This is a genomic window from Streptomyces sp. NPDC001532, assembly GCF_040298625.1.
Taxonomy (GTDB): Bacteria; Actinomycetota; Actinomycetes; order Streptomycetales; family Streptomycetaceae; genus Streptomyces.
Map to the genome: position 1 here is coordinate 1 of NZ_JBEPAL010000016.1, position 56817 is coordinate 56817.

Genomic DNA, 56817 nt, shown 5'->3' on the forward strand with positions numbered 1-56817 from the left:
TATCAACATATCTGGCGTTGACTTTTGGCACGCTGTTGAGTTCTCAAGGAACGGACGCTTCCTTTGTACTCACCCTCTCGGGCTTTCCTCCGGGCTTTTCCCTTCGGTCTTGCGTTTCCGACTCTATCAGATCTTTCCGATCCGATTTCCTCGGTGCTTTCCAGGTTCTCGCTTCGGCGTTTCCGCTTCCGCGTTTCCCTTTCCGGCGGTTCCGACTCTATCAGATCCTTTCGGGCCTGACTCCCAGTCAGCGGGTGTTGTCTTCGCGGCTGTTGGGCCGTTCCGACGAGTGAGACTTTAGCGGATTCCCGGCTCCCGAGCTAATCGGGGGCCGCGTCCTTTCGAACGTGGATTCCTCATTTCGCGAATACGCACGCCAATGACACGACAGCAGATCGACTGCTCGTCGAGAGTGGTTTGGTACTTGCGGAATGGCTGTCCGGGGACCGACCGGAGTCGACGCTCACGTCGGACAACCCGGAGAACACTACGGACAGGGGTGGGGTGTGTCAACTTCGGTCCTGGGAGCACCCCCGCGGCGTATCGTGGAGGCCATGACTACGCGTACGTGCACCCAGCTGTGGTGGGCCGCCTGACGGCGGCCGTGCTCACGTATGCACTCAACGGCCGCCGCTTCGGCGGCCGTAGTCGTATCTCCCTCCGGGAGGGGCGGTCGTCGGTGGAGGCGGCGGTCCCGACCAGGAGGTAGAGGGATGAAGCGGGTCTTCAGCGGGGTCAAGCCGACGGGGCATCTGACGCTGGGGAACTACCTGGGGGCCATGCGGCGGTGGGCCGCGGTGGACCAGCACCGGGCGGACGCGCTGTTCTGCGTCGTGGATCTGCACGCGCTGACCGTGGAGCACGATCCGGCGCGGGTGATGCGGCTCAGTCGGCAGGCGGCCACGCTGCTGCTGGCCTCGGGACTGGATTCTGAGCGGTGCACGGTCTTCGTGCAGAGCCATGTCGACGAGCATGCGCGGCTGTCGTATCTGCTGGAGTGCGTGGCGACCGACGGCGAGATGCGGCGGATGATCCAGTACAAGGAGAAGGCCGCTCGGGAGCGGGTCCGGGGCGGGAGTGTGCGGCTGTCGCTGCTCACCTATCCGGTGCTGATGGCGGCGGACATCCTGGCGTACGGGACCGATGAGGTGCCGGTCGGGGACGACCAGACGCAGCACGTCGAGCTGGCCCGGGATCTGGCGGTGCGGTTCAACCAGCGGTACGGGCACACCTTCGTGGTGCCGCGGGCCACGTCGCCGGAGGTGGCGGCGCGGGTCATGAACCTCCAGGAGCCGACGTCGAAGATGGGCAAGAGCGACGACGTGGGGCCGGGGATCGTCTATCTGCTGGACGAGCCGGACACGGTGCGGCGGAAGGTCATGCGGGCCGTCACCGACAGCGGGCAGGAGGTCGTGTACGACCGGGAGCAGCGGCCGGGAGTGGCGAATCTGCTGGAGATCCTCGCCGCGTGTACGGGTGGGAACCCGGAGGCGCTGAGCGGTGTATATGAGTCGTACGGCGCCTTGAAGAAGGACACCGCCGAGGCCGCGGTCGAGGCTCTGAGGCCCGTACAGGAGAGGCACAAGGAGCTGTGTGCGGATCCCGGCTATGTGGAGGGGGTGCTGCGGGATGGTGCGGAACGGGCTCGGGCGATGGCCCGGCCGACCGTGGATGCCGCTTATCGCGCGATCGGACTGCTGCCGGCGGCCGCTGATACGGAGACGGGAGCGGGGGCGGGAGCGGCGCTGAACGCGGCGCGGTAGGCGCGTGGGCTGGTGGCGAGGCGCGAGGCGAAGTGCTGGCGCATCGTGACCTCGCTGCCGAAGCCGGCGCGGCGGGCGACCTCGGGCATGGGGAGGTCGGTGCGTTCGAGGAGTTTCTGCGCGGCGGCCAGGCGCTGGTCGAGGAGCCAGCGCAGCGGGGTCGTGCCGGTCTCCGCGGTGAAGTGGCGGGCGAAGGTGCGCGCGGACATGCCGGCGTGGGCGGCCAGGTCGGCGACCGTGAGCGGTTCGTGGAGGTGGCGCAGGGCGTGCTCGCGGACGGCGGCGAGGGTGTCGGCGTCGCGGTCCGCTCGGGGGGTGGGGTGCTCGATGAACTGTGCCTGGGTGCCGGTGCGGAAGGGGGCCGTGACCATGGAGCGGGCGATGGTGGCGGCGGCTTCGGCGCCATGGGTGCGGCGGACGAGGTGGAGGCAGAGGTCGATGCCGGCGGCTGTGCCGGCGGCGGTCCAGAGGTTGTCGTCCTCGATGAACAGGGCGTCGGGGACGACGGAGACAGTGGGGTGTCGGCTGCGGAAGAGGTCGACGAGGTTCCAGTGGGTGATGGCGCGGCGGCCGTCGAGGAGGCGGGCCTGGGCGAGGGTGAAGGCGCCGCCGCATAGGGCGGCGATGGTGGTGCCGCGGGCGTGGGCGCGGCGCAGGGCGTCGAGGACGGGGGCGGGTGCGGGGGTGAGGTGGTCGTCGAGGCCCGGGATCAGGATGAGGTCGGCGCGGCTGAGCCAGGCGAGGGTGCGGTCGGGGGTGAGGGCGAGTCCGCCGCGCATGGGGATGGGGGTGGTGTCGGTGGCGACGCGGCGGAGGTCGAAGGCGGGGGCGCCGCGGTCCGTGCGGTCGGTGCCCCAGACCTCCGTGATGACGGAGACGTCGAAGGCGCGGATGCCGGGGAAGGCGACGAGGGCCACGCGGTGCATGGCCGGCAGTAAACCATCGATCGATGACTTCCGTACCTCTGGGGCGGCCGGTCGTGGGGCGGGATGCTCGAAGGCATGGAGATCGCGAAGAACGCAGCGCTGGTGGTCGTCGATGTGCAGAAGGGCTTCGAGGAGTCCGGGTTCTGGGGGCCGCGGAACAATCCGGGAGCCGACGAGAACATCGCCTCGCTCATCGACACCTGGCAGCGGACGGATCGGCCGGTCGTCTTCGTGCGGCATGACTCGGTGAAGCCCGGGTCGCCGTTGCGGACGGGATACGCGGGCAACGACTTCAAGGAGTACGTGGAGGAGCGGCGTGGGAAGGGGGCCGGAGGTGAGCTGCTGGTCACGAAGACCGTGAACTCGGCCTTCCTCGGGACGCCGGATCTGGACGCCTGGCTGAAGACGGCGGGGATCCCGCAGGTCGTGGTGGTCGGGATCCAGACCAACATGTGTGTGGAGACGACCGCGCGGATGGGCGGGAACCTGGGGTACGACGTGGTGGTGGCGTACGACGCGACGTACACCTTCGACCTGGCCGGGCCGTTCGGCTGGTGGCGGAGTGCGGACGAGGTGGGGCAGGCGTCGGCGGTGTCGCTGCACGGGGGCGGGTTCGCGCGGGTGGTGCACACCAAGGAGGTCGTGGACGCGGCGAGGTGACCGCCCCCGGCGGCCGGCGGGTCAGCTGTTGCCGGAGGCCAGTTCGCGGCTGCGGTCGCGGGCGGCTTCGAGGGCGGCGATGAGGGCGGCTCGGACGCCGTGGTTCTCCAGCTCGCGGATGGCGTTGATGGTGGTGCCCGCAGGAGAGGTGACGTTCTCGCGGAGCTTGACCGGGTGCTCGCCGCTGTCGCGGAGCATGGTCGCGGCGCCGATCGCGGACTGGACGATCAGGTCGTGGGCCTTGTCGCGGGGCAGGCCGAGGAGGATGCCGGCGTCGGTCATGGCCTCGACCAGGTAGAAGAAGTAGGCCGGGCCGGAGCCGGAGAGGGCGGTGCAGGCGTCCTGCTGGGACTCGGGGACCCGGAGCGTCTTGCCGACGGCGCCGAAGATCTCCTCGGTGTGGGCGAGGTGGTCGGCGGTGGCGTGGCTGCCGGCGGAGATGACGGACATGGCCTCGTCGACGAGGGCGGGGGTGTTCGTCATGACACGGACGACCGGGGTGCCGGCGGCGAGGCGCTCCTCGAAGAAGGAGGTGGGGATGCCCGCGGCGCCGCTGATGACCAGGCGGTCGGCGGGGACGTGCGGGGCGAGTTCGTCGAGGAGGGTGCCCATGTCCTGCGGTTTGACCGTGAGGATCAGGGTGTCGGCGGTCTTGGCCGCTTCCGGGTTGGTGACCGGGGTGACTCCGTAGCGGGCGCGGAGTTCTTCGGCTCGTTCCGGGCGGCGGGCGGTGACCAGGAGGTCGGCCGGGGTCCAGCCGCCGCGGATCATTCCGCTGAGCAGGGCTTCGCCGATCTTGCCGGTGCCGAGGACTGCGACTTTCTGGGTCATGACTGCGGTGCCCTCCGGGGTGTGCGTCGTCCGGGCTCATCCTCGCACCCGGGGTGTGGGAAGGCGGCGCGTGTCCGGTGGGCGGACGGTGGTGGAGGGCCGGGGTGGTCAGGTCGTACGGCGTCGGAGGGTCGCGGCGCCGAGGGTGAGGACGAGGAGGGCGCAGCCGGCGACGACCAGTGCGTCGCGGACGAAGGCGGCGGTCATGTCGGTGTGCTTGAGGACCTCGTTCATGCCGTCGACGGCGTACGACATGGGCAGGACGTCGGAGATGGCTTCCAGGATCGGGTGCATGTCGTCCCTCGGGGTGAAGAGGCCGCAGAGCAGGAGCTGGGGGAAGATCACCGCCGGCATGAACTGGACGGCCTGGAACTCGGAGGCGGCGAAGGCCGAGACGAAGAGGCCGAGGGCGGTGCCGAGCAGCGCGTCGAGGAGGGCGACGAGCAGGAGCAACCAGGGCGAGCCGGTGACGTCGAGGCCGAGGGCCCACAGGGCCAGGGCGGTGGCGAGGGCCGACTGGATGATCGCGAGGGTGCCGAAGGCGAGGGCGTAGCCGGCGATGAGGTCGCCTTTGCCGAGGGGCATGGCGAGGAGGCGTTCGAGGGTGCCCGAGGTGCGTTCGCGCAGGGTGGCGATCGAGGTCACCAGGAACATCGTGATCAGCGGGAAGATCCCGAGCAGTGAGGCGCCGATGTTGTCGAAGGTGCGAGGGCTGCCGTCGAAGACGTAGCGCAGCAGGAGCAGCATCAGGCATGGGATGAGGATCATCATCGCGATCGTGCGCGGGTCGTGGGTGAGTTGGCGCAGGACGCGGGCCGCGGTGGCGGTGGTGCGGGAGGCGTTGAGGGCGCGGGTGGGGGCGGGCCGGAGGGCGGGGGTGGTGGTGCTCATCGGGTGTTCTCCTTCGCGCGGCCGGCCGCGGCGGCCTCGTCGACCAGGTGGAGGAAGGCCGCTTCGACGGTGTCGGCGCCGGTGCGGGTGCGCAGGGCGTCGGGGGTGTCGTCGGCGAGGATCCGGCCGTCGCGCATGAGCAGCAGGCGGTGACAGCGCTCGGCCTCGTCCATGACGTGGGAGGAGATGAGGAGGGTGGCACCGCGGGAGGCGGCGATGTCGTGGAAGAGGTTCCACAGGTCGCGGCGCAGTACGGGGTCGAGGCCGACGGTCGGTTCGTCGAGGACGAGGAGTTCGGGGGTGCCGAGCAGGGCGACGGCGAGGGAGACGCGGCTGCGCTGGCCGCCGGAGAGGTTGCCGGCGAGGGCGTCGGCGTGGCTGGTGAGGTCGACGTCGGCGATGGCCCGGGTGACGTGGTGGTCGCGTTCGGCGGCGGCGGCGCGGCCCGGGGCGAGGACGGCGGCGAAGTAGTCGAGGTTCTGGCGGACGGTGAGGTCGTCGTAGACGGAGGGAGCCTGGGTGACGTAGCCGATGCGGGTGCGCAGGGTGGGGTGGCCGGCGGGGTGCCCGAGGACGTCGAGGGTGCCGGTGACCTTGGCCTGGGTGCCGACGATCGAGCGGATGAGGGTCGACTTGCCGCAGCCGGAGGGGCCGAGGAGGCCGGTGATCTGGCCGCGGGGGACGGTGAAGTCGAGGCCTCGCAGGACGGTGCGGGTGCCGCGGACGACGGTGAGGCCGTCGGCGTGGACGGCGGGTGTGGTGCCTGTGTCGGGGGGTGGTGCGGTGGGGTCGTCGGGCAACCCGGAAGGATTATTCATCACGTGATGAATAATCCTTCGCGGCCATGGGACGCGTCAAGGGAGGGACGGTGGTCGGGTGCGGGCGTGCGGGCCGGGCGAGAGGTGCGGTGGGGGTCAGGGGGTGGTGGGGGTCAGGGGGTGGTGGCGACCAGCAGTTCCACGTCGTAGACCTCTACGACGGTCCCGTCCGGGAAGTGGCGCAGCAGGTGCTCGCGCTCCTCGGCGAGGAAGGCGGCGCTGCGTTCCTCGCCGTGCACCAGCAGGATGGAGTGGCTGCCGAGGTTGGCGAGGTGGGTGTCGACCGGGACGCGGCGGCTCCAGCGGACGACCCGGCGGGCGCAGTCCGGGGAGAGACCGGCGGCGGCCGCATCGACCGCGGCGGTGAAGCCGGGCAGGGCGGTGCTGCGGGGGCCGCGGGTGCCCCAGGCGACGACCACTCCGTCGCCGTAGTGCCCTCGGATGCGTTCGGTCTGTTCGGCGATCCAGGGGATGTCGTGGGCGTCCCGGTTCCACCAGAGGGCGAGCGCGCCGCCCGGCCGCAGCACGCGGAAGGCCTCCGGCAGGGCGCGTGCGGGGTAGGTCCAGTGCCAGGACTGGGCGTAGGTGACGAAGTCCGCGCTGGAGTCGGCGAGCGGGAGACGGTTGCCGTCGCCCCGGACGAGCGGGATGTCCGGGTGGGCGCGGCGGAACTCGGCGGCCATGCCCTCGCCGGGCTCGACGGCGACGACCTCGGCGCCGCGCTCGCGCAGGAGCGCGGTCGCGATGCCGGTACCGGCGCCGATGTCCGCGACGCGGGCGCCGGCGAAGGGGCGGCCGGCGATCTCCTCGGCGGCGTCGAGGAGGGCGGGTGGATAGGAGGGGCGGTTCGCGGCGTACTGGGCCGCGACGGCGTTGAAGGAATGTGCCCGGTCGGTGTGGGACGGCGGAGTCGGCATACCTCCATCGTGGCCACGGGGGTGAGGGGGAGTGAGCGGTTTCCGGGAGAGCCGATGGGGCGGGGCAGGCGCGGGGGGCAGACGCGGGGTCGATCAGACGCGGGGTCGATCAGAGGCGGGGCGAGTCAGACACGGGGCCGGTCAAGCGCGGGGCCGGTCAAGCAGGACCGGTCGGGCGCGGAGCCGATCCAGCACAGGCCGGTCATCAGCGGGTCCGCTCAAGCGCGGCGGTGCTTCTTCGACGGGTTGCCGGTGCGGCGGGCGGAGCGCTTCTGGTACTGGGCGCGGGCGGTCTCGTACTCCTCGCGGTGCAGCTTCTCGCCGGGCGCCTCGGTGAAGGAGCGGAAGAAGTAGGCGAGCAGGGAGCCGACGAAGCCGATGGCCAGCAGACCGCGCAGGGAGGCCTGGCGTTCGGGGTCCGGGCGCTTGCCGAAGCTGTCCCAGGTGTGCCGGAAGGCCATCGCGCTGCACACCGTGAACATCACCGCGACCAGCAGCGACACCAGGTTGCCGGTGTTCGCGATGGCCAGGCCCTCGTAGGCGAAGCGCAGCACCAGGCAGGAGACGACGGCGGCGGCGAGGGAACCGGCGGAGACGGCGGCCCGGCGGAGGGCGTAGCCGCGGTCGTGGTGCAGCCATGTCGTGCCGAAGAAGCGGATCGGTTCGGGGCGCGGGCCCGCGGCGGATTGCGGGTTCGCCTCGGAGCGCGGGTTTGCCCCGGAGGGCGGGTTCGCCTCGGGCGGGGAGCCCGCGGGGAGGGTGGTCGGGGTGCCGGTTTCGTCGCTCACGCGTCGATTATGGCTTCTCCCCGGCCGACGCCCCTGGGCGCGGGCTCCCGGTGTCGTCAGAGGCAGCGCGAGGCGACGTACCCGTCGCTGCCCGTGTTCACGTACGCGTCGGAGACGTACTCGCCGTTGCTGATGTTGTCCCAGATATTGGAGGTGCCATAGGGGCCGGTGATGGTCTCGCCGGGCCGCTGGCAGTAGATCGGGACGCGCGAGCCCTCGGGCAGGACACGGACGATGCTGTAGTTGGTGCCGGGACCGCTGCGGACGTTCAGACGGACGTCCGGGGCGACGGCGTAGTAGCGCAGGGCCATCGTCGTGACGGCTTCCGCCGCCGTCTCGGTCAGGACGCCCTCGGCCCCGTCGACGCCCGCGACGTCCTCTATCTCTCCCACATGCTCCACAGCCATGGAAAACCTCCCCCGTTGACCCATGGCTCAGGACGGCCATGGGGTCGCGTTCATTCCCTGGAATCGCGCTTCGAAACATATGTACGCAACTCGCACACGGAGGCTAGCAAGCCGCCTCTGTCCCGTACGAGTCATCGACTAGGCTCCGTGCGTCGCGCGCGCGGACGAGAGCACGGGGGTGGTCCATGGCGCCACAGCGCAACACCGGAGCGGGCGCGGAAGCGGAACTTCCGGAGTACGCCGGCCACTACCACCTGGAGTCCTGTCTGGGCTCCGGCGGCATGGGCGTCGTACACCTGGCTCGCAGCCCTTCCGGGATGAAGCTCGCGGTGAAGATCGTCCACGCGGAGTTCGCCAAGGACCCCGAGTTCAGAGGGCGGTTCCGGCAGGAGGTGGCGGCGGCGCGGCGGGTCAGCGGTGCCTTCACCGCGCCGGTCGTCGACGCCGACCCGGAGGCCGAACGGCCCTGGATGGCCACCTTGTTCATCCCCGGCCCCACCCTGTCCGAGCAGGTGAAGCGGAACGGGCCGATGCCTGCGGCCCAGTTGCGTCGGCTGATGGCCGGGCTGGCGGAGGCGCTGCGCGACATCCACCGGGTGGGCGTGGTGCACCGGGATCTCAAGCCGAGCAATGTGCTGCTCGCCGAGGACGGGCCGAAGGTCATCGACTTCGGCATCTCCCGGCCCAAGGACAGCGAACTGCGCACGGAGACCGGCAAGTTGATCGGTACGCCGCCGTTCATGGCGCCGGAGCAGTTCCGGCGGCCCCGCGAGGTGGGGTCCGCCGCGGACATCTTCGCCCTGGGGTCGGTCATGGTGCACGCGGCGACGGGACGCGGGCCGTTCGACTCCGACAGTCCCTATGTCGTCGCCTACCAGGTGGTCCATGACGAGCCCGACCTGACCGGCGTACCGGAGCAACTCGCCCCGCTGGTGCGGCGGTGCCTGGCGAAGGAGCCGGAGGAGCGGCCCACGCCGGACGAGTTGATGCGGGAGCTGCGGTCGGTCGCGGCGTCGTACGACACGCAGGCGTTCATACCGGCTCAGCGGGTGGCCGAGGAGACGGCCGGCCGGGGTGCGGAGGGCTCGGCGGCGGAGGGCTCGGCGGCGGACGGCTCGGCGGCGGCTTCGGCCGCGAAGGCCGGGGCGGAGGGGCGTCTCAGGCGCGCGGGCCGTTCGGCGGAAGCGGATGCCGAAGCGGAAACGGGAGCGGAAGCAGAGACCGGAGCGCAAGCCGGAGCCGCAGGGGCTGGGCCTGAGGCCCGGGCCGGGGCCGGGGTGCCGTGTGGGCCGCGGCTCGTCGGGTGGTTCCGGCGGCGGCGGATCGTGCTCGCCGGGCTCGCCGCCGCGCTGCTCGTGGGCGGTGCGCTCGTCTCGGTGCGGCTGGCCGGCGGGCCGGACGGGGCGCCCGAGGACACCACGCCGCGTACGGCGGCAGCGGGGTTCAGCCCGTGGGAGGCGAAGCCCTCGGCGCGGGGCGGCGCCGTGCCCCAGTGCGCGTACGGCGCGGACCAGCTGCTGTGCACCCGGCCCGGGCAGGTCTTCGCCCTCGACCCGGCCGACGGCACGCGCGCGTGGAGCCGCGACGCCGCCACCGGCGCGACCAGCGGGCCGCCCGTCGTCTCCGGCGGCCTGGTGCACCCCGACCTCGACGGCGGCCGACGGCTCACGGCCCTGGACCCCACCTCCGGAGCGGAGGTCTGGCACCGCGATCTGCCCGAGCACTCCGCGACCCGGTACGCCGGCGGCATGCTGCTGCTCACCGCTGCCGACGGAACGGTCACCGGCATCGACAGCGCGACCGGCGCGACCCAGTGGGAGCGGCGGATACCGGGGCACACCACGCCGTACTTCTCGGCGTTCCCCGGGGACCCCCTGGCCTACGCGACCACTCCGTCCGGCGACGGCTCGGGCACCCGCGTCAGCGCGGTGGATCCGGTGAGCGGCGAGGTGCGATGGACGGCACTGCTGGAGGGCGCGCTGGAGCCGGTCGGCACGACGACCGGCACCGGCTCGGGAGCGACGCCGGGAGCGACGCCGGGAGCGACGCCGGGAGCGACGCCGGGAGCGACGCCGGGAGCGACGCCGGGAGCGACGCCGGGAGCGACGCCGGGTGCGAAGACGGGTGCCAAGGCAGCCGGCTCCGGCTTCGCGGCCGTCTGCTTCACCGCCGTCGACGCCGTCTACGGCGACACGGACGCCGTCGTCCGCTACGACCCGGCGTCCCGCGCGGTGGACCGGGTGGCGTTGCCGGTGCCGCGGCAGGACACCCAGGCCACGGTGCACGGGGACGTCGTGTACGTCCTCGGTGCCGGAGGTTCCCTGGAGGCGTTCGGTCTGCCGGGCGGGCAGCGGCTGTGGCAGCTGGAGACATCGGTGAGCCGGGGCTCGGCGCCGGTCGCCGACGGCCGGCAGGTGTACTTCACCGCCGCCGACGGACGGCTGATCGCCGTGGACGCGAAGAGCGGCCGGCTCGTCGGGCAGACGCCCGCCCGGCTGGGCGCCGACTCCGACAAGGTCGCCGGTCATGTGCCCGCGCCGGTGCTGGCGGGGTCGCGGGTGTACGCCGCCGCGCCGGACGGCACGGTGTTCGGCGTGGACGGGCGGAATCCTGGCGGGTGGTGATGCCGACGGGAACCCGGGGCCAGCAGTGAGGCGGTGACCGCCGTCGGAAACGAGAGAGCGGCCGCCCTCCACCGGGAGGACGGCCGCTCTCTCGTGTTCGACGGTCAGCCGAGCTTGCTGACGTCCCGGATCGCGCCCTTGTCCGCGCTGGTCGCCATCGCGGCGTACGCGCGGAGGGCGGCCGAGACCTTGCGGTCGCGGTTCTTCGGGGCGTACGCGCCGTTCAGGGCCTGCTCGCGGCGGGTCAGTTCGGCGTCGTCGACGAGCAGCTCGATCGAGCGGTTGGGGATGTCGATGCGGATGCGGTCGCCGTCCTCGACGAGCGCGATGGTGCCGCCGGACGCCGCCTCCGGGGAGGCGTGGCCGATGGAGAGGCCCGAGGTGCCGCCGGAGAATCGGCCGTCGGTGATCAGCGCGCAGGTCTTGCCGAGGCCGCGGCCCTTGAGGAAGGACGTCGGGTACAGCATCTCCTGCATGCCCGGGCCGCCCTTGGGGCCCTCGTAGCGGATGACGACGACGTCGCCGTGGGTGATCTGCTTGTTGAGAATCTTCTCGACGGCCTCCTCCTGCGACTCGCAGACGACCGCCGGGCCCTCGAAGGTCCAGATCGACTCGTCGACGCCGGCCGTCTTCACGACGCAGCCGTCGACCGCCAGGTTGCCCTTGAGCACCGCCAGGCCGCCGTCGCGCGAGTAGGCGTGCTCGGAGGAGCGGATGCAGCCGTTCTCGGCGTCGGTGTCCAGCGCCTCCCAGCGCTCGGACTGCGAGAAGGCCTCGGCGGAGCGGACACAGCCGGGGGCCGCGTGCCACAGCTCGACGGCCTCGGGGGACGGGGAGCCGCCGCGCACGTCCCAGGTCTTCAGCCAGTCCGACAGGGACGGGCTGTGGACGGCGTGGACGTCCTCGTTGAGCAGGCCAGCGCGGTGCAGTTCGCCGAGGAGGGCGGGGATGCCGCCGGCGCGGTGCACGTCCTCCATGTAGTACGTGCGGTCCTTGGCGACGTTGGGCGCGACCTTCGCCAGGCACGGGACCCGGCGGGAGACGGCGTCGATCTCCGCCAGGCCGAAGGGCACGCCGGCCTCCTGGGCGGCGGCCAGCAGGTGCAGGATCGTGTTGGTGGAGCCGCCCATCGCGATGTCCAGGGCCATCGCGTTCTCGAAGGCCGCGAAGGTGGCGACGTTGCGCGGCAGGACCGAGTCGTCGTCCTGCTCGTAGTAGCGGCGGGTGATGTCCATCACCGTGCGGGCGGCGGTCTCGTAGAGCGCGCGGCGGGCCGTGTGGGTGGCCAGGGTCGAGCCGTTGCCGGGCAGGGAGAGGCCGATGGCCTCGGTGAGGCAGTTCATCGAGTTGGCGGTGAACATGCCGGAACACGAGCCGCAGGTCGGACAGGCGTTCTCCTCGATACGGAGGATGTCCTCGTCCGAGATCTTGTCGTTCACCGCGTCGGAGATGGCGTCGACCAGGTCGAGCGTGCGGACGGTGCCGTCGACCAGGGTGGCGCGGCCGGACTCCATCGGGCCGCCGGAGACGAAGACCGTGGGGATGTTGAGGCGCAGGGCCGCGTTCAGCATGCCCGGGGTGATCTTGTCGCAGTTGGAGATGCAGATCAGGGCGTCGGCGCAGTGGGCCTCGACCATGTACTCCACGCTGTCGGCGATCAGGTCGCGGGAGGGCAGGCTGTAGAGCATGCCGCCGTGGCCCATCGCGATGCCGTCGTCGACGGCGATCGTGTTGAACTCGCGCGGGATGCCGCCCGCCTCCTTGATCGCCTCGCTGACGATCCGGCCGACCGGCTGGAGGTGGGTGTGGCCGGGCACGAACTCCGTGAAGCTGTTGGCGACCGCGATGATGGGCTTCCGGCCGATGTCCGCACCCGGTACACCGGAGGCGCGCATAAGGGCGCGGGCGCCCGCCATGTTGCGGCCGTGGGTGACTGTGCGGGACCTCAGCTCGGGCATCGTCGCTCGCTCCTTCAAAAGCTCTGCCAGAGAGTTCTGACTGTGTCGAGCGTACGCCGGGGCTGTGACAGCGGGGACGTCCTGTCCGAAATGCGGGACGGGCGTCTCAGGTCAGGGGCCGGTGAGGTGGCTCTGGACCACCGGCGCGACCCGCTCGATGATCACTTCCACATCGGTGGACGCCAGCGGCTCCAGCTTGATCACGTACCGCAGCATGGCCACCCCGACCAGCTGCGCGGCCGCCAGCTCGGCGCGCAGCTCGGCGTCGGGCAGGCCCAGGCGGGCCGCGACCCGGCGCAGCAGCTGGTGCGAGACCAGGCGGCGGAAGACGGCGGCGGCGACCTCGTTGTTGACGGCGGAGCGCAGGACGGCCAGCAGCGGCGTCCGGGTCACCGGGTTCTCCCACACGCCGAACAGGAACCGCGCGAAGCGCTCGCCGACCTCGTCGTCCGGGCCCTCGAAGATCACGTCCGGGGCCCTGAGGGCGGGTGCGAAGACGGTCTCCACGGCCGCCTGGAAGACCTGTTCCTTCGTGCCGAAGTAGTGGTGCACCAGCGCCGGGTCCACGTCGGCGGCCTTGGCGATGCCGCGCACCGACGTCTTCTCGTAGCCCCGCTCGGAGAACTCCTCGCGGGCCGCTCCCAGGATGCGGTCCCGCGTGTCGCCCGAGCCCGGCTCGGTACGACGCGGGCGGCCACGGCGGCGGGCGGTCGCGTCGGTCATCGCCGGGGCACCTGCGCGGAGGAGGCCAGATGCAGCCGGGTGAAGGCCAGCGCCTCGGCCAGGTCGGCCTCGCGCTCGGCGCTGGACATCGCGCGGCGGGTGTTGACCTCGATCACCACGTGGCCGTCGAAGCCGGTCAGGGCCAGCCGCTCCAGCAGCTCCGCGCAGGGCTGGGTGCCGCGGCCGGGCACCAGGTGCTCGTCCTTGTTGGAACCGCCGCCGTCGGCGAGGTGGATGTGGCCGAGGCGGTCGCCCATGCGGTCGATCATCTTCAGGGCGTCGGTGCGGGCGGTGGCGGTGTGGCTGAGATCGATCGTGAAGTGGCGGTAGTCGTCGTTGGTGACGTCCCAGTCCGGGGCGTACGCCAGCATCTCGCGGTCGCGGTAGCGCCAGGGGTACATGTTCTCGACGGCGAACCGCACATCCGTCTCGTTCGCCATCCGCCAGATTCCGTCGACGAAGTCCCGGGCGTACTGGCGCTGCCAGCGGAACGGCGGATGGACGACGACCGTGCTCGCGCCGAGTTTCTCCGCCGCCGCGCGGGCACGCTGGAGCTTGACCCAGGGGTCGGTGGACCAGACGCGCTGGGTGATGAGCAGACAGGGGGCGTGGACGGCCAGGATCGGGACCTGGTGATAGTCACTGAGCCGGCGCAGTGCCTCGATGTCCTGGCTGACGGGGTCGTTCCACACCATGACCTCGACGCCGTCGTAACCGAGGCGCGCGGCGATCTCGAAGGCCGTCGCCGTCGACTCCGGATAGACGGAAGCCGTCGACAGGGCGACCTTCGCATCCGGGATGCGCACCACTGGTTCTGCCACGAGGGACAGGGTACGGGGCGCCGCTGAGCACCGGGGGGCGAGCCGCCACGCGCCCCGCACGAAGGCACGCCAATCGGCCACGGCCGCAGGGACCGCATCGCGCGGGGCCGCACACCACGGCGGAGCACCGCGCCGGGACGACACCGCGCCACCGGAACTCCGCACCGCGCGGGGACCGCACTACGCCGATACCGCACCGCGCAGTGGCCGCACTAGGCCGATACCGCACCCGCGCGGGGACCGCACCACGGCGAGACCACACCACGCGGGGACCGCACCACGCGGGCCGCGCTGCGCAGGGGTCCCACCGCGGAGGCCGCACCGCGCGGAGGCCACACCACGGCGGGACCGCACCGCGCGGTGACCGTGCACCACGCGGGGCCGCACCGCACCACGCGGGGCCGCACCGCACCACGCGGGGCCGCACCGCACCACGCAGGGGCCGCACCACGCGGGGGTCGCACCACGGCGAGACCGCACCACGGCGAGACCGCACCGCGCGGTGACCGCACCGCGCCCCCGGAGCTCCGCGCCGCCCGCCGCTCGCCCCCCTCGCCCAGCGCCCTCACCCGCCCCACACCCTCACCCGCCCCACACCCTCACTCCCCCGGCATGTGGTCCAGTCGGCGCAGGATGATTCCCTCGCGCAGTGCCCAGGGGCATATCTCCAGCGTCTCCACGCCGAACAGGTCCATCGCGCCCTCGGCGACCAGCGCGCCGGCGAGGAGTTGTGCCGCGCGGCCCTCGGAGACGCCGGGGAGTTCGGCGCGTTCGTCGGTGGTCATGGCGGCGAGGCGGGGGACCCAGGACTCCAGGGACTGGCGCTTGAGCTCGCGCTGCACGTACAGGCCCTCGGCGGAGCGGGCGGCACCGCCGATGCGGGCGAGCTGCTTGAAGGTCTTGGAGGTGGCGACGACGTGGTCGGGCGCCCCGAAGCGGCTGAACTCCCCGACCGTACGGGCGATCTCCGCGCGGACGTGCCGTCGCAGGGCCCGGACCTCGTCGGAGGAGGGCGGGTCGCCGGGCAGCCAGCCGGAGGTGAGGCGGCCGGCGCCGAGCGGCAGCGAGGCGGCAGCGTCGGGTTCCTCGTCGATGCCGTAGGCGATCTCCAGGGAGCCGCCGCCGATGTCCAGGACCAGCAGTTTCCCGGCGGACCAGCCGAACCAGCGGCGGGCGGCGAGGAAGGTCAGCCGGGCCTCCTCGGCTCCGGTGAGCACCTGGAGCTCGACCCCGGTCTCGTCCCGTACGCGCGCGAGGACGTCGTCGGCGTTGCTGGCCTCGCGGACCGCGGAGGTGGCGAACGGCAGCAGTTCCTCGACGCCCTTGTCCTCGGCGGCCTGGAGCGCGTCGTGCACGACGGCGATCAGTCTGTCGACCCCGTCGGGGCCTATGGCGCCGTCCTCGTCGAGCAGCTGTGCCAGGCGGAGTTCGACCTTGTGCGAGTGAGCGGGCAGCGGGCGCGCGCCAGGGTGGGCATCCACGACCAGCAGATGCACCGTGTTCGAACCCACGTCGAGGACACCGAGTCTCATGTAGGGCACGCTACTGCCAGTGAGACCCCGGGTTGCCTCCGGTGACGGGCCCGTTACCGTCCCGTCCCCGGCGCCGGTCGACTTACCCTGGTCCCGTGCCAAAGACGAAAAAGGCGAAGGACGAAAAGGCGACCAAGAAGGCCGACAAGGCCAAATCGGTCCAGGGTTCTTCGCGGGCGAAAGCACCGAAGGACGTCCCGGCGACGTCGCCGCAGGCCCTGACGGAGGACGAGAAGGGCCTCGATTTCCCGCGTGCGTGGGTGGAGTTCCCGGATCCGGCGGACGACGAGCAGGTCTTCCGGTGTGATCTGACATGGCTGACCTCTCGCTGGAACTGCATCTTCGGAAGCGGCTGCCAGGGCATCCAGGCGGGCCGCGCGGACGACGGCTGCTGCTCGCTGGGCGCGCACTTCTCCGACGAGGACGACGAGAAGCGGGTTGCCGGTCATGTGGCGAGACTCACGCCGGACATCTGGCAGCACCACGACGTCGGCACCGAGACCGGCTGGGTCTCGGAGGACGACGAGGGCTCCCGGCAGACCCGCCCGTACCAGGGCTCGTGCATCTTCCAGAACCGTCCCGGCTTCGCGGGCGGCGCGGGCTGCTCGCTGCACATCCTGGCGCTCAAGGAGGGCCGCGAGCCGCTGGAGACCAAGCCAGACGTCTGCTGGCAGCTGCCGGTCCGCCGTACCTACGAATGGATCGAGCGGCCCGACGACACCCGGGTGCTCCAGGTGTCGATCGGTGAGTACGACCGCCGGGGCTGGGGTCCCGGCGGCCACGACCTGCACTGGTGGTGCACCTCGGCAACCTCGGCGCACGGCGCGGGCGACCCGGTGTACGTCTCCTACCGGCCCGAGCTGACCGAGCTGATGGGCAAGGCGGGCTACGACCGCCTGGTCGAGCTGTGCGAGCAGCGGCTGGCCTCGCAGCTGCCCCTGGTCGCCCCGCACCCCGCGGACCCGGCCCCCGCTCCGGCGCACCCCGCGGACCCGATCGCCTAGCACGCAGACCCGATCGCCCAGCACGCGGACCCGACCTGCTCGCACGCCGGCGCGATCGGCCGGTACGCGCACGCCGGCGCGATCGGCCGGCACGCGCGCGTGCTCGTCCGGGCCCGCCGCTAGGACGTCGACGGGCTCGGATCGCCGCTGTCGGTGCCGCCGCCCGGCGGTGGTGTCGGGTCGCCGGGGTCGGACGGGGTGGGCTCGCTCGGCGTGGGCTCCGGGTCGGGTGACGGAGGCGGGTCGCTAGGCGCGGGTTCGGTGGGCGCGGAGGTCGTCGGCGTCGGTTCGGGTTCGGACGGGAGCGGCTCGGCGGGCGTGCTGGGCGCCGGGTCCGGGCCGGGGTCCGAGGGCGTGGGGGCGGTGCCGTAGCCGGTGATGGAGACGACGGCGCCGGCGGGTGAGACGGCCACCCGCGCGGTCCAGTGCCCGGACGGCTCGCGCAGATGGTCGACGTACACCTTGATCGTCAGTGATTCGCCGGGCCGCAGCGTGCCGGCGGACTGGCTGAGGTAGAGCCAGGCGGCACCGGTGGAGGCGGACCAGCGCACCGGGGCGGAGCCGGAGGCGGTCAGGGTGATCAGGGTGGTGTCGCCGCTGTTGTCGGCGGCCACCTCCAGCTGGCCCGCGCCCTTGCGGCCGGCGCCGGTGACGCTGATGACCTCCACGGACACGTCGGAGGCGTTGCTCTGGGAGAAGCGGCCGCCGGGCCGGGTGCTGGCGTTGCCCGCGTTCTCGTAGCCGCCGGCCGCCGCGCCGTCGAGGCCGCCCGCGGTGTCGTCGCGGCTGGCGGTGGTCGCGTGACCGCCCTCGCCGTCGTCGGTGACGGGGGCGCCCCGGTAGGCGGACCACAGGGCGATCACGGGTGCGGCGACGACGGTGGCGACGACGGTCGTGGTGACGGCCCGCGCGCGCAGGCGGTCGCGGCGGGCTGCGCGGTCCTTGGGGTCCATGGGGAAGCCGCGCCGGTCGAAACGGGGCGCGGCGGCTCCCCGCGCGCGCGGGTGGTGGGCCATGGCGAGGTGGAGTGCCGCGCGGGGCGCGTCCAGCAGGGGCAGTTCGGCGGGCGTGACGGCGGCGCCGGGCCAGCGGCCGGGGACCGCGCGTTCGGCGCCGCGGCGGCAGCGCGGGCAGTCGTCGACGTGCCGGACCAGTTCGCGGCGCAGGGCGGGGCTGAGGACCAGCTGGTGGTCGCCGGTGAGGCGGGCGACGCTCGGACAGCCGCCGGTCTCCACGACGGCGAGGACCGCGCGGGTGCGTTCGACCTCGCAGGCGGCGGTGGCCAGCAGCTCGCGGGCGGCGGCGAGGTCCATGCCGAGGACGGCGGCGACCTCGTGGGCGGCCAGGTGATGGCGGACGGCCAGCTCCAGGGCCTCGCGCTGCTCCGGGGTGGTGCCGGCCGCCTCCGGCCAGGCGAGCCGGGCGAGTTCGCGCCGGCGCTCCTCCTGGACCTCCTCGGAGACGGGCGGGGCGGGCGGCGTGGACGGCTGGCGGGCGGGGCTGTGGCGGCCCGCCGCGTGGGTGCCCTGACGTTTCTGCTTGGCCTCGGCCAGCTTGCGCAGGCAGGCCCAGCGGGCCAGTGCGTACAGCCAGGCGCGGCGGTCCCCGGCGGCCTCCGGGGCGCGCTGGCCGCGCCGCTCGGCGACGGCCAGCACCTCGCCGAGGGCGGCGGTCGCGGCGTCGTGGTCGCAGAGCACGGAGAGGCAGTAGGTGAACAGCCCGTCGAGGTACGGCTCGTACCGCGCGGGCGGGCGCTGCGCGAGGGTGCGCGCCGCAGCGCGGTCGCGCGCCTCGCGGTGCGCCCGGTGTGCGCCGGTCGTGCGGGTCGAGGTCTGCGGGCTGCTGCTCATCACCCGGTGACCGTAGGGGGCCGAGCACGACCCCTTCCGCCCCCTTGAGCGCTTTTAACCCGTACGGGTGAAACGATCCCTCATAAGGGGACAGGAGCCGTTCGTTCCGTGGCGCGATCACGATGGCGGTGGCCGGTTCACATGGGTGGTGAGCCGGTTTCCCAGAGGCGGCGAGCCGGTCCGTCCGGCATTGTCAGTGCGGCCGGTTACGGTTTCGTCCATGGCTGCCCGTACGAAGACCACCAAGGACCGCCCGTCCTACCGCTGCACGGAATGCGGCTGGCAGACGGCCAAGTGGCTCGGCCGCTGCCCCGAGTGCCAGGCCTGGGGGACGGTCGAGGAGTACGGCGCGCCCGCGGTGCGGACCACCGCTCCGGGCCGGGTCACCAGCTCCGCGGTCCCCATCGGCCAGGTCGACGGCCGCCAGGCCACCGCCCGCTCCACCGGCGTGCCCGAGCTCGACCGCGTGCTCGGCGGCGGTCTGGTGCCCGGCGCGGTCGTGCTGCTCGCGGGCGAGCCCGGCGTCGGCAAGTCGACGCTGCTGCTGGACGTGGCGGCGAAGTCGGCGAGCGAGGAGCACCGGACCCTCTATGTGACGGGTGAGGAGTCGGCGAGCCAGGTGCGGCTGCGCGCCGACCGCATCAACGCCCTCGACGAGCATCTGTACCTCGCGGCCGAGACCGATCTGTCGGCCGTGCTCGGCCACCTGGACGCGGTCAAGCCCTCGCTGCTGATCCTGGACTCCGTGCAGACCGTGGCCTCCCCGGAGATCGACGGCGCGCCCGGCGGCATGGCCCAGGTCCGCGAGGTGGCCGGCGCCCTGATCCGGGCCTCCAAGGAGCGCGGCATGTCCACCCTCCTGGTGGGCCATGTCACCAAGGACGGCGCGATCGCCGGCCCCCGTCTGCTGGAGCACCTGGTGGACGTCGTCCTGCACTTCGAGGGCGACCGGCACGCGCGGCTGCGCCTGGTGCGCGGCGTCAAGAACCGGTACGGCGCCACGGACGAGGTCGGCTGCTTCGAACTGCACGACGAGGGCATCACGGGCCTCACCGACCCGAGCGGACTTTTCCTGACACGTCGTGACGAACCGGTCCCCGGTACCTGTCTGACCGTCACCCTGGAGGGCCGCCGCCCCCTGGTCGCCGAGGTCCAGGCGCTCACCGTCGACTCCCAGATCCCCTCCCCGCGCCGCACCACCTCCGGCCTGGAGACCTCCCGCGTCTCGATGATGCTCGCCGTCCTGGAACAGCGCGGCCGGATCAGCGCCCTGGGCAAGAGGGACATCTACTCCGCGACGGTCGGCGGTGTGAAGCTCTCCGAGCCGGCCGCCGACCTCGCGATCGCGCTCGCCCTGGCCTCGGCCGCCAGCGACACCCCGCTGCCCAAGAACCTTGTCGCGATCGGCGAGGTGGGCCTCGCGGGCGAGGTCAGACGGGTCACGGGCGTCCAGCGCCGGCTCTCCGAGGCGCACCGGCTGGGCTTCACGCACGCGCTGGTCCCGAGCGACCCCGGCAAGATCCCGGCCGGTATGAAGGTGCTGGAAGTGGCGGACGTCGGAGAGGCCCTGAGGGTCCTCCCCCGCTCCCGTCGCCGAGACGCCCCCCGGGAGGCGGAGGACCGCCGGTAGACTTTGCCCTGGTCTCGCCCGTCCGTACGAACCGAGTGCGCGTTGCGGGAGCGCCCCAGAACCTGCGACCGGAGGAGTGCAGTGGCAGCCAACGACCGGGCAGCAGGCCCCGGAAAGTCCGGTGGGAGTTCCGGCACCGATGGCCTGATGCGCGCCTCACTGAGCGCCGTGGCTCCCGGTACGGCCCTGCGCGACGGCCTGGAGCGGGTGCTGCGCGGCAACACCGGCGGCCTCATCGTGCTCGGCTCGGACAAGACCGTCGAGGCCATGTGCACCGGCGGCTTCGTCCTCGACGTCGAGTTCACCGCGACCCGGCTGCGCGAGCTGTGCAAGCTGGACGGCGGCATCGTGCTCTCCTCGGATCTGTCGAAGATCCTGCGGGCGGGCGTGCAGTTCGTGCCCGACGCCACGATCCCGACCGAGGAGACCGGCACCCGGCACCGCACCGCGGACCGCGTCTCCAAGCAGGTCGGCTTCCCGGTGGTCTCCGTCTCCCAGTCGATGCGGCTGATCGCGCTGTACGTCGACGGCCAGCGCCGGGTCCTGGAGGACTCGGCGGCGATCCTCTCCCGCGCCAATCAGGCACTGGCGACCCTGGAGCGGTACAAGCTCCGTCTCGACGAGGTCGCGGGCACCCTGTCGGCGCTGGAGATCGAGGACCTGGTCACGGTCCGGGACGTCTCCGCGGTCGCCCAGCGCCTGGAGATGGTCCGCCGGATCGCGACCGAGATCGCCGAGTACGTGGTGGAGCTCGGCACCGACGGCCGCCTCCTCGCCCTCCAGCTGGACGAGTTGATCGCCGGTGTGGAGCCGGAGCGCGAGCTGGTGGTGCGGGACTACGTGCCGGAGCCGACCGCCAAGCGCTCCCGCACGGTCGACGAGGCGCTGTACGAGCTGGACGCGCTCAGCCACGCCGAGCTGCTGGAACTTCAGACGGTGGCGCGCGCGTTGGGGTACACCGGTTCGCCGGAGGCGCTGGACTCCGCGGTGTCGCCGCGCGGCTTCCGCCTGCTGGCCAAGGTGCCGCGGCTGCCCGGCGCGATCATCGACCGGCTGGTGGAGCACTTCGGCGGGCTGCAGAAGCTGCTCGCCGCGAGCGTCGACGACCTCCAGACCGTGGACGGTGTGGGCGAGGCCCGCGCGCGCAGCGTGCGGGAGGGCCTGTCGCGCCTGGCGGAGAGCTCGATCCTGGAGCGGTACGTCTGACGGACACGCCGACAGAGACGTCGAAGAGGGCCGCACCCCGTGGGGTGCGGCCCTCTTGCGCTGTTCTCCGGCCCGTCCGGCCGGCTCAGTCCGCGTCCAGGACGAACGACGTCTGCACCTTCGCAAAGCCCGCGGCCTTGGCCTCCAGCAGATAGGTGTCCGCCTCGGCCGTACCCGCCGGCGGCGTCGCGCACCGGGCAACGCTCGGCTTGCGGTCCCATTCGACGGTGTACGTGATGCTGCTCCCGGCCGGCACCCGGTAGTGCAGGCTGCCCGCGCCCTTGGGACAGTCCGCTGAGGACCAGTAGGCGTCGTCGCCGTCGGCCTGAGTGATCGTCAGGACGGTGCCGCGCGGGCCGAGATCGACCTTGCAGTCACTGCCGGAGGTGTTCTTCGCGGTGATCCGGAACGCCGGCGTCTGGTCGGGCGAGTAGGAGTTGCGGACACTGCGGACGCTCAAGGTGACGGCGTTCGCGGTGCAGTTGGGGAGATCCGAGCCCGCGGGCAGCGCGTCGCCGGTGCTCACCCCGCCGGCCACGTCGCCGCCGCCGGACCCGCCGTCGGAACCGCCCGCCGTGCCGTCCGCGCCGTCCGAACCGCCGGCGCCGCCGGAGCTCTCGCCGGAGTCGTCGCCCGAACCGGAACCGTCGCCGGAACCGCCGGTCTCCGCCGAGCCGCCGGAGCCCTCGTCGCCCGACTCGTCGCGTCCGCCCGGGTGTTCACTGATCGCGGGCCCGGAACCGGACGGTCCGGGGGTGATCGAGGGCGCGGGGTTCTTGCCGTTGGAACCGTCGGCGCCGTTGGTGCCGCCGCCGTCGCCCGAGATGAGGATCCAGGCGGTCAGCAGCGCCAGCACGGCGACCACGGACAACAGGATGACCCTCCGTCGCCAGTAGATGGAGGAGGGAAGCGGCCCGACCGGATTGCGCAGTGATCCCACGGCGCAAACTGTACGAGAGATCGGCGCGTTCACCGGCCCCACCCGCCGCTCGGGCCACAACTTTTCCGGATCATCATTCCGGAATCAAATGTTCCACCGCTGCTGGTCCTCTTGTATGCCTTCGCAGTCGCGCCGCTTGCACCTCTGGCCATGGGTTGGCCACGCCGTTGCCGCCCCTCCCCCGTCACCCCCGTAGGTCATGGCAGGATCGGAAGGCCATGACTGCGCCCACGAAGCCCCCGCACACCAGCGCCGGCGCCACCGATCTCCCGGCCGGCATCGCCACCGACCTCCCGACCGGCACCTCCGGCACGCCCGGCACTCCCGGCCCCTCAGCCGGCACCGCCGCCGCCGGCGAGGCCCTGCACACCCCTGTCATCGCCTGGTTCGACGAGCACGCGCGCGACCTGCCCTGGCGGCGCCCGGACGCCGGGCCGTGGGGCGTGATGGTCAGCGAGTTCATGCTCCAGCAGACGCCGGTCAACCGTGTCCTGCCCGTCTACGAACAGTGGCTGGCGCGCTGGCCCCGCCCCGCCGACCTGGCCCAGGAGCCGCCCGGCGAGGCCGTCCGCGCCTGGGGCCGGCTCGGCTATCCGCGCCGCGCGCTGCGGCTGCACGGCGCCGCGGTCGCCATAACGGAACGGCACGGCGGCGACGTACCGACGGACCACGCGCAGCTGCTCGCGCTGCCCGGCATCGGCGAGTACACGGCCGCCGCGGTGGCCTCCTTCGCGTACGGCCAGCGGCACCCGGTGCTGGACACCAATGTGCGCCGGGTCTTCGCCCGCGCGGTGACCGGCGTGCGGTACCCGCCGAACGCCACCACCGCCGCGGAGCGCCGGCTGGCCCGCGCGCTGCTGCCCGAGGAGGAACGCACCGCCGCCCGCTGGGCCGCCGCCTCGATGGAGCTGGGCGCGCTGGTGTGCACCGCCAAGAACGAGTCGTGCCACCGCTGCCCGATCGCCGCGAGCTGCGCCTGGCGGCTCGCGGGCAAGCCGGAGCACGAGGGCCCGCCGCGCCGCGGCCAGACGTACGCGGGTACCGACCGGCAGGTGCGCGGCAAGCTCCTCGCCGTGCTCCGCGAGGCGCACGCGCCGGTCCCGCAGGCCGCGCTGGACCAGGTGTGGCACGAGCCGGTGCAGCGCGCCCGGGCACTGGACGGCCTGGTCGCCGACGGTCTGGTCGAGCCGCTGCCGGACGGGATGTACCGGCTGCCGCTGAGCTGACGGACAGCCGTGTCACAGCCGTACGGGCCGGCAGGACCCTGAACGCGCCCACCGAATCGCCCCATACCCACCCGATCCGATCCGCCTCTTTACCCCGCTCCTACTTCCGTTACACAACCGACGGACAGCTGAGCGTTTCCCGCAGGCTGCTTCGGACAGCCCCGTGACAACGCCTCCGTAGCTTCTTTCCCGTGCCCGGCAGGGACGGGGACTGGCACCGGGAAACGGGGAAAGCGGAGGCGGTTGATCATGGCGCAGGGCGAGGTGCTCGAATTCGAGGAGTACGTGCGCACCCGGCAGGACGCGCTGCTGCGCAGCGCCCGGCGGCTGGTGCCGGACCCGGTCGACGCCCAGGACCTGCTCCAGACGGCGCTGGCGCGGACCTACGGCCGCTGGGACGGCATAGCCGACAAGCGGCTGGCGGACGCCTATCTGCGCCGGGTCATGATCAACACGCGGACCGAGTGGTGGCGGGCGCGGAAGCTGGAGGAGGTCCCGACCGAGCAGCTGCCGGACGCCTCCGTCGACGACTCCACCGAGCAGCACGCGGACCGCGCCCTGCTGATGGACGTCATGAAGGTGCTCGCCCCCAAGCAGCGCAGCGTGGTCGTGCTGCGACACTGGGAGCAGATGTCCACGGAGGAGACGGCCGCCGCCCTCGGCATGTCGGCCGGAACGGTCAAGAGCACGCTGCACCGGGCGCTCGCCCGGCTCCGCGAGGAGCTGGAGGCCCGCGATCTGGACGCACGCGCGCTGGAGCGTGAGGAGCGGGAGCGTTGCGCGGCCTGACCGGCGCGAAGTGCCGAGGCGATGACGGCGTCCCGGACGACGCGAGCGAACGAGGCGACCCCCGCGATCGCGGCGGCCCTCACGATCGCAGCGGCCCCCTCGACCCAGGCGGCCTCCATCGTCAGGGCGGCCCGCGCGATCAAAGCGGCCTCCGTCGCCAGAGCCGCCCCCGCGACCAGGGCAGTCCAGGCGCGCGGGCGGTGAGCAGGGCGGTGGTGCTGTTCGCCGCCCTCGCCCTGTCTCTGACGGCCTGCGCGACCGGCGGCACCGGCGCCCGTGACGAAGGGCCGGCGCAGGTCGGCGCGGCCGCGGGCGCCGGCACCGCGCCGTCCGCCCAGCCGTCGCCGTCCGCCACCCCGGGCCGGCTGGACGCCGTCCGGCTGGTGCGCAGCGACCCCCGGGTCTCGGCGCGCGTCAAGCACGAGCTGCGCCCGTGCGTCCCCGGCGAGTACCCGGTCGACGTGTCGTACGGCGACCTGACCGGCGGCGCCGCGACCGATCTCGTGGTCAACGTGCTGACCTGCGGCGACGCGGTCGGCGTCGGGTCGTACGTGTACCACCTGGCGGACGGCCGGTACGAGAATGTCTTCGGTGCCGAGGAGTCACCGGTCTACGCCGAGATCGACCGCGGCGACCTGGTGGTGACCAAGCAGGTGTACGAGAAGGGCGACCCGGTCTCGAACCCCTCCGGCGAGGTCGTGATCACCTACCGCTGGGCCGGGAGCCGCTTCGCCGAGGAGTACCGCACGCACAACGACTACGGCACCGCCGTGGGCAGCGACTTCTCCCCGACACCGGCGAGCGGCTGACGCCCCGGCCCCCGATCCCACCCCGAGAGCAACAGACCAGCACCCACGGAGCATCCGGATGGCAGACCAGACCCACGTCCTGTTCGTCGAGGACGACGACGTCATCCGCGAGGCCACCCAGCTCGCCCTGGAGCGGGACGGCTTCGCGGTCACCGCCATGCCCGACGGGCTGTCGGGACTGGCGGCGTTCCGCGCCGACCGCCCGGACATCGCCCTGCTGGACGTGATGGTTCCCGGTCTCGACGGGGTCAGCCTGTGCCGCCGGATCCGCGACGAGTCGACCGTGCCGGTGATCATGCTGTCCGCGCGGGCCGACGCCATCGATGTCGTCCTGGGCCTGGAGGCGGGCGCCGACGACTATGTGACCAAGCCGTTCGACGGTGCCGTGCTGGTCGCGCGGATCCGCGCGGTGCTGCGCCGGTTCGGGCACGCCGGCGGCGGCGACCGGACCGAGGAGGCCGGCTCCGCGGACGGCGGGGTGCTGACCTTCGGCGATCTGGAGATCGACACCGAGGGCATGGAGGTGCGCCGGGGCGGGCGGCCGGTGGCGCTGACGCCGACCGAGATGCGGCTGCTGCTGGAGTTCTCCGCCGCGCCCGGCACCGTGCTGTCCCGCGACAAACTGCTGGAGCGGGTGTGGGACTACGGCTGGGGCGGCGACACCCGGGTCGTCGACGTCCATGTGCAGCGGCTGCGGCAGAAGATCGGCCAGGACCGGATCGAGACGGTCCGCGGCTTCGGTTACAAACTGAAGGCCTGAGCGGGGGCGGTCGAGGTCATGCGGGGGATCACACGGCTGACCGCCCGGCGCGCGGACGTCCGCGCGCTGTTCGGCGGCCGGCTCGACTCGGGTCTGCGCACCGGCCTGCGCTGGAAGCTGAGCGCGGCGATCGCGCTGGTCGGCGCGCTGGTCGCGGTGACGCTGAGCCTGGTGGTGCACAACGCCGCCCGGGTCTCGATGCTGGACAACGCGCGCGACCTGGCGGACGAGCGCATCCAGATCGCCCAGCGCGACCTCGCCGACGTCCAGATCGCCCAGCACACCTTCGACCTGTCCAACCGGGCCAACTTCGCCAACGTCCGGATCGACGACCCGAACCTGCCGCGTGAGCTGCGGGTGAAGGTCGAGGCGGGGCGCCGGGCGACGTATGTGACCGACAGCCCCGGCGGCACGCCGGACGTCTGGGCAGCCGTACCGCTCGCCGACGGGCATGTGCTGTCGCTGCACACCGGGCTCACCGACCGCAGCACCGACATCCTCAACGACCTCGACCAGGCCCTGCTGATCGGTTCGATCGCGGTGGTGCTCGGCGGCAGCGCGCTCGGGGTGCTGATCGGCGGGCAGCTGTCGGGCCGGCTGCGCAAGGCGGCGGCCGCGGCGGGCCAGGTCGCCAAGGGCGAGCCGGACGTACGGGTGCGGGAGGCCATCGGCGGGGTGGTCCGGGACGAGACCGACGATCTCGCGCGGGCGGTGGACGCGATGGCGGACGCGCTCCAGCAGCGGCTGGAGGCCGAGCGCCGGGTCACCGCGGACATCGCGCACGAGCTGCGCACCCCGGTGACCGGGCTGCTCACCGCCGCCGAGCTGCTGCCGCCGGGCCGCCCGACCGAGCTGGTGCTGGACCGGGCGAAGGCGATGCGCACCCTGGTCGAGGACGTGCTGGAGGTGGCGCGCCTGGACGGGGCGTCGGAGCGGGCGGAGCTGCAGGACATCCTGCTGGGCGAATTCGTGGCCCGGCGGGTGGCGGCGAAGGACCCGGAGACCGTGGTGCGGGTGGTGCACGAGTCGGAGGTCACCACCGATCCGCGCCGCCTGGAGCGGGTGCTGTTCAACCTGCTCGCCAACGCCGCCCGGCACGGCAGGCCGCCCGTCGAGGTGACGGTCGAGGGCCGGGTGATCCGGGTCCGCGACCACGGGCCCGGCTTCCCGGAGGACCTGCTGGCCGAGGGCCCGAGCCGCTTCCGCACCGGCACCATGGACCGTGCCGGGCGCGGCCACGGGCTGGGGCTCACCATCGCCGCCGGTCAGGCGAGGGTGCTGGGCGCTCGCCTGACCTTCCGCAACGTACGGTCGCCGGGCGCGCCGGCGCAGGTCCCGGCCGAGGGCGCGGTCGCCGTGCTGTGGCTGCCGGAGCACGCGCCGACGAACACGGGCAGCTATCCGATGCTGCCGCTCGCGGACATTCCCTGACCGGGGCCGGTACGCCGGCGACCCCGGGCGCGCGAAGCGTCCGGGGTCGTGGCATGGATCAGCCGGTGCGGTGGCCTCAGACCGTCAGGCCCTTGGCGCGCAGGAAGGCGACCGGGTCGACGGCGGTGCCGTAGTTCGGGGTGGTGCGGATCTCGAAGTGCAGGTGCGGACCGCTGGAGTTGCCGGTGTTGCCGGACGAGGCGATCTGCTGGCCGGTCGCGACGACCTGGCCGATCTTCACGTTGATCTTCGAGAGGTGCGCGTACTGGGAGTACGTGCCGTTGCCGTGCTTGATGACGACGGCGTTGCCGTACGCGGGGCCGTCGCCGGCGCCGTTGCCGCCGGCCTTGACGACGGTGCCGCCGTGGGCGGCGACGACCTTGGTGCCGACCGGCACGGCGAAGTCCTGGCCGCTGTGGGTGGACTGCCAGCGGGCGCCGTTCTGCGCGAAGCTGGCGGTCTTGGTGTAGCCCTTCACCGGGGCGACCCAGGAGGTGGCCTTCTTTGCGGCGGCCGTCTTGGCCGTAGCCGCCTTGGCGCTCGCCGCCTGCTTGGCCTGCGCCGCCGCCTTGGCCTGTGCGGCGGCCTGCGCCTGCACCGCGTTCGCGACACCGGTCGTGGTGGTGGTCGCGGTGGCGGCCGTGGCGGTGGCGGCGGTCGCGACCCCGGCGCCCAGTACGGCGGTCATGCCGACACCGGCGGCCAGGACGGCCACGCGGTTGCGAAGGAGGGCCGTACGGGGGGAACGGGACGTGACACGCGAAGACATTCGTTACCTCGGGAGGTCGGGGGCAGTGAGAACCACCCGCACCGAGGCATCGGTTCCGGATGGCCATCCCTTGGTAACCCGCACCGCCACAAGGGCTCAAACCCCCCTTCTACGGCCCAAGCTAGTACTTGAGCCCGATACTTCCTGACTCTTGACACAGCCCTCATTCGGGACGAACCACCCCATCCACCTGTTTCCAGCCCAAGCTTCCTGGCGCTTTCGTCCCATTTGCCCGAATCGGCCTTTTTACTATTCCGGCTAGTACCGGACAAATCGCCTGTGCGCCATGTCACCGGGGGGCAAGATCCACGGACCCCGGAATGTGACCGGCGCTACGCTGCTGGTCAGACGGGGTGTCGACGGGTTTCGGGGGAGGCCGGGATGGAACCGACGGCCATCGGGGTCAGGCTGGCGACGGCGATTGTGACGCCGCTCATACGAAAGCTCTTCGTTCACGAGGGCCCGGGCGCCGGGCTCGTCGACCGGCCGGTCCGGATCTCCGGCCAGGTGTCGTTCCGCGGCGAGAAGCGGCGGCTCGGCCGGGCGGACGTCCAGCGGCTGGCCGCCGAACTGGTGCGGCAGGCCCTGCGGGCCGGCGAGCGCCCGCTGCCCGAGGACGAGGAGCAGGCCGTCGTGCACGCGCTCGCCGACACCCTGCACGCGCTCGGCGACCTCACCATGACCGACGTCCAGGCCGTGGAGCTGGGCCCCGAGGCCCTGGCCGCACGGCTCCGCACGGCCGCCGGCGACCCCGCCCGCCACCTCTCCCGCGACGCGGAGCTCTTCCTCGACCGGCTGCTCACCACCGCCTGCCTGCACATTCTGCACTTCTTCACCCAGCGCTCCACCTTCGTGGCCCGCACCCTCGTCGAACAGACCCGCCGCCAGAGCGCACTGCTGACCAGAATCGACGAGCTGATCACCCGCACCGCACCGCCGTCCGGCGGCGACGCGGCCTTCGAACAGCGCTACCTCTCCTACGTCGCCACCCGCCACGCCCACCTCACGATCTACGGCATCGACCTGGTCGACTCCCCCGACCGCTGGCCGCTGGACGCCGCCTACCTGAGCCTGACCGCCCTGCACCCGGACGCCGGAGACGACCGCACCGGCGGCCCCGGCGGACCGCCCGCCGCCACCGCCACCTCCCTGCCCGCCGACCGCGCGCTCACCGAGCACGACCGGGTCCTGCTGCGCGGCGTGGCCGGCTCCGGGAAGACCACGCTGGTGCAGTGGCTGGCGGTCACCGCGGCGAGGGGGGAGCGCGGCGACCGGATCCCCTTCGTACTGCCGCTGCGCACCCTGGTCCGCCGCCCCGACGGCCTGCCCGCGCCCGACGCCTTCCTCACCGCCGTACGCGTCCCCTTCCACGCCGGACAGCCCGACGGCTGGGCCGACCGGGTGCTCGGCGACCGGCGCGCGCTGCTCCTCGTCGACGGCATCGACGAGATCCCCGAGCGGGACCGCGAGCGCACCCGGCGCTGGCTGCGGGAGCTGCTGGACGTCTATCCCGGCAACCAGTGGCTGGTCACCTCCCGCCCGTCCGCCGTCCGCGCCGACTGGCTGGCCGCCGACGGCTTCACCGAACTCGCCCTCACCCCCATGAGCGGCGACGACGTGGCCGCCTTCGTCGCCCGCTGGCACGCCGCAGCGCGCGCCGACGCCCGCGATCCCGGCCGCCTCGACGCCTACGAGCGCTCCCTCCTGGACGCCGTCCGCACCACGCCCGACCTCGGCCGCCTCGCCACCAACCCGCTGATGTGCGGTCTGATCTGCGCCCTGCACCGCGACCGGCGCGGCTATCTGCCGCACGGGCGGAAGGAGCTGTACGACGCCGCGCTGTCGATGCTGCTCGCCCGGCGGGACGTCGAACGCGACATGATCACCACGGGCGACCCGTCCGAGGGCGTCCACCTCACCGAGCCGCCCCAGATCCAGCTCCTCCAGCGGCTCGCCTACTGGCTGGTCCGCAACAACCAGTCGGAACTGGACCGCGACCGCGCGCTCCGCGTGATCGCCGACACGCTGCCCGCCCTCCCGGCCGCCGCCGCCCAGGGCGACGCCGAGCGGATCCTCGGCCATCTGCTGCTGCGCAGCGGTCTGCTGCGCGAACCGGCCGCCGGCACCGTGGAGTTCGTCCACCGCACCTTCCAGGACTACCTCGGCGCGAAGGCCGCCGTGGAGGACGGCGACTTCGGGCTGCTGGTGCGCGGCGCGGCGGACGCGCAGTGGGCGGACGTGATCCGCATGGCGGTCGCCCACGCCCGGCCCCGGGAGCGCGCCGCGCTGCTGCGCGACCTGACCGAGGCGGCCGACCGGCTGGAAGGCGCCGCGAGCACCCGCGTACGACTGCTGGCGCTGGCCTCGCTGGAGCACGCCACGGAGCTCGACCCGGAGGTCCGGGCCGAGGTCGAACGGCGGGCCGCCGCGCTGATCCCGCCGCGCACCACCCAGGAGGCCCGCGCGCTGGCGGAGGCCGGACCGCTCGCGTTGGAGCTGCTGCCGGGGCCGGAGGGGCTGAGCGAGGAGGAGGCGCGGGCGGTCGTCGTGACGGCGTCGCTGATCGGGACGGAGCCGGCGATCGCGGTGCTGGCCCGGTTCCGCGACCATCCCGCGCTGGAGGTCCGGGTCCAGCTCACCTGGACTTGGCACCGGTTCCCGGTACGGCGGTACGGGGCGGAGGTCGTGGCCCGGCTCCGCGAGGAGGACCTGTTCTTCGCCGCGCACTCCGCCGAGCACCTGCGCTTCCTGCGCGAGCTGGGCGGGCGCCGGTCGGTCCAGGTGTCGGGGCCCGTCCCCGGTGACGCGCTCGCGGCGGAACTCGTGCCCGAGCGCACCGAGCAACTGGTCGTCCGGGGCAACGACGGACTGCGCGACCTGAGCTGCCTCGCCGGGCTGCACCGGCTGAGCTATCTCGACCTCAGCCGGTGCCCGCAGATCGACGATCTCGCGCCGCTGGCCGGGCTTCCGCTGTCGTGGCTGTCGCTGGGCCTGCTGCCGGGGCTGGAACGGCCCGGAGCGCTGACCGTCCTCGCCGGTTCGCGGACGCTGGACCAGCTCGACCTGGGGGTGCCGCTGATGGCCGGCTCCCTCGACGAGGCGCTGCCGGCCGGTCTGCCACTGCGCTATCTGCGGTTCACGGCGAAGGCGTTGCGGCACACCGGACTGCGCGGCCTGCACCGGTTCCGCTCGCTGCGGCAGTTGAGTCTCGCCTCGCTGGACGAACCGCTCGCCCCCTCGGACTTCGAGGAGATCGCCCGGCTTCCGGAGCTCACGGAGCTGCGGATCAACTGGGCGGCCGTCGGCTGGCAGGGCCCGCCGCTGCCCCGGATCACCGGTCTGCGGCTGAACGCCTTCCAGGGCGTCGAGGACCTCTCCCGGCTCCCGGAGCTGTTCCCCGGCCTGCGCGAGGTGACGGTCGTGCCCGCGCCGGAGGTGTCCGAGATCCCGGCCGAGCTGCTCGCCCGGCTGCCCGTCACGCCCACCGTGGCACGAATCCGCGCGGTCGTGTGATGCAGACCCCTAGCCTCCTACCGCCCGGTAACCCTACGGTTCTGCTCGCGTCACCCTCACCGACGAACATGCACACGACACGTGGCAGCACCGATGTGAGAGGACCCCCCACCCATGACGAGATCCGGGATGCGCCGCACGGCCACCCTTGCCGTCAGCGCGACCGCCCTCGTGGCCTTCGCCGCCCCCGCCGAGGCCGCGACCGCCGAGGCCACGACCACCGCCGGCACCACGACGGTCGCCACCGCGACCGCCACCGCCGCGGCGGCCGTCGACTACGCCACCTGGCAGCGGGACTGCCAGGCCGTGATGGACCGGGCACTGCCCGCCCTCGAACAGCGGATCGCCCAGCCCCGGCCGGGCGAGAAGCAGGCGATCGTCTTCGACATCGACAACACCGCGCTGGAGACCGACTTCGGCTTCAGCTACCCGCAGCCCGCCAACCAGCCCGTCCTCGACGTCGCCGAGTACGCCCAGGAGCACGGCGTCGCCCTGTTCTTCGTGACCGCGCGCCCCGGCCTCCTCCACGCGCCCACCGAGTACAACCTGGAGAGGGCCGGCTACGAGGTCTCCGGGCTCCACCTGCGCGGCTTCCTCGACCTCTTCAAGAACGTCGCCGACTACAAGACGGCCCAGCGCGTCGCCATCGAGTCCAAGGGCTACACGATCATCGCGAACATCGGCAACAGTGCCACCGACCTGTCGGGCGGCCACGCCGAGACGACGTACAAGCTGCCGGACTACGACGGGCAGCTGTCGTAGGAACCGGTCGCGGGCATGCGAAAGGGCCGGTGCCCGTCAGGCACCGGCCCTCTCACACGCCGTGACGCTTACGCGTCCTTGCTCAGGTTCGGCCCGGCACCGCCGGCCGCCTGCTCGATCGGCGGGACGTCGGGCAGCGCCGACTTCTCCTCACCGCGGAAGGTGAAGGTCTGCGTCTCACCCTCGCCCTCGGTGTCCACGACCACGATGTGACCGGGGCGCAGCTCGCCGAAGAGGATCTTCTCCGACAGCGTGTCCTCGATCTCGCGCTGGATGGTGCGGCGCAGCGGACGCGCACCCAGCACCGGGTCGTAGCCCTTCTTGGACAGCAGCTCCTTGGCGGACTGGGAGAGCTCGATGCCCATGTCCCGGTCCTTCAGGCGCTCGTCCACCTTGCCGATCATCAGGTCGACGATCGCGAGGATGTCCTCCTGCGTCAGCTGCGGGAAGACGACCACGTCGTCGACACGGTTGAGGAACTCGGGCCGGAAGTGCTGCTTGAGCTCGTCCGAGACCTTGTTCTTCATGCGCTCGTAGTTGGTCTTCTTGTCGCCCGAGGCCGCGAAGCCCAGGTTGAAGCCCTTGGAGATGTCCCGGGTGCCGAGGTTGGTCGTCATGATGATGACCGTGTTCTTGAAGTCCACGACCCGGCCCTGGGAGTCGGTCAGACGACCGTCCTCCAGGATCTGCAGCAGCGAGTTGAAGATGTCCGGGTGGGCCTTCTCGACCTCGTCGAAGAGGACGACGGAGAACGGCTTGCGGCGGACCTTCTCGGTCAGCTGGCCGCCCTCCTCGTAGCCCACGTAGCCGGGAGGCGAACCGAAGAGCCGCGACACCGTGTGCTTCTCGCTGAACTCCGACATGTCGAGGGAGATCAGCGCGTCCTCGTCACCGAAGAGGAACTCGGCGAGCGCCTTGGACAGCTCGGTCTTACCGACACCGGACGGGCCGGCGAAGATGAACGAGCCACCCGGACGCTTCGGGTCCTTCAGACCCGCACGCGTACGGCGGATCGCCTTCGACAGCGCCTTGACGGCGTCCGTCTGGCCGATGACCCGCTTGTGCAGCTCCTCCTCCATGCGGAGCAGGCGGCTGGACTCCTCCTCGGTCAGCTTGAAGACCGGGATGCCGGTGGCCGTGGCGAGGACCTCGGCGATCAGCTCGCCGTCGACCTCGGCGACGACGTCCATGTCGCCGGCCTTCCACTCCTTCTCCCGCTTGGCCTTGGCGGCGAGGAGCTGCTTCTCCTTGTCGCGCAGGGAGGCGGCCTTCTCGAAGTCCTGCGAGTCGATCGCGGACTCCTTGTCGCGGCGGACGCCGGCGATCTTCTCGTCGAACTCGCGCAGGTCCGGCGGCGCGGTCATCCGGCGGATGCGCATCCGGGAACCGGCCTCGTCGATCAGGTCGATCGCCTTGTCCGGCAGGAAGCGGTCCGAGATGTAGCGGTCGGCCAGGGTGGCGGCCTGGACCAGCGCCTCGTCGGTGATGGAGACGCGGTGGTGCGCCTCGTACCGGTCGCGCAGACCCTTGAGGATCTCGATCGTGTGCGGCAGGGACGGCTCGGCGACCTGGATCGGCTGGAAGCGGCGCTCGAGGGCCGCGTCCTTCTCCAGGTGCTTGCGGTACTCGTCCAGCGTGGTCGCACCGATGGTCTGGAGCTCACCACGGGCCAGCATCGGCTTCAGGATGGAGGCGGCGTCGATGGCGCCCTCGGCGGCACCCGCACCGACCAGCGTGTGCAGCTCGTCGATGAACAGGATGATGTCGCCGCGGGTGCGGATCTCCTTGAGCACCTTCTTCAGGCGCTCCTCGAAGTCACCGCGGTAGCGGGAGCCGGCGACCAGCGCGCCGAGGTCCAGGGTGTAGAGGTGCTTGTCCTTGAGGGTCTCGGGCACCTCGCCCTTGACGATGGCCTGGGCCAGGCCCTCGACGACGGCGGTCTTGCCGACGCCGGGCTCACCGATCAGGACCGGGTTGTTCTTGGTGCGGCGGGACAGCACCTGCATGACCCGCTCGATCTCCTTCTCGCGCCCGATGACCGGGTCGAGCTTGGACTCACGAGCGGCCTGGGTGAGGTTCCGGCCGAACTGGTCGAGGACCAGGGACGTGGAGGGCGTGCCCTCGGCAGGACCACCGGCGGTGGCGGTCTCCTTGCCCTGGTAACCGGAGAGCAGCTGGATCACCTGCTGCCGCACGCGGTTCAGATCAGCGCCCAGCTTGACCAGGACCTGGGCGGCGACGCCCTCGCCCTCGCGGATCAGGCCGAGCAGGATGTGCTCCGTGCCGATGTAGTTGTGGCCCAGCTGAAGGGCCTCGCGGAGCGACAGCTCCAGGACCTTCTTGGCACGGGGGGTGAAGGGGATGTGGCCCGAGGGCGCCTGCTGGCCCTGGCCGATGATCTCCTCCACCTGCTGGCGGACCGCCTCGAGCGAAATCCCGAGGCTCTCAAGGGCCTTGGCGGCGACACCCTCACCCTCGTGGATCAGGCCCAGGAGGATGTGCTCGGTGCCGATGTAGTTGTGGTTGAGCATCCGGGCTTCTTCCTGAGCCAGGACGACAACCCGCCGCGCGCGGTCGGTGAACCTCTCGAACATCGTTAATCGCTCCTCAGAGCGGTCAGGCAGTAAGGGGAACTTCCCCTCCCTGTCCTTCCGCAGCTTAGTCCCGCAAGCGGGGACCGCTCATTCCAACTGCCGACACCGTCCTTGGCCTCCTGACCCCGAACGCCGACATCTGCTCCAACCCGATGGTGCGAGACGATGTTCCCGCAGGCCAGGCAGTTACCCCAGTCGCCACTACGCCGATGGCGAACGTGAGACGTCCTTTCCCGCGCGTCGCCCCCTCCCACTAGGGATGTCTTACCCGCTGCTACGGACAGTCCATGCCGCGCGCACCGTTTCCCTCCGCTACGGGCGAACAACCTTGTGCCTCCCCGCACCCCCACACGCCCCCATTTCCGACACTGTGAGCATTGACGCGACCACCCAGCGTAACCTGGCCGGTCTTTCGTCGGTTGCGCAGGGCATGGCTGGCGCAGACCCCCGATCGCCTCGGTCCGGCACGGTCCCGCTCCCCCGCCGACCGCTCGCCGAGAGCGACCGGCTCCGGGACCGGTACGAGAACGATCTGGGCTGGCCCGTGATGCCCGGCAGGCCGTTGCGGCTGGTGGCGGGCGTGCGCTTCGACGTCCTGGACGTCCCCGCGGCGGCCGGCCTCGCCGCGCTGCGGCACCTCGCCCCGCACTCCCCGGTGGCGGCGCAGGGCGACCGGGTGCGCATCCTGGTGGCCCCGGGCAGCGCGCGGGAGCTTCCCGGACTGCTCGACTGGCTGGAGTGGGGCTCGCTGGAGCTGGACCTCACGGCGCTGGACGACGGCGCGCTGCTGGATGCGCCGGAGCTGGGCGCTCAGTGGGCCCTCGACGGCTCACCGGTTACCGGGCCGTGGGCGGAGGGTGGGTCGCGGAGCGGGCCGCCGGTCGCCGTCGGCCGCGCCGGCTCTGTGCAGGGGGCCGCCGTGTGGGTGCGGCCCCCCGGACCGGGAGGCGAGGTCGAGTCCTCGCTGCCGACGCTGTCGGCCTTGGGGGGCGGTGGGGGCGCCCCCGATCTGGTGCGCGTCGTGGACACGGTGGCGACGCAGTGCCACCGGATCCGGCTGCGGCGTACCTGTGCTCAGCCGTTGGCCTTCTCGTAAGCCTCGCGAATGGACGCCGGAACGCGGCCGCGGTCATTGACCTCGTAACCGTTCTCCTTCGCCCAGGCGCGGATGGCGGCGGTGTCCTGGCTGCCGCCGGAAGCGACCCGCGCCTTTCCGCGCCCGCCCGCGGCACGGCCTCCGGTACGACGGCCACCCTTCACATAGGGGTCGAGAAGGCTGCGAAGCTTGTCCGCATTGGCGGTCGTGAGATCGATCTCGTACGTCTTGCCGTCCAGCGCGAACGTCACCGTCTCGTCCGCCTCGCCGCCGTCGAGGTCGTCGACAAGAAGGACCTGAACCTTCTGTGCCACCGGATTTCCTTTCATCGATAACGTGAGGACCGGGGTCTGCGGCGTCCGCCGTTTCGCCGCCCCTTGTTATATGCAGTACTGCAGTACGTCGGAAAGCAAACCGCTTTTGCTGGAAAAACACAAACCCCTGGGAGAGACCCACAGCCCGTCTCCGGTCCGGAAACATGCGCGTTTCGGACATAGGGAACCCGGGCAGGGTCGCCGGGGCGGAATAGCGATGATCACAGATGCAGAAGCATCCGGCTGTTGCCCAAGGTGTTCGGTTTCACTCGTTCGAGACCCAGGAACTCCGCGACGCCCTCGTCATAGGAACGCAGCAGCTCCGCGTAGACATCCGTGTCCACCGGTGTCTCACCGATCTCCACGAAGCCGTGCCTGCCGAAGAACTCGACTTCGAAGGTGAGGCAGAAAACCCGGCGAACGCCGAGCCAGCGCGCGGTCTGAAGCAACTTCTCCAGCAACTGGTGACCGACGCCGGCCCCCTTGAGGCCGGGCTTCACGGCGAGAGTGCGGACTTCCGCCAGGTCTTCCCACATGACGTGGAGTGCGCCACAGCCGACCACCTCGGCGTTGTCGTCACGTTCCGCGACCCAGAACTCCTGGATGTCCTCGTAAAGCGTCACCGTCGCTTTGTCGAGCAGGATGCTGTGCTGGACGTACGCGTCAAGGAGTCGGCGGACGGCGGGGACATCGCTGGTGCGGGCCCGTCGGACGGTGATGGCTTTAGCGGGGACTTCGGGGTACTCGGCGGAGGGGCGCTCTGCTGACATGTGCGGACGCTATCGCCCGCGCCGCTCCGCTGCCGAGTCGGGGTTCTCCGGGACGGCCGGCGGTTCTTCTCGTCGCCGTTCGGGTTCCGGCGCGGGTGTTTCCGGACCTCCGACGATGCGTACGGCGTCCCGCAGCGCGTAGCGCTGTTCCTCGCTCATCATGCCGAAGAAGGCGACGAGTGCGGCTGCCGGGTTGTCGCTCTGGGACCAGGCGTCGTTCATCAGGGCGGCGGCGTAGGCGGCCCGGGTGGAGACCGCCTCATATCGATAGGCCCGGCCTTCCGCCTCACGGCGGACCCAGCCCTTCTGATGGAGATTGTCCAAAACGGTCATCACCGTGGTGTAGGCGATGGTCCGTTCCTGCTGAAGGTCTTCCAGGACTTCTCGAACGGTCACCGGGCGGTTCCACTTCCACACCCGCGTCATGACCGCGTCTTCGAGTTCTCCCAATGGGCGAGGCACAGTTTGAACAATAGTGGGAGATCTCGGCAATGGCGTGCCGGACGGGCCCTTTCGCTGCAAACGGGAGCAAAAAGGACGCCCGCGTGAGCGGGCGTGGGGGGAGGGCCGGGACGGTGGGGTTCTGGCTCAGGCGTCCGTCGGGGAGGCGGACGCCGAGGACTGGCGGGCGCTCTCCGCGCGCGCGAGCGCGGCGTCGACGGCCGCGTCCTCCTTGGCCTTGTTGGCCCCGCCCTGGGTCTTCACGATCACCCTGATCACGCCGATGAAGAACACGGCCATCACGACGGGGGGCAGAAGCGCGGAGACGTATTCCATGGCTCCAGGGTAATCGCGCGGGAACGGGGACCCGGGGCGGGGTGGTGTCAGCCGACGGCCAGCTGCTGCGGGGGGTTCGCGGGCGGCTGGGGCGGCTTGCGGCGCGGGAAGACCTCGCCCGGGGTGGGGATGGGGCGGCGGACCGGGGGCTGCGGGGCGGACGGCGCGGGGGCCGGCTGGGCGGGCCTCTCCGCGGGCTCCTTCTCGGGCTGCCGGGCGGGCCGCTCGGGACTCTCGGCGACGCCCCGGCCGCCGGGGAGGGCGAGGAGGCGGGTGCGGGAGGCGGGGACGAGGGGCTTGGGCCGCGGCACCGGGGCGGTCCGGCGGGCGAGACGGGCGCGGACGTCCAGCTCGGCGAGGGTCTGGCAGCGGTCGAGCAGGGCGGCCGCGGTGGGGTTGCCGCGCAGGGCGCGGAGGGCGGCGAGGTCGTCGGGGACGGGGTGGTGACCGGCGCTCAGGGCCTCCTCCAGGAGCGTGAGGTAGCCGGCGGCGGTGCCGGGGAGGGCGGCGCGGTAGCGGGCGAGGTCGGCCACGAGGAAGGCCCGCAGGCGGGCGCCCTCGCGCATCGCCTCGTCGAGCGACTCCGCCAGGCCGAGACAGTCCTGGACGTCCTCGGCGGAGGCCTGGCCGGGGTGAAGGGCGAGGGCGAGAGCGCGACGGAGCACACGCAGCTCCTCCACACCGAACGCCATGCCGCCGCGGGATCCGTAGGGCGTGGGCATGCGGCGACGATACGCGCTAATCAGACAAACCCGGCATACCACCTGGGTGTGGCGCACGATGCCACCCGTATGCCCAGAGTGCCGGGGGCGGGGGGGCGGGGGGCGGGGACGGGGGGCGTGACGGGGACGGGGATGGGGGTGGGCTGCCGAGAGGCTGGGGCGCGAGGTGGCCGGGTGCCAGGGGGCGGGGTGCGCGGGGGCGCCGGGATACCGGGCGGGGGCACCGGCTTGCGCGGGAGCACCGGGTACCGGGGGCGGCGGCGCCGGGCGCCGGGAGGCCGGGGCACGGGGGGCGCGGCGCCGGGTGCCGGGGTGAGGGGACATCGGCGCGCCGGGACGCCAGGTACGCGGGAGCGCCGGGACGCCAAGGCGCCGGATGCGGGAGCGGGACGGGGGCGCGGCTGCGCTGGACGCCGGGGCCCGGGGCGCCAGGACGCCAGGTACGCGGGAGCGCCGGGACGCCAAGGCGCCGGATGGCGGGACGGGGGCGCGGCTGCGCTGGACGCCGGGGCCCGGGGCGCCGGGACGCCGGGACGCCAGGTACGCGGGAGCGCCGGTGCACCCAGACACCGAGACACCGGATACCGGGCGCGGGAACGCCGGTACGCCAGGGCGCCAAGGCGCCGGGTGCCGAGACGCCGGGACGCGGCAGCCCCGGGGCACCGGGTGCGCGGGAGCGGAACGGGGGCGCGGCGGCGCCGAGACGCGGGGGGGTGCCAAGACGGCGGGTGCCGGGTGCCGGGGAGCCGGATGCCCGGGACCGCCGAGACGGCGGGTGCCAGGGCGCCACCCGCCGAGACGCGGAGCGCCGGGACGCGGGGTACCGGATGCCGGGGCGCCCGGACACCGGGACACCGGGACACCGGGCGCCGGAGGCGTGGAAGCGCCGGGGCACCGGGGGCGTCAGGGCGCCGGGTGCGCGGGAGTCGGCCGCTCCCCGCGCACACCGTGCCGCTACATGCGGGAGACGTTGCGCTCGTAGACCATGCGCAGGCCGATCAGGGTCAGCCAGGGCTCGTGCTCATCGATGACCGACGACTCGCCCAGCACCATCGGCGCCAGGCCGCCCGTGGCGATGACGGTCACGTCGTCGGGGTCGTCGGCCAGCTCGCGGGCCATGCGGTTGACGACGCCGTCGACCTGGCCGGCGAAGCCGTAGACGATGCCCGCCTGCATCGCCTCGACGGTGTTCTTGCCGATCACGCTCCGCGGCCTGGCCACCTCGATCTTGCGGAGCTGAGCGCCCTTGACGCCGAGCGCCTCGACCGAGATCTCGATACCGGGGGCGATGACCCCGCCGACGTACTCGCCGCGCGCGGACACCGCGTCGAACGTCGTCGCCGTACCGAAGTCGACGACGATCGCGGGGCCGCCGTAGAGGTCGACCGCGGCGACCGCGTTGATGATGCGGTCCGCACCGACCTCCTTGGGGTTGTCGGTGAGGATCGGCACGCCCGTCTTGACGCCCGGTTCGACGAGGACGGCGGGGACGTCGCCGTAGTAGCGGCGGGTCACCTCGCGCAGCTCGTGCAGGACGGACGGCACGGTCGCGCAGATGGCGATGCCGTCGATGCCGTCGCCCAGTTCGTCGCCGAGCAGGGGGTGCATGCCCATCAGGCCCTGGAGCAGCACCGCCATCTCGTCGGCGGTGCGGCGCGCGTCCGTGGAGATGCGCCAGTGTTCGACGATGTCCTCGCCGTCGAACAGGCCGAGCACGGTGTGCGTGTTGCCCACATCGATCGTCAGCAGCATGACCGGTCCCCGTCTCCTACTCAGCCGCTCGCAGATCCAGGCCGATGTCCAGGATCGGCGAGGAGTGGGTGAGGGCTCCTACGGCGAGGTAGTCGACGCCCGTGTCCGCGTACGCCTTGGCGTTGTCGAGGGTGAGCCGGCCGGAGGCCTCCAGCGCCGCGCGGCCGTGCACGAGCGCCACCGCCTCCTCGCACTCGCCGGGCGTGAAGTTGTCCAGCAGGATCAGGTCGGCGCCCGCGTCGACGACCTCGCGCAGCTGGTGCAGGGTGTCCACCTCGACCTCGATGGGCACGTCGGGGAAGCGCTCGCGGACCGCCTCGAAGGCCTTGGCGACGCCGCCCGCGGCCACCACGTGGTTGTCCTTGACCAGGGCCGCGTCGGACAGCGACATCCGGTGGTTGACGCCGCCGCCGCAGCGCACCGCGAACTTCTCCAGGGACCGCAGTCCGGGGGTGGTCTTCCGGGTGTCGCGCACGCGTGCCTTCGTACCCTCCAGAACGTCCGCCCACGCGCGCGTGGCCGTGGCGATGCCGGAGAGCCGGCACAGGAGGTTGAGGGCGCTGCGCTCGGCGGTGAGGAGGTCGCGGGTGCGGGTGGTGAAGGAGAGCAGCTTCTGGCCCTCGCTCACGCGGTCGCCGTCCTCGACGTGGCGCTCCACCTCGAACTCGTCCTCGCAGACGATCGACATGACGGCCTCGGCGACCCGGAGGCCGGCCACGACGCCCGCCTCGCGCGCGACGAAGTCGGCGGTGGCCACCGCGTCCTCGGGGATGGTCGCGACCGTGGTCACGTCGACGCCGCCCGCCAGGTCCTCCTGGATGGCGACGTTGGCGATGTCCTCGACCTCCACGGGGTCGAGTCCGGCGTCGGCCAGGAGCTGGGCGAGGGCGGGGTCGAGGCCGCACTCCAGGTAGGCCTCGCCATCGGTGTCGGCGCCGCAGGCGCAGCCGTCGCCGCAGCCGCCGCTCTGGGCGAGGGGAAGGTCGGGGGTGCTCACTGCTCTCACTGCTCCTGGGGACGGTGCGCCGAGGGGTACGGCCGGGTCGGGGGAAAGTCTGCGGTGTCGGTGGTGCGCACGGCGAGGGTCCGGTCCGGATTCAGCCGTACGACGATGTGCCGGCGCCACGCGGTGTCGTCGCGGTCGGCGTGGTCCTCGCGCCAGTGGCAGCCGCGGGTCTCCTCGCGCAGCCGGGCGGCGGTCACCAGGACGCGGGCCACGCACAGCAGGTTGGTGGCCTCCCAGGTGTCGACGCCGGGCTCGGAGGTCTTGCCGTTCTCGGTGAGCGCGTCGCGGGCCTCGGCGTGCAGCTGCTGGAGCCGGTCGGCGGCCTTGGCGAGGGAGTCGGCGGAGCGCAGCACGCCCGCGCCGTCGGTCATGATCCGCTGGATGGTGAAGCGGGCCTCGGGGGCGAGCAGCGGGTGGGCCGGCACCTCGGGGTACGGGACCGGCTCGGGCACGCGCGCGTGCAGGCCGCTCTCCCGGTGGGCCGCCGCGATGTCGGCGGCGATGCGCTCGGCGTACACCAGGCCTTCGAGGAGGCTGTTGGAGGCCAGGCGGTTGGCGCCGTGCACGCCGGTGCAGGCGACCTCGCCGCACGCGTACAGGCCGGGGACCGTGGTGCGGCCGTGGGAGTCGGTGCGGACGCCGCCGGAGGCGTAGTGGGCGGCCGGGGCGACCGGGACCGGCTCGTGCACCGGGTCGATGCCGTGGGCGCGGCAGGCGGCCAGGATGGTCGGGAAGCGCTGCTCCCACATCGTGGCGCCGAAGTGCCGGGCGTCGAGGTACATGTGCTCGGCGTCCTGCTCCTGCATGCGGCGCATGATGCCCTTGGCGACGATGTCGCGGGGCGCGAGCTCGGCGAGTTCGTGCTGGCCGGCCATGAAGCGCACGCCGTCGGCGTCGACCAGGTGGGCGCCCTCGCCGCGGACCGCCTCGGAGACCAGGGGCTGCTGGCCCTCCGCCTCGGGGCCGAGGAACAGCACGGTCGGGTGGAACTGGACGAACTCCAGGTCGCTGACCTCGGCTCCGGCGCGCAGGGCGAGGGCCACGCCGTCGCCGGTGGAGACCGAGGGGTTGGTGGTGGCCGAGAAGACCTGGCCCATGCCGCCGGTGGCGAGGACCACCGCGGGGGCGTGCACGGCTCCCACACCGTCGTGCTGGCCCTCGCCCATGACGTGCAGGGTGACGCCGGCGGTCCGGCCGTCGGCGTCCGCGAGGAGGTCCAGGACGAGGGCGTTCTCGATGGTGCGCAGGCCGCGCGCGCGGACCGCCTCGACGAGCGCTCGGGAGATCTCCGCGCCGGTCGCGTCCCCGCCGGCGTGCGCGATCCGGCGGCGGTGGTGTCCGCCCTCGCGGGTGAGCGCGAGGCCGCCCTCGGCGGACTCGTCGAACTGGGCGCCGGTCTCGATCAGCCGGCGTACGGCGTCGGGGCCCTCGGTGACGAGGAGCCGTACCGCCTCCTCGTCGCACAGGCCCGCGCCCGCCACCAGGGTGTCGTCCAGGTGCTGCTCGGGGCTGTCGCCCTCGCCGAGGGCCGCGGCGATGCCGCCCTGGGCCCAGCGGGTGGAGCCGTCGTCGAGGCGGGCCTTGGTGACCACGATGGTGTTCAGGCCGGCGGCCTCGCAGCGCAGGGCGGCGGTCAGGCCGGCGACGCCGGACCCGACGACCACCACGTCCGCGTCGATGGACCAGCCCGGAGCGGGCGCGTGCAGTCGTATGCCTGTGCTGGTCACGAGGCGGCTCCGAAGGTGAGGGTGATGTTGTCGATCAGCCGGGTCGCGCCGACCCGGGCCGCGACGGCGAGGACGGCCTCGCCGGTGAAGTCGTCGCCGACCTCGGTGAAGTCGGCGGGGTCGACCAGCGCCAGGTAGTCCAGGTCGAGCGGCGGGTCGAGGCGTGCGGCCTCGTCGAGGACGAGGTGGGCGGCCGCGCGGACCTCGGCCGGGCCGCCGGGGACTGCCTTGGCGACGGCGTGCGCGTCGGCGGCCGCGCGGGACTCGCCTATGGCGCTGAGCGCCTCGGCGCGTGCCCGCGTGGAGGGCACTTCCCGGGCCCGGGCGCGCAGCGCCTCCAGGGCGACGTGCCGGTCCTGGGCGGCGAACAGCGCGCGGGACAGCGCGAGGGCGGTGCGCCGCTCCTGCGGGGACAGGTAGCGGTTGCGGCTGGACAGCGCCAGGCCGTCCTCCTCGCGCACGGTGGGCACGCCGACGATCTCGGCGGGGAAGTTCAGGTCCCGCACCATGCGCCGGATCAGGGCGAGCTGCTGGGCGTCCTTCTGGCCGAAGAAGGCGATGTCGGGGCGGGTGAGGTGGAGCAGCTTGGCGACGACGGTGAGCATGCCGTCGAAGTGGCCGGGCCGCGAGGCGCCTTCCAGGCGCTCGCCCATGGCCCCCGCGCGGAGGGTGATCTCGGGCCGGCCCGCCGGGTAGACCTCGTCGACGGACGGCGCGAACACGATGTCCGCGCCCGCCTGCTCGGCGGTCTTCAGGTCGGCTTCCAGGGTGCGCGGATAGCGGTCCAGGTCCTCGCCCGCGCCGAACTGGAGCGGGTTCACGAAGACGGTGACGATCACGAACCCGTCGCGGCCGACCCGCTCGCGCGCGGTGCGGATGAGCGTGGCGTGCCCTTCGTGCAGCGCGCCCATGGTCATCACGACGGCGGTGCGGCCGGGCACGGAGAAGTGCTCCAGGACGTAGCCGAGGTCGTCCAGGGTGGGGACGAGTTCGAAGGCGCGGCTCATCGGTCTTCCCCGTTCTCGGGCAGTGCCGCGCCGTCGGCGAGCACTCCCAGGAGGTCTTCGGCGAGTTCCGGCTTCAGCAGGCCGTGGGCGAGGGCCCGGTCGGCGGTGGCGCGGGCCATCGCCAGATAGCCGGCGACGGTCTGCGGGGCGTGCTGGCGCAGCTCGGTGATGTGCGCGGCGACGGTGCCCGCGTCCCCGCGCGCGACGGGGCCGGTCAGAGCGGCGTCGCCGGAGCGCAGGGAGTTGTCGAGGGCGGCGCCGAGCAGCGGGCCGAGCATCCGGTCGGGGGCCTGGACGCCGGCCGCGCGGAGCAGTTCCAGGGACTGGGCGACCAGGGTGACCAGGTGGTTGGCGCCGAGGGCGAGGGCCGCGTGGTAGAGCGGGCGGTTCTCCTCGGCGATCCACTCGGGCTCGCCGCCCATCTCGATGACCAGGGCCTCCGCCGCCAGCCGCAGTTCCTCGGGGGCGGTGACGCCGAACGAGCAGCCGGCGAGCCGCTGGACGTCCACGGGGGTGCCGGTGAAGGTCATCGCCGGGTGCAGGGCGAGCGGCAGGGCGCCCGCGCGCAGGGCGGGGTCCAGGACCTTCGCGCCGTAGCGCCCGGAGGTGTGCACGAGCAGCTGGCCGGGGCGGACCGCGCCGGTCTCGGCGAGGCCGGTCACCAGGTCGGGCAGGGTGTCGTCGGGAACGGTGAGCAGCACCAGGTCGGCGCGCTCCAGCACCTCCGCGGGCGGCACCACGGGCACGTCGGGCAGCAGCTGCGCGGCTCGCCGCCGGGAGGCCTCGGAGACCGCGGAGACGGCCACCGGGCGGTGCCCGGCGAGCTGGAGGGACGCGGCGAGCGCGGGTCCCACCCGGCCGGCGCCGACGACGCCGACGGTGAGCCGCGCGGGGCGGTCCCGGGGATCTGGCTGTTGGCTTGTACTCACGCGACGGAGGCCTTCCCGTTCCAGTCCGCTCTGGGTACCGGACGATTTCTCGTCATGTTAACGCGATCGGTTCCGGGGGCGTCCGGTTGTCCACAGGCTGTGGGTTTCTGTCCGAGGTTCCCAGCAGGACTTGGGGGAAAAGCGGGTTCCCGCGCGGGACGCCGCAGGTGATGATCGCGGGCATGAGCGATTCGGCCGAACAGGGCGTACCGGAACCGTTGTCCGCCGACGAACAGCGCAAGCGGCGCAAAGACCGGCGCATCAGCGCCTCCAAGAGCGCGGAGCGCATACTCGCGCGCCCCGGCTTCCAGCACACCTACCGCGAGCGACTGGCCGTCCTGGACACCGCGTCCGAGCTGTACGACCTGGACCAGCCGGCGGACCTGTACGGCGGCGGCATCGTCGAGGCCCTGGAGGAGAAGGTGGCCGGGCTGCTCGGCACCGAGGCCGCCGCGTTCTTCCCGACCGGCACCATGGCCCAGCAGGTGGCGCTGCGCTGCTGGGCGGGCCGCACCCAGAACACGGCCGTCGCCCTGCACGGGCTCGCCCATCCCGAGGTGCACGAACGTCAGGCGTTCAGCCAGGTGAGCGGGTTGCGCCCGGTCCGGCTGACCAGTGAGCCGCGGCTGCCCACCGCCGCCGAGGTGCGGGACTTCCCGGAGCCGTTCGGCACGCTGATGCTGGAACTGCCCCTGAGGGACGCCGGTTTCCTGCTGCCCTCCTGGGAGGAGCTGACGGAGGTGGTGGAAGCGGCGCGCGAGCGCGAGGCGGTGGTGCACTTCGACGGTGCGCGCCTGTGGGAGTCCACCATCCACTTCGACCGCTCCCTGGACGAGATCGCGGGCCTCGCGGACAGCGTGTACGTGTCGTTCTACAAGTCCCTCGACGGCTTCGGCGGCGCGGCGCTGGCCGGCCCGCGGCTCCTCGTGGAGGAGGCGAAGACCTGGCGGCACCGGTACGGCGGCGCCGTCTTCCAGCAGTTCCCGACAGTGCTGTCGGCGCTCGCCGGGCTGGAGCGGGAGCTGCCCAGGCTGCCGGAGTACGTGCGCCACGCGCGCGTGGTGGCCGCCGCGCTGCGGGAGGGCCTCGCGGCGGCCGGACTGCCGTGGGCACGCGTCCACCCCGAGGTGCCGCACACCCACGACTTCCAGGTGTGGCTCCCGTACGACGCCGATGTCGTCGCCGAGGCCGCGGTGCGCGCCGCCGAGGAGACCGGGACGGTCCTGTTCGCCAATGCCTGGGACGAGAAGGGCCCCGGCCTCGCCATGACCGAGGTGTACGTCCGGGGCGCGGGTCTGGAGTGGACCGAGGACGACGTGCGCGGCGCCGCCGCCCGGTTCGCGGAACGGCTGACGCGGGAGGCGGGCCACGACGGTCCCGGTGCCTGACCGGGCCCGCCGCCAGGACCTGCCGTTCAGGTCACGCCGTCTGCGATCTGCCACGGGGCCCGGCACGCGCCCGCCCACGGGGCCCGGCAGCGCCCACCCACGGGGCCCGGCAGCGCCCACCCGCGGGGCCTAGCAGCTCCCACCCGCGGGGCCTGGCACGCGCCCACCCGCGCGGCCTGTCCTGCCGTCCTGGCGGCAGCCGTCGGCCGGGGCGGGCGCTGTCGGTGGCCGGGTGCACCATGGGCCCATGAGCGTGTGCATCGACATCACCGGGCTGCCGCGGGAGCGGATCTCCTTCGCGCCCTCGCCGCTGGCCGAGCTCGGCATGGCCCTGCACGCGCTCAGCGAGCCCGGCCACCACCCGAAGCTCCAGGGCTGGGCGACCGCGGTCTCCTCCCGGCTGGACCCGGGCCTGGCGGACCGGCTGTGCGAGGCCGACTTCCTGTGGCGCACCACGTTCTCCGACGTCTTCGCCCCGTTCGCCGGCGTCCCCGGCGCCGGCGCGGTCCCGGGCCCGACCCTCACCGAGGAACTGGACCTGCTGGACGAGCTCACCGACGCCCAGTTCGTCCAGGCGGCCATGGAGTTCACCTGCCAGGCCGGCTACGACGCCCCGGCCGCCGACCTGCTGGAGGACGCGGGCCTGCGGCGGCGGGCGCTGGAGATGGCCGCCGCGCGGGGCTGCGCCCAGGAGCGGTTCTCCCGGCGGCTGCTCCAGGACCCGCCGGCCGTGCGCGCCTGGCTGCGGCAGCTGATGCGGGACTGCGAGGAGGCCTTCTTCGCGGACGTGTGGGCCCGGGTCCAGCCGCAACTGGCCGCCGACGCCCGGCACAAGACGGAGCTGCTGCGCCGCAAGGGCCTGGCCGACGCCCTGGGCGCGGTGTCCTCGGCGGTGACGCTGGACGAGGAGGCCGGGCTCATCACGGTCGACAAGCTGAACGCGGGGCGCACCGCGACGGGCGACGGCGGCCTGGTCCTGGTGCCGACGAGTCTGGGCTGGCCGCATGTGATGGTCCTGCACCGGTACGACTGGCAGCCGGTGATCATGTACCCGGTCAGCGGCTCCGGGCCGCGGGTGCCCTCCGTCGAGCAGCTCACCCGCCGGCTGGACGCGCTGGCGCACCCGGTGCGAATGCGGCTGTGCCGTCATCTGGCCCGCGCGCCGCACACCACCAGCGAGCTGGCCGACGCGCAGGGCATGACGGCGCCCGAGATATCCCGGCACCTGAGCGTGCTGAAGAAGGCCGGTCTGATCACCACCCGCCGGCGCGGCCGCTACGCGCAGCACCAGCTGGACCTCTCGGCGGTGGCCCGCCTGGGCAGCGACTTCATCGAGGGCGTCCTGCGCTGACCGCGCGGTGCCCCTCCGGCCCGGCGGGACCGCCGGGTCCGGGCGGGTGCCGTCCCGTCAGCCCTGCCCGCCGCCGCCGGCCCGCACCACCCCGTCCCGTCAGCCCTGTCCGCCGCCGCCGGCCCGCACCAGCCCCGTCTCGTAGGCCAGGACGACGACCTGCACCCGGTCCCGCAGCCCCAGCTTGGTCAGGATGCGGCCGACATGGGTCTTCACGGTCGCCTCGGAGAGCACCAGCCGGGCCGCGATCTCACCGTTGGACAGGCCCTGCGCGACCAGCACCATGACCTCGCGCTCCCGGTCGGTCAGCCGCTCCAGCTCCTTGGCCTGCGGTTCCTTCCCGGCGCTGGGCAGCATCGGCGCGAACCGGTCCAGCAGCCGCCGGGTCGTCGACGGGGCGACCACGGCGTCGCCGCTGTGCACCGCGCGGATCGCGGCCAGCAGCTCACCGGGCGGCACGTCCTTGAGCATGAACCCGGAGGCGCCCGCCTTCAGCCCGGAGAAGGCGTACTCGTCGAGGTCGAAAGTGGTCAGGATCAGCACCTTCGGCGGGTTCGGCTCGGCGCAGATGCGCCGGGTGGCCTCCACGCCGTCGAGCTTGGGCATCCGGACGTCCATCAGGACCACGTCGACGTCGGTCGAGCGCACGTTCAGCAGGGCCTCGACGCCGTCGCCCGCCTCCGCGACGACCTCCATGTCCGGCTGGGCGGCGAGCACCATCCGGAACCCGGTGCGCAGCAGCACCTGGTCGTCGACGAGCATCACGCGGATCGTCATCGGGGCCTCTTCCGTTTCCTTCGTCGACTGGGTTCTCTGCGGGGGCGTGACAGGTGTCAACAGGGGGCGTGCGAATGCGTCAATGCGCTGGTTTGAGCGGCAGCAGAGCACTGATGCGGAATCCTCCGCCGGGACGCGGTCCGGCGTCCAGGGTGCCGCCGACCATACCGACCCGCTCGCGCATGCCGATCAGGCCGTGGCCCTGTCCGTCGCGGCCGCCCTCCTCGTACAACTCGTGCGGGGCGCCCTTGCCGTCGTCCTCGACCAGCAGGCCGAGGCCGTCGTCGAAGTAGACCAGGCGGACACTGGCGCCGGCGTTCGGGCCACCGTGCTTGCGGGTGTTGGTCAGCGCCTCCTGCACGATGCGGTAGGCGGTCAGCTCGACACCGCTGGGCAGCGGGCGCGGGGTGCCCTCGACCTTGAAGTCGACGGGCAGCCCGGAGCCCCGGCACTGCTCGACCAGGTCCTCTATCTGCCGGACGTCGGGCTGCGGGACGTACTCGCCGCCCTCCTGGTGCTCCCCGGTGCGCAGCACACCGAGCAGCCGGCGCATCTCGGCGAGCGCCTGGCGGCCGGTGGAGGAGATGGTCTCCAGGGCCTTCTTCGCCTGGTCGGGCGCGGCGTCCAGGACATAGGCGGCGCCGTCGGCCTGCACCACCATCACCGACACGTTGTGGGCGACGACGTCGTGCAGCTCGCGCGCGATGCGGGCGCGTTCGGCGGCGACGGCGACCTTGGCCTGCGCCTCGCGCTCCTTCTCCAGCCGGGCGGCGCGCTCCTCCAGCTGCGCGAAGTAGGCGCGCCGGGTGCGGATGGAGTCGCCGAGCACCCAGGCCAGGGCGAACGGCACGGTCATGAAGACGGCGCCCACGATCCGTCCCGCGGTGCCGCCCTCGGTGGCCGGCCAGCGCAGCTGGGCGAGCGGCGCGGCGACGAGCGCGGCGATCAGCGCGAAGCGGGAGGCCCAGCGCGCCCCGGTCGCCGCCGCCGTGAAGACGATCATCAGCATGGCGAAGTTCGCGGGCGTCGTGGCCACGTCCAGCACCAGCTGCGCCACGCCCACGACGGCCGCCAGCACCAGCATCTTCTCCGGCATCCGGCGACGCAGCGCGACCACGAGGCTCAGCAGCACCACCACGGGCACCCAGAGGACGGGCAGGTCCGTGCCCGCGTTCTCCTGCTCGACCTGTCCGCTCACCAGCGAGAGTCCGAGCAGGATCACGGCCCAGAAGCCGTCGACCCATGTCGGGTGCCTGCGGATGAAGTCATAGAGGCGCTGCACGTAACCCAGCGTAGGGAAGCGCGGTGCCCGCGGGAGTCAACCGGAGGATCGATCCGGAGCGGGCGCGTGTACTCCGCAAGGTGGAGGAGAGGGGCTCCTGTGCGCCTAGCCTTGCGCTGTGACGGACGAGACGGCGGGCGCGGAGTGGCAGGGCTGGCGGGCGGCGACGCGGACCGCCCTGTACGGACCGGACGGCTTCTACCGCCGGCCCGAGGGCCCCGCCGGGCACTTCCGTACGTCCGTCCACGCCTCGCCGCTGTTCGCGCGGGCCGTGTCCCGGCTGCTGTGCCGGGTCGACGAGGCGCTGGGCCACCCGGACCGGCTCGACTTCGTGGACATGGCGGCCGGGCGCGGGGAACTGGTCACCGGGGTGCTCGACGCGCTGCCCGCCGAGGTGGCCGCCCGCACGCGCGCGTACGCCGTCGAGATCGCCGACCGCCCCGCCGCCCTCGATCACCGCATCGAGTGGTCGGCCGAGCCGCCGCGGGCGGTCACCGGGCTGCTGTTCGCCAACGAGTGGCTGGACAACGTGCCCGTGGAGGTCGCGGAGACCGACGGCGACGGGGTGCCCCGGCGGGTGCTGGTGCGGGCGGACGGCGGGGAACGGCTCGGGGATCCGGTCGCCGGCGCGGAGGCGGACTGGCTGGCACGGTGGTGGCCGCTCGCCGGCGAGGAGGGGCTGCGCGCGGAGATCGGACTGCCCAGGGACACCGCGTGGGCGTCGGCGGTCTCCTGTGTGGAGCGGGGGCTCGCGGTGGCGGTGGACTACGCGCACACGGCGGACGCGCGTCCTCCGTTCGGGACGCTCACCGGCTTCCGGGAGGGCCGCGAGACGGTGCCCGTGCCGGACGGCTCCTGCGATGTGACGGCGCATGTCGCGCTGGACGCGTGCACGCTCCCCGGGGGGCGCGTACTGCCGCAGCGCGAAGCCCTGCGCGCCCTGGGCCTCGCGGGCGCACGCCCCCCGCTCGCGCTCGCCTCCACCGACCCCGCGGCCTACGTGCGCGCCCTCGCGAGCGCCGGCGAGGCCGCCGAACTCACCGCGCCGGGCGGCCTCGGCGACTTCGGCTGGCTGGTGCAGCCGGTCGGCATCCCGGACCCCCTCGCCGGACCGGCCGCCGCCAAGCTCTGACCGCCGCCGGGCTGTGACCGCCGCGCGGGGCGTCCTACTTGTCGATGTCGCCGACCACGAAGAACATCGACCCCAGGATCGCCACCATGTCCGCCACCAGCGTGCCCGGCAGCAGTTCGGTGAGCACCTGGATGTTGTTGTACGAGGCCGAGCGCAGCTTCAGCCGGTACGGCGTCTTCTCGCCCTTGCTGACGAGGTAGTAGCCGTTGATGCCGAGCGGGTTCTCGGTCCAGGCGTAGGTGTGCCCCTCGGGCGCCTTCAGCACCTTGGGCAGGCGCTGGTTGATCGGCCCGGGCGCCAGCTCGGCCAGCCGGTCCAGACAGGCGTCGGCGAGATCGAGGGCGTTGTGCGTCTGCTCCAGCAGGACCTCGAAGCGGGCGAGGCAGTCGCCCTCCCGCCGCGTGACGACCTCGAGGGTGTCCTGGAGCTCGCCGTACGCCAGGTACGGCTCGTCGCGGCGCAGGTCGAAGTCGACGCCCGAGGCGCGCGCGATGGGGCCGCTCACGCCGTAGGCGTGCACCGCCTCGGGACTGAGCGTGCCCACGTCCCGCGTGCGCCCCCGGAAGATCTCGTTGCCGAGGACCAGGTCGTCGTAGACGTCCATGCGCGAGCGCACGGCGGCGACGGCGGCACGCGCGCGGGCGGTCCAGCCGGCCGGCAGGTCCTCCTTGAGGCCGCCGACGCGGTTGAACATGTAGTGCATGCGCCCGCCGGAGACCTCCTCCATGACGTTCTGGAGGACCTCGCGCTCCCGGAACGCGTAGAAGACCGGCGTGATGCCGCCCAGCTCCAGCGGGTACGAGCCGAGGAACATCAGGTGGTTGAGCACCCGGTTGAGCTCGGCGAGCAGGGTGCGTGTCCACACCGCGCGGACAGGCACCTCCATGCCGAGCATCCGCTCCACGGCCAGGACCACGCCCAGCTCGTTGGAGAACGCCGACAGCCAGTCGTGGCGGTTGGCGAGCATGATGATCTGGCGGTAGTCGCGCGCCTCGAACAGCTTCTCCGCGCCGCGGTGCATATAGCCGATCACCGGCTCCGCGCGCGTGATGCGCTCGCCGTCCAGCAGGAGCCGCAGCCGCAGCACACCGTGCGTGGACGGGTGCTGGGGCCCGATGTTGAGCACCATGTCGGTGCTCTCCGCGGCACCGCCGATCCCGACCGTGGTCTCCGTCGTTGGAGTCATGGCCCCAGTCTCCCCTACGTACGCTGGCCCCATGGAGACGGGGAGCCCTCGGGGCACGGAGGCGGCGGGGGCCGAGCCGGTGTGGATCGGGCTGCCGCCCGGGCTGCTGCGGATGCGGCGACTGCTGCTGGTGGTGTGGGCGGGCGTCCTGGCGTCGGCCCTGGGGCTGCTGCTCGGGCTGCTGGTGGGCCCCGCGTGGGCCGCCTTCGCGGTGCTGCCGCCGGCGCTCGCGGCCTGGGGCTGGGTCCTGGTCGGCCGCAACTGGCGGTCCTGGCGGTACGCCGAGCGCGCCGACGACCTGCTGATCAGCCGGGGCGTGCTGTGGCGGTCGCAGACGGTGGTGCCGTACGGCCGGATGCAGCTGGTCGAGGTCACCTCCGGTCCCGTCGAGCGGCACTTCGGGCTGGCCAGCGTGCAGCTGCACACCGCGGCCGCCGCGACCGACGCCACCATCCCGGGCCTGGACCCGGCCGAGGCGGAACGCCTGCGCGACCGGCTCACCGAGCTGGGCGAGGCCCGATCGGCGGGGCTGTGAGCACGCCCGGCACCGACGACGTACGCCGCGCGGACCGGGTGACCGAGCGGCGCCTGCACCCCGTGACGCCGCTCAGGCGGGCGTGGGCGCCGGTCGCGGTGCTGATCGGCTGGGCGCTGCACGACCCGGACCAGGCGCAGCGCCAGCTGACCCGGCTGACCACCACCACCCTGCTGATCGGGATCGCCGTGCTGATCCCGGCCGCCGCCCTCTACGGCTTCCTCACCTGGTGGTTCACCCACTTCGCGGTCACCGACACGGAACTGCGCATCCGTACGGGCCTGTTGTTCCGGCGCACCGCGCACATCCGCCTGGAGCGCCTCCAGGCCGTCGACGTCACCCAGCCGCTCCTCGCGCGCGTGGCGGGCGTCGCCAAGCTCAAGCTCGACGTCGTCGGCACGGACAAGAAGGACGAACTCGCCTTCCTGGGCGAGGACGAGGCCCGCGCGCTGCGCGCGGAGCTGCTCGCGCGGGCGGCCGGTTTCGCGCCCGAGACGGCGCACGAGGTCGGCGAGGCACCGGCGCACCGGATGCTGCGCGTGCCCCCGGGTGTACTCGCGCTCTCCGTGGTGCTGACGGGCGCCACCTGGGCCACCCTGGCCGCCGCGCTCGTCGTGCCGCCGGTGCTCTGGTTCGCCACCCACAGCCTGTGGACGGTCCTCGCGACCGGCGTGCCGCTGCTCGGCGCGGCCGGCGCGAGCAGCGTGGGACGGTTCGTCACCGAGTACGACTGGACGGTCGCCGAGTCCCCGGACGGGCTGCGCATCGACCGCGGACTGCTCGACCGCGTCCACGAGACGGTGCCGCCGGGGCGGGTGCAGACCGTGCGGATCGTGGAGCCGCTGCTGTGGCGGCGACGGGGCTGGGTGCGCGTGGAGCTGGACGTGGCCGGGTCGTCCAACTCCGTGCTGCTGCCGGTCGCCCCGCGCGAGGTCGCCGAGTCCGTCGTCGCGCGCGTGCTGCCCGGGACCACCGTGCCGCCGGGGCCGTCGCTGTCCCGGTCGCCGCGACGCGCGGGCCGGTGTGTACCGCTGTGGTGGCGGGGCTACGGCTTCACCGCCACCGACGCCGTCTTCGCCGCCCGGCACGGCCTGCTGCGCCGGCACCTCGCGCTCGTCCCGCACGCCAAGGTGCAGAGCGTACGGCTCACCCAAGGGCCCTGGCAGCGCCTGTGGGGGCTGGCGGACGTACGGGTGGACACGGGGGCCGGCAAGACCGTCACGGCCCGGCTGCGGGACGCCGAGGAGGCGGCACGGCTGCTGCGGACCCAGGCGGAACGCTCGCGGACGGGGCGACGCGAGGCGCGCCCCGACCGCTGGATGGCCTAGGAAGCCGCGCTGCGCAGCCCCTGGAGGTCGATGCGCTCGGTCTCGTCGTGGGCGGTGAGGTCGATGACCTGACCGACAGCCGGCCCGGCGGCGGCGTCCGCGGGCTTGAACTCGGCCTCCGCCTCCGCCTTGTGCAGGTCCAGCGCCTCCTGCCCGACGACGTCGGCCAGGTCCTCGTTCTGCACCGACTCCAGCGCGGCGGGGGCGGCGCCCTGCGGCTTCGTCCCGAAGAAGTCGAAGCCGCCCTCGACCGTGGGACGCCGCGCGGGCGCGGCCGGTACGACGGCCACCGCGGTCGGCACGGCGAAGTGCCCGGCGGGCTGCCGCACGGCGGGGGCTGGGGTGGGGGCGGCGGGCGCGGCAGGCGCGGCGGCGGGCAGGTCGGTGGTGGGCAGGTCGGCCGTGGACTCGGCAGTGGCGGGCCGGCCGGCCGTGCGCTCGTCGGTGGCGGGCTGGTCGGCCGTCGGCTCGTCGGTGGTCGAGGCGGCGGGCTCGTCGGTGGGGGAGGCGGCGGCCGCGTGCTCGTGCCCGGCGGCCGCCTCGGGCTTCCCCTGCGCCTCGTCCTCCCGCGCGGCCTCCGCCTCGGTGGCGGCACGGTCCGCGCGGGACCCCGTGGGCTGCCGCGGCACGGAATCGGCGGCCTCGGAGGAGGCCCGGTTCTCGGGACCGGCGTCGTTCTTCGCGGAAGCGCCCGCGGCGGGGTTCGCCTTCGTGGAGACCTCCGCGTCGAGCCGGGCCAGCGCAGCGCCGGCCCGTAGGAACAGCCGGGAACCCTCCGGGGAGAAGAGCGCGGGCGACCGCTCGGCCGGCCCGGCGACTTCCGCGTCCACGTCCGCCGCCGCAGCCGCATGCGTGTCGGCCTGGGCCGGTGCCTCCGCCTCCGTGGCCTCCTTGACCGGCGCCGGCGGCAGCGCCCGCGCGGGAGCCGCGGTCTCTATCTCCAGCAGCCGCCGGCCTTCCAGCGCGCTCGCCCGCTCGGTCTCCGCCGTGGCGTACCGGCGCAGCAGTGCCGCGTGTTCGTTGCGCAGACCCGCCAGTTCGGTGCGCTTGGCCCGCAGCCGCTGTTCCAGCTTCTGGCGCAGTTCGCGCGATTCGTCGAGGTCGGACTCCAGTTCGGCGACCCGCTCCTCGAAACGCCACTCGTCGCTCGCCCGCGCGCGCGTGAGATCGGCGACGCGCTTGCCCGCCTGGATGTCCCAGCGCCGCATGACGACCGCGCTCGCCACCGCCGTCACCGCGGCGGCGGCGGCAAGTCCGCGCAACACCGACGGTTCCGTGAACACCCAGGGCCCCAGGGCGCAGACGAGAGAGACGCCTGCGATCGCCGACGGGGGAAGCAGCCTGTGCAAGGGCGGGGAATGGCGGTGACGTCCACGTGGCATGGCCAGAAACTTACCGCGCGTAGGCGAATCGTGGTGCCCCGGGCCGTAAAAAGAAAGCCACGACGAAGGGTTCACGTCGCGTCAGGAACTCCACGGATCGCATCCCGGCCACTTCCCGGATCGCCTCCCCGATCACCTCCCGGATCGCGCACCGAATTCACCAAGATCATTTCTCGCCCGGGGAACGGCCGCGCACTCTCCCCCATTTCGCTTTTCCACCCCGCCACTCCGCCCGAGGACCGAGTGAACCTCCCTTCCCGGCACACCGTCCTAGAGGGCGCAATGTCGCCGGATGCCCGAATCGGCACCGGGGTCGAGGTCTCTCGCCGAACCACGGGAATGCGATGTCTGTCAGGGAAGACGGGGAAAGGCCCAGCGGAGTTCCGGGGCGGCCGGTCCGGGCGCGCCGACAGCCGCGCGGGCCGCGCCCGGCGGCCGTACCCGTCCTCGTCGCCAGGACCTGCACCGCCGTCGGGCTCCTGGACATCGCCGCGGGCGTCCTCCCGCGCTTCCAACGCAGCCGTGCGCACGCCCTCGCCGAGCTGCCGCCCGGCGCGCTCGGACCGTTCGCCGCCGCGCTCTCGCTCGGCGCGGGCGTGCTCCTACTGCTCCTCGCCCACGGTCTGAGGCGCCACGAACGCCGCGCCTGGCGGGCCGCCGTCGCGCTGCTGCCGGTCGGCGCGGTCGCGCAGTTCACCTACCGGCACGCCGCGCTCGGCACGGTCCTCTCCCTGGCCCTGCTGACCGCCCTGCTGCGGCACCGTGACCGGTTCACGGCCCGGTCCGGCCCGCACAGCCGGTGGCACGCCCTCGCCAACCTCGTTCTCATGGGGGCCGGTTCGCTCGCGCTCGGCCTGGTCGTCGTCAGCGCGCACCCCGGCCCGATGGACGGCGACCCCAGCCTGGCCGACCGCATCACCCACGTCCTGTACGGCCTGTTCGGCTTCGAGGGCCCCGTCACCTACCAGGGCAGCGCCTCCGGGACGGTAGCCCTCTCGCTCGGCGCCCTGGGACTGCTCACCGCCGTCACCACGATCCACCTCGCCCTGCGCCCCGAACGCCCCGCCGCGCGGCCGACACAGGAGGACGCGGCCCGGCTGCGGGCCCTGCTGGTGCGGCACGGCGGCCACCACGCCCCCGACCGCTTCACCCTCCGCCGTGACAGCGCCGTCGTCTTCTCACCGAGCGGCCGGGCCGCGGTCACCTACCGCGTGGTGTCCGGTGTGATGCTCGCCGACGGCGACCCGATCGGTGACCGGGAGGCCTGGCCCGGCGCCATCGAGCGCTTCATGGACGAGGCCAGGGCCCACTCCTGGACCCCCGCCGTCATGGGCTGCTCGGCGGCCGGCGGTGAGGTGTGGACCCGCGAGACCGGCCTCGGCGCCTTGGACCCGGCACCGGCACCGGCACCGGC

The 56817-nt window shown here is 73.0% G+C and carries 48 protein-coding genes and 1 pseudogene; 20 read left to right on the forward strand and 29 right to left on the reverse strand.

The window, feature by feature from the left end:
- Positions 1-713: 713 nt before the first annotated feature.
- Complete coding sequence (gene trpS, locus ABT232_RS16810) at positions 714-1763, forward strand: tryptophan--tRNA ligase (protein ID WP_351840667.1); 1050 nt, start codon at positions 714-716, stop codon at positions 1761-1763.
- On the opposite strand, the gene ABT232_RS16815 is transcribed toward trpS, so the two are convergent.
- Positions 1679-2689, reverse strand: a complete 1011-nt coding sequence (locus ABT232_RS16815) for a GlxA family transcriptional regulator (RefSeq protein ID WP_351840668.1) — start codon at positions 2687-2689, stop codon at positions 1679-1681. The two genes, trpS and ABT232_RS16815, sit on opposite strands and share 85 nt — an antisense overlap.
- Before the next feature lie 75 nt (positions 2690-2764).
- Here ABT232_RS16815 and ABT232_RS16820 point away from each other — a divergent pair, with 75 nt between their 5' ends.
- Positions 2765-3349, forward strand: a complete 585-nt coding sequence (locus tag ABT232_RS16820) for a cysteine hydrolase family protein (protein ID WP_351840669.1) — start codon at positions 2765-2767, stop codon at positions 3347-3349.
- A 21-nt stretch (positions 3350-3370) separates the two neighbouring features.
- Here ABT232_RS16820 and proC read toward each other — a convergent pair whose 3' ends face one another.
- The 6 genes from proC to ABT232_RS16850 form a co-directional block, all read right to left on the reverse strand.
- A complete protein-coding gene (proC, locus tag ABT232_RS16825; protein ID WP_351840670.1) occupies positions 3371-4180 on the reverse strand; it encodes a pyrroline-5-carboxylate reductase in 810 nt (269 codons plus the stop codon).
- A 108-nt stretch (positions 4181-4288) separates the two neighbouring features.
- The gene (locus ABT232_RS16830) at positions 4289-5071 is read right to left on the reverse strand and encodes an ABC transporter permease (RefSeq protein ID WP_351840671.1); all 783 of its coding nucleotides are present in this window, start codon (positions 5069-5071) and stop codon (positions 4289-4291) included.
- Positions 5068-5889: an ABC transporter ATP-binding protein gene (locus tag ABT232_RS16835; protein ID WP_351840672.1), complete on the reverse strand. Its 822-nt coding sequence runs from the start codon at positions 5887-5889 to the stop codon at positions 5068-5070. The genes ABT232_RS16830 and ABT232_RS16835 overlap by 4 nt, the downstream gene beginning before the upstream one ends.
- Positions 5890-6002: 113 nt before the next feature.
- The gene (locus tag ABT232_RS16840; protein WP_351840673.1) at positions 6003-6806 is read right to left on the reverse strand and encodes a class I SAM-dependent methyltransferase; all 804 of its coding nucleotides are present in this window, start codon (positions 6804-6806) and stop codon (positions 6003-6005) included.
- 218 nt (positions 6807-7024) lie between these two features.
- Positions 7025-7594: an EamA/RhaT family transporter gene (locus ABT232_RS16845; RefSeq protein WP_351840674.1), complete on the reverse strand. Its 570-nt coding sequence runs from the start codon at positions 7592-7594 to the stop codon at positions 7025-7027.
- Positions 7595-7650: 56 nt separating this feature from the next.
- A complete protein-coding gene (locus tag ABT232_RS16850) occupies positions 7651-8001 on the reverse strand; it encodes an SH3 domain-containing protein (protein ID WP_351840675.1) in 351 nt (116 codons plus the stop codon).
- Between the two features lie 185 nt (positions 8002-8186).
- Here ABT232_RS16850 and ABT232_RS16855 point away from each other — a divergent pair, with 185 nt between their 5' ends.
- Entirely contained in the window at positions 8187-10625 is a 2439-nt protein-coding gene (locus tag ABT232_RS16855) for a serine/threonine-protein kinase (protein ID WP_351840676.1), read from the forward strand.
- A gap of 104 nt (positions 10626-10729) precedes the next feature.
- On the opposite strand, the gene ilvD is transcribed toward ABT232_RS16855, so the two are convergent.
- From ilvD to ABT232_RS16875, 4 genes are all read right to left on the reverse strand, one after another.
- Positions 10730-12583: a dihydroxy-acid dehydratase gene (gene ilvD, locus ABT232_RS16860; protein ID WP_351840677.1), complete on the reverse strand. Its 1854-nt coding sequence runs from the start codon at positions 12581-12583 to the stop codon at positions 10730-10732.
- A gap of 111 nt (positions 12584-12694) precedes the next feature.
- A complete protein-coding gene (locus ABT232_RS16865; RefSeq protein WP_351840678.1) occupies positions 12695-13306 on the reverse strand; it encodes a TetR/AcrR family transcriptional regulator in 612 nt (203 codons plus the stop codon).
- The gene (locus tag ABT232_RS16870; protein ID WP_351840679.1) at positions 13303-14127 is read right to left on the reverse strand and encodes a sugar phosphate isomerase/epimerase family protein; all 825 of its coding nucleotides are present in this window, start codon (positions 14125-14127) and stop codon (positions 13303-13305) included. The genes ABT232_RS16865 and ABT232_RS16870 overlap by 4 nt, the downstream gene beginning before the upstream one ends.
- A gap of 599 nt (positions 14128-14726) precedes the next feature.
- Positions 14727-15659, reverse strand: a complete 933-nt coding sequence (locus tag ABT232_RS16875; RefSeq protein WP_351840680.1) for a Ppx/GppA family phosphatase — start codon at positions 15657-15659, stop codon at positions 14727-14729.
- 95 nt (positions 15660-15754) lie between these two features.
- Between ABT232_RS16875 and ABT232_RS16880 the strand changes: the two genes are divergently transcribed.
- Positions 15755-16663 (forward strand): DUF3109 family protein, encoded by a 909-nt coding sequence (locus ABT232_RS16880; RefSeq protein WP_351840681.1) that lies wholly within the window; start codon positions 15755-15757, stop codon positions 16661-16663.
- A 119-nt stretch (positions 16664-16782) separates the two neighbouring features.
- Here ABT232_RS16880 and ABT232_RS16885 read toward each other — a convergent pair whose 3' ends face one another.
- Positions 16783-18513, reverse strand: coding sequence for a BACON domain-containing protein (locus ABT232_RS16885; RefSeq protein ID WP_450871668.1), 1731 nt, complete (start codon positions 18511-18513; stop codon positions 16783-16785).
- Between the two features lie 220 nt (positions 18514-18733).
- Between ABT232_RS16885 and radA the strand changes: the two genes are divergently transcribed.
- Both radA and disA read left to right on the forward strand, forming a co-directional pair.
- Complete coding sequence (gene radA / locus ABT232_RS16890; RefSeq protein WP_351840683.1) at positions 18734-20143, forward strand: DNA repair protein RadA; 1410 nt, start codon at positions 18734-18736, stop codon at positions 20141-20143.
- Between the two features lie 81 nt (positions 20144-20224).
- Positions 20225-21349, forward strand: a complete 1125-nt coding sequence (gene disA / locus ABT232_RS16895) for a DNA integrity scanning diadenylate cyclase DisA (protein WP_351840684.1) — start codon at positions 20225-20227, stop codon at positions 21347-21349.
- Between the two features lie 85 nt (positions 21350-21434).
- On the opposite strand, the gene ABT232_RS16900 is transcribed toward disA, so the two are convergent.
- On the reverse strand, positions 21435-22289 hold the full coding sequence (locus ABT232_RS16900; RefSeq protein WP_351840685.1) for a hypothetical protein: 855 nt from the start codon (positions 22287-22289) through the stop codon (positions 21435-21437).
- Between the two features lie 218 nt (positions 22290-22507).
- On the opposite strand from ABT232_RS16900, the gene ABT232_RS16905 reads away from it, so the two are divergent.
- The 5 genes from ABT232_RS16905 (at position 22508) to cseC (ending at position 27304) form a co-directional block, all read left to right on the forward strand.
- Entirely contained in the window at positions 22508-23515 is a 1008-nt protein-coding gene (locus ABT232_RS16905; RefSeq protein ID WP_351840686.1) for an HhH-GPD family protein, read from the forward strand.
- Positions 23516-23764: 249 nt separating this feature from the next.
- Positions 23765-24304 (forward strand): SigE family RNA polymerase sigma factor, encoded by a 540-nt coding sequence (locus ABT232_RS16910; RefSeq protein WP_043502979.1) that lies wholly within the window; start codon positions 23765-23767, stop codon positions 24302-24304.
- A gap of 200 nt (positions 24305-24504) precedes the next feature.
- Positions 24505-25113 (forward strand): hypothetical protein, encoded by a 609-nt coding sequence (locus tag ABT232_RS16915; protein WP_351840687.1) that lies wholly within the window; start codon positions 24505-24507, stop codon positions 25111-25113.
- A 58-nt stretch (positions 25114-25171) separates the two neighbouring features.
- Positions 25172-25873, forward strand: a complete 702-nt coding sequence (gene cseB, locus ABT232_RS16920; RefSeq protein WP_351840688.1) for a two-component system response regulator CseB — start codon at positions 25172-25174, stop codon at positions 25871-25873.
- Positions 25874-25891: 18 nt separating this feature from the next.
- Positions 25892-27304, forward strand: coding sequence for a two-component system sensor histidine kinase CseC (gene cseC / locus ABT232_RS16925; RefSeq protein ID WP_351840689.1), 1413 nt, complete (start codon positions 25892-25894; stop codon positions 27302-27304).
- 76 nt (positions 27305-27380) lie between these two features.
- Here cseC and ABT232_RS16930 read toward each other — a convergent pair whose 3' ends face one another.
- Positions 27381-28073 carry a M23 family metallopeptidase gene (locus tag ABT232_RS16930; RefSeq protein WP_351840690.1) on the reverse strand — a complete coding sequence of 231 codons (693 nt, stop codon included), beginning with the start codon at positions 28071-28073 and terminating at the stop codon, positions 27381-27383.
- A gap of 381 nt (positions 28074-28454) precedes the next feature.
- Between ABT232_RS16930 and ABT232_RS16935 the strand changes: the two genes are divergently transcribed.
- Both ABT232_RS16935 and ABT232_RS16940 read left to right on the forward strand, forming a co-directional pair.
- Entirely contained in the window at positions 28455-31586 is a 3132-nt protein-coding gene (locus ABT232_RS16935; protein ID WP_351840691.1) for an NACHT domain-containing protein, read from the forward strand.
- Between the two features lie 114 nt (positions 31587-31700).
- Positions 31701-32348, forward strand: coding sequence for an HAD family acid phosphatase (locus ABT232_RS16940; protein ID WP_351840692.1), 648 nt, complete (start codon positions 31701-31703; stop codon positions 32346-32348).
- A gap of 68 nt (positions 32349-32416) precedes the next feature.
- Here the strand turns inward: ABT232_RS16940 and ABT232_RS16945 are convergent, their stop codons facing one another.
- The gene (locus ABT232_RS16945) at positions 32417-34942 is read right to left on the reverse strand and encodes an ATP-dependent Clp protease ATP-binding subunit (RefSeq protein WP_351840693.1); all 2526 of its coding nucleotides are present in this window, start codon (positions 34940-34942) and stop codon (positions 32417-32419) included.
- Between the two features lie 430 nt (positions 34943-35372).
- On the opposite strand from ABT232_RS16945, the gene ABT232_RS16950 reads away from it, so the two are divergent.
- Entirely contained in the window at positions 35373-36038 is a 666-nt protein-coding gene (locus ABT232_RS16950) for an SCO3374 family protein (protein ID WP_351840694.1), read from the forward strand.
- On the opposite strand, the gene ABT232_RS16955 is transcribed toward ABT232_RS16950, so the two are convergent.
- From ABT232_RS16955 to ABT232_RS17000, 10 genes are all read right to left on the reverse strand, one after another.
- A complete protein-coding gene (locus ABT232_RS16955; RefSeq protein ID WP_351840695.1) occupies positions 36017-36352 on the reverse strand; it encodes a histone-like nucleoid-structuring protein Lsr2 in 336 nt (111 codons plus the stop codon). The two genes, ABT232_RS16950 and ABT232_RS16955, sit on opposite strands and share 22 nt — an antisense overlap.
- Before the next feature lie 221 nt (positions 36353-36573).
- The gene (locus ABT232_RS16960) at positions 36574-37122 is read right to left on the reverse strand and encodes an amino-acid N-acetyltransferase (protein WP_351840696.1); all 549 of its coding nucleotides are present in this window, start codon (positions 37120-37122) and stop codon (positions 36574-36576) included.
- A gap of 9 nt (positions 37123-37131) precedes the next feature.
- Positions 37132-37548 carry a BlaI/MecI/CopY family transcriptional regulator gene (locus ABT232_RS16965; protein ID WP_450871669.1) on the reverse strand — a complete coding sequence of 139 codons (417 nt, stop codon included), beginning with the start codon at positions 37546-37548 and terminating at the stop codon, positions 37132-37134.
- 162 nt (positions 37549-37710) lie between these two features.
- A complete protein-coding gene (locus tag ABT232_RS16970; protein WP_351840698.1) occupies positions 37711-37899 on the reverse strand; it encodes a hypothetical protein in 189 nt (62 codons plus the stop codon).
- A gap of 47 nt (positions 37900-37946) precedes the next feature.
- Positions 37947-38591 (reverse strand): hypothetical protein, encoded by a 645-nt coding sequence (locus tag ABT232_RS16975; protein WP_351840783.1) that lies wholly within the window; start codon positions 38589-38591, stop codon positions 37947-37949.
- Positions 38592-39575: 984 nt separating this feature from the next.
- Positions 39576-40373: a type III pantothenate kinase gene (locus ABT232_RS16980; RefSeq protein ID WP_351840699.1), complete on the reverse strand. Its 798-nt coding sequence runs from the start codon at positions 40371-40373 to the stop codon at positions 39576-39578.
- Between the two features lie 16 nt (positions 40374-40389).
- The gene (gene nadC, locus ABT232_RS16985; RefSeq protein ID WP_351840700.1) at positions 40390-41370 is read right to left on the reverse strand and encodes a carboxylating nicotinate-nucleotide diphosphorylase; all 981 of its coding nucleotides are present in this window, start codon (positions 41368-41370) and stop codon (positions 40390-40392) included.
- Positions 41371-41375: 5 nt separating this feature from the next.
- Positions 41376-43106, reverse strand: coding sequence for an L-aspartate oxidase (locus tag ABT232_RS16990; protein ID WP_351840701.1), 1731 nt, complete (start codon positions 43104-43106; stop codon positions 41376-41378).
- Entirely contained in the window at positions 43103-44113 is a 1011-nt protein-coding gene (panC, locus tag ABT232_RS16995; protein WP_351840702.1) for a pantoate--beta-alanine ligase, read from the reverse strand. Before panC ends, ABT232_RS16990 begins: the two co-directional genes overlap by 4 nt.
- The gene (locus tag ABT232_RS17000) at positions 44110-45042 is read right to left on the reverse strand and encodes a Rossmann-like and DUF2520 domain-containing protein (protein WP_351840703.1); all 933 of its coding nucleotides are present in this window, start codon (positions 45040-45042) and stop codon (positions 44110-44112) included. Before ABT232_RS17000 ends, panC begins: the two co-directional genes overlap by 4 nt.
- Positions 45043-45224: 182 nt before the next feature.
- On the opposite strand from ABT232_RS17000, the gene ABT232_RS17005 reads away from it, so the two are divergent.
- A complete protein-coding gene (locus ABT232_RS17005) occupies positions 45225-46430 on the forward strand; it encodes a threonine aldolase family protein (RefSeq protein WP_351840704.1) in 1206 nt (401 codons plus the stop codon).
- Between the two features lie 247 nt (positions 46431-46677).
- A complete protein-coding gene (locus ABT232_RS17010) occupies positions 46678-47781 on the forward strand; it encodes a DUF5937 family protein (RefSeq protein ID WP_351840705.1) in 1104 nt (367 codons plus the stop codon).
- A 99-nt stretch (positions 47782-47880) separates the two neighbouring features.
- On the opposite strand, the gene ABT232_RS17015 is transcribed toward ABT232_RS17010, so the two are convergent.
- Both ABT232_RS17015 and ABT232_RS17020 read right to left on the reverse strand, forming a co-directional pair.
- Positions 47881-48558, reverse strand: a complete 678-nt coding sequence (locus ABT232_RS17015) for a response regulator (protein WP_351840706.1) — start codon at positions 48556-48558, stop codon at positions 47881-47883.
- 79 nt (positions 48559-48637) lie between these two features.
- Complete coding sequence (locus ABT232_RS17020) at positions 48638-49840, reverse strand: sensor histidine kinase (protein WP_351840707.1); 1203 nt, start codon at positions 49838-49840, stop codon at positions 48638-48640.
- Between the two features lie 118 nt (positions 49841-49958).
- Between ABT232_RS17020 and ABT232_RS17025 the strand changes: the two genes are divergently transcribed.
- A complete protein-coding gene (locus tag ABT232_RS17025; protein ID WP_351840708.1) occupies positions 49959-50972 on the forward strand; it encodes an SAM-dependent methyltransferase in 1014 nt (337 codons plus the stop codon).
- Positions 50973-51006: 34 nt separating this feature from the next.
- On the opposite strand, the gene ABT232_RS17030 is transcribed toward ABT232_RS17025, so the two are convergent.
- Positions 51007-52158: an NADH-quinone oxidoreductase subunit D gene (locus tag ABT232_RS17030; protein WP_351840709.1), complete on the reverse strand. Its 1152-nt coding sequence runs from the start codon at positions 52156-52158 to the stop codon at positions 51007-51009.
- Between the two features lie 31 nt (positions 52159-52189).
- Between ABT232_RS17030 and ABT232_RS17035 the strand changes: the two genes are divergently transcribed.
- Positions 52190-52693, forward strand: coding sequence for a PH domain-containing protein (locus ABT232_RS17035; protein WP_351840710.1), 504 nt, complete (start codon positions 52190-52192; stop codon positions 52691-52693).
- A complete protein-coding gene (locus ABT232_RS17040; protein WP_351840711.1) occupies positions 52690-54021 on the forward strand; it encodes a PH domain-containing protein in 1332 nt (443 codons plus the stop codon). The genes ABT232_RS17035 and ABT232_RS17040 overlap by 4 nt, the downstream gene beginning before the upstream one ends.
- Here the strand turns inward: ABT232_RS17040 and ABT232_RS17045 are convergent.
- The gene (locus ABT232_RS17045; RefSeq protein WP_351840712.1) at positions 54018-55403 is read right to left on the reverse strand and encodes a hypothetical protein; all 1386 of its coding nucleotides are present in this window, start codon (positions 55401-55403) and stop codon (positions 54018-54020) included. The genes ABT232_RS17040 and ABT232_RS17045 overlap by 4 nt on opposite strands.
- Positions 55404-55747: 344 nt before the next feature.
- Here ABT232_RS17045 and ABT232_RS17050 point away from each other — a divergent pair.
- Positions 55748-56794, forward strand: a pseudogene (locus ABT232_RS17050) (phosphatidylglycerol lysyltransferase domain-containing protein); the annotation flags it as partial.
- Positions 56795-56817 lie beyond the last annotated feature (23 nt).

What these genes read in the sequence shown, in the direction of transcription:
- ABT232_RS16950 (WP_351840694.1), top strand. Translation starts at nt 35,373, where the DNA reads ATGGCTGGCGCAGACCCCCGATCGCCTCGGTCCGGCACGGTCCCGCTC.
- ABT232_RS16910 (WP_043502979.1), top strand. Translation starts at nt 23,765, where the DNA reads ATGGCGCAGGGCGAGGTGCTCGAATTCGAGGAGTACGTGCGCACCCGG.
- panC (WP_351840702.1), bottom strand. Translation starts at nt 44,113, where the DNA reads ATGAGCCGCGCCTTCGAACTCGTCCCCACCCTGGACGACCTCGGCTAC.
- ABT232_RS16835 (WP_351840672.1), bottom strand. Translation starts at nt 5,889, where the DNA reads ATGAATAATCCTTCCGGGTTGCCCGACGACCCCACCGCACCACCCCCC.
- cseC (WP_351840689.1), top strand. Translation starts at nt 25,892, where the DNA reads ATGCGGGGGATCACACGGCTGACCGCCCGGCGCGCGGACGTCCGCGCG.
- ABT232_RS16855 (WP_351840676.1), top strand. Translation starts at nt 8,187, where the DNA reads ATGGCGCCACAGCGCAACACCGGAGCGGGCGCGGAAGCGGAACTTCCG.
- ABT232_RS16815 (WP_351840668.1), bottom strand. Translation starts at nt 2,689, where the DNA reads ATGCACCGCGTGGCCCTCGTCGCCTTCCCCGGCATCCGCGCCTTCGAC.
- ABT232_RS16930 (WP_351840690.1), bottom strand. Translation starts at nt 28,073, where the DNA reads ATGTCTTCGCGTGTCACGTCCCGTTCCCCCCGTACGGCCCTCCTTCGC.
- ABT232_RS16940 (WP_351840692.1), top strand. Translation starts at nt 31,701, where the DNA reads ATGACGAGATCCGGGATGCGCCGCACGGCCACCCTTGCCGTCAGCGCG.
- ABT232_RS16840 (WP_351840673.1), bottom strand. Translation starts at nt 6,806, where the DNA reads ATGCCGACTCCGCCGTCCCACACCGACCGGGCACATTCCTTCAACGCC.
- trpS (WP_351840667.1), top strand. Translation starts at nt 714, where the DNA reads ATGAAGCGGGTCTTCAGCGGGGTCAAGCCGACGGGGCATCTGACGCTG.
- proC (WP_351840670.1), bottom strand. Translation starts at nt 4,180, where the DNA reads ATGACCCAGAAAGTCGCAGTCCTCGGCACCGGCAAGATCGGCGAAGCC.
- ABT232_RS17035 (WP_351840710.1), top strand. Translation starts at nt 52,190, where the DNA reads ATGGAGACGGGGAGCCCTCGGGGCACGGAGGCGGCGGGGGCCGAGCCG.
- ABT232_RS16965 (WP_450871669.1), bottom strand. Translation starts at nt 37,548, where the DNA reads ATGACGCGGGTGTGGAAGTGGAACCGCCCGGTGACCGTTCGAGAAGTC.
- ABT232_RS16975 (WP_351840783.1), bottom strand. Translation starts at nt 38,591, where the DNA reads ATGGCGTTCGGTGTGGAGGAGCTGCGTGTGCTCCGTCGCGCTCTCGCC.
- ABT232_RS16875 (WP_351840680.1), bottom strand. Translation starts at nt 15,659, where the DNA reads ATGAGACTCGGTGTCCTCGACGTGGGTTCGAACACGGTGCATCTGCTG.
- ABT232_RS16850 (WP_351840675.1), bottom strand. Translation starts at nt 8,001, where the DNA reads ATGGCTGTGGAGCATGTGGGAGAGATAGAGGACGTCGCGGGCGTCGAC.
- ABT232_RS17030 (WP_351840709.1), bottom strand. Translation starts at nt 52,158, where the DNA reads ATGACTCCAACGACGGAGACCACGGTCGGGATCGGCGGTGCCGCGGAG.
- ABT232_RS16830 (WP_351840671.1), bottom strand. Translation starts at nt 5,071, where the DNA reads ATGAGCACCACCACCCCCGCCCTCCGGCCCGCCCCCACCCGCGCCCTC.
- ABT232_RS17015 (WP_351840706.1), bottom strand. Translation starts at nt 48,558, where the DNA reads ATGACGATCCGCGTGATGCTCGTCGACGACCAGGTGCTGCTGCGCACC.
- ABT232_RS16960 (WP_351840696.1), bottom strand. Translation starts at nt 37,122, where the DNA reads ATGTCAGCAGAGCGCCCCTCCGCCGAGTACCCCGAAGTCCCCGCTAAA.
- ABT232_RS16865 (WP_351840678.1), bottom strand. Translation starts at nt 13,306, where the DNA reads ATGACCGACGCGACCGCCCGCCGCCGTGGCCGCCCGCGTCGTACCGAG.
- ilvD (WP_351840677.1), bottom strand. Translation starts at nt 12,583, where the DNA reads ATGCCCGAGCTGAGGTCCCGCACAGTCACCCACGGCCGCAACATGGCG.
- ABT232_RS16885 (WP_450871668.1), bottom strand. Translation starts at nt 18,513, where the DNA reads ATGAGCAGCAGCCCGCAGACCTCGACCCGCACGACCGGCGCACACCGG.
- ABT232_RS16935 (WP_351840691.1), top strand. Translation starts at nt 28,455, where the DNA reads ATGGAACCGACGGCCATCGGGGTCAGGCTGGCGACGGCGATTGTGACG.
- ABT232_RS17010 (WP_351840705.1), top strand. Translation starts at nt 46,678, where the DNA reads ATGAGCGTGTGCATCGACATCACCGGGCTGCCGCGGGAGCGGATCTCC.
- ABT232_RS17045 (WP_351840712.1), bottom strand. Translation starts at nt 55,403, where the DNA reads ATGCCACGTGGACGTCACCGCCATTCCCCGCCCTTGCACAGGCTGCTT.
- ABT232_RS16820 (WP_351840669.1), top strand. Translation starts at nt 2,765, where the DNA reads ATGGAGATCGCGAAGAACGCAGCGCTGGTGGTCGTCGATGTGCAGAAG.
- radA (WP_351840683.1), top strand. Translation starts at nt 18,734, where the DNA reads ATGGCTGCCCGTACGAAGACCACCAAGGACCGCCCGTCCTACCGCTGC.
- ABT232_RS16905 (WP_351840686.1), top strand. Translation starts at nt 22,508, where the DNA reads ATGACTGCGCCCACGAAGCCCCCGCACACCAGCGCCGGCGCCACCGAT.
- cseB (WP_351840688.1), top strand. Translation starts at nt 25,172, where the DNA reads ATGGCAGACCAGACCCACGTCCTGTTCGTCGAGGACGACGACGTCATC.
- ABT232_RS16970 (WP_351840698.1), bottom strand. Translation starts at nt 37,899, where the DNA reads ATGGAATACGTCTCCGCGCTTCTGCCCCCCGTCGTGATGGCCGTGTTC.
- ABT232_RS16945 (WP_351840693.1), bottom strand. Translation starts at nt 34,942, where the DNA reads ATGTTCGAGAGGTTCACCGACCGCGCGCGGCGGGTTGTCGTCCTGGCT.
- ABT232_RS17005 (WP_351840704.1), top strand. Translation starts at nt 45,225, where the DNA reads ATGAGCGATTCGGCCGAACAGGGCGTACCGGAACCGTTGTCCGCCGAC.
- ABT232_RS16980 (WP_351840699.1), bottom strand. Translation starts at nt 40,373, where the DNA reads ATGCTGCTGACGATCGATGTGGGCAACACGCACACCGTGCTCGGCCTG.